Here is a 57,671-nt window from a genome sequence, read left to right on the forward strand (position 1 = left end):
TAGAAAAATTTGAAAACTGATTGCTGATACTCACGCCACCAATAAGGTATTTATGCTCAGGAAAACGCAAAGTGGTATGTACAATTCCACGCCATAATAAAAAGAGCGGCATCGGCTTTTGTTGGTACTCTTTGATCACAAATGCGCGACCCATTTCTATGCTTTCGCCCATCATTTTATGCAGCTCAGGTTCAAACCTAAATAAGCTTTGTAAGTAGAAACCATTGATACCATGTTCTGGCATAATATGCGCTCCAAGCCCCATTCTATAGGCTCCGGCGATTTTTTTGCTATCCTCATCCCAAAGAAATAAATGATGATAATGATGATCATAGCGATCCAGATCTGTAGGTTCGTTAGTGCCCTCTCCTACTTCTCTAAAGGTGATCTCCCGCAAGCGCCCAATCTCATTTAAAATATTAGGAATGATCTCTGCGGAAGCCAAAAACACCTCATAATTTTTGCTCTGCAACAGCCTTTTCTCGTTCTCACGAAGCTTGTTCACTTCCTGCTCAATGAGTTCGGCTTTAACTTCGTTGGCGATCTTCTTAGGCTCTTTAGGAGTTTTTAAAGATTGTGGAATAGTGCTCAAAAGCGATGATTTTTTCTCAAAAGTCTTCGCCAGAATATAGGTTTTACGTCTTAGGAATTCCGTGAAATCCTCTAAGCTTTCGTGCTCTTTTTGCGCCTTAACCGAAATAGGATTTCCAATACGCACGTGAATGGTACGTTTTTTCTGTGTAAGCAATTCCGAAGGAAGTTTAGCCGTACGCAAAGTGTCGCTAATGCGCGACAGCTGGTAAAACAACCTGCTGTTTTTTGCGTGAAAATAAATAGGAACCACAGGAACCTCTGCACGCTTGATGAGTTTCATCGCAGCCTCTTCCCAAGGTTTATCTATTATAAGTTTATCATCCTTATACGTAGAAACTTCTCCCGCTGGAAATATCCCTAACGGATGCCCGTCTCTCAAATGCCTGATCGCCTGTTTGAATCCGGCGATACTCGATTGCGCATCCTTATGATCTTCAAACGGATTTACCGGCATCACATAAGGCTTTAATGGCTTAATGCGATGCAGCAGAAAATTTGCGATAATTTTAAAGTCAGGGCGCTGCTCTATGAGTAGTTTCAGTAATAAAATCCCATCAATTCCACCTAACGGGTGGTTACTTATGGTAATGTAACTTCCGGCTTTTGGCAAGCGCTTTAAATCTTCTTCGGGGATTTCAAAATCGATCTCAAATTCGTTTAGAATCGCATTGAGAAACTCGAGATCACTTAAGTGTTTGTTGCGGTCATAGATCTCGTTTGCTTTAGAAATCTTGAGCACTTTCATCAAGGTCCATCCCATAAACGTACCCGCAAAACCAAATTTATCTACGTTGATTGCCTTTGCAACTTCTTTTGCGGTAACTAATCCCATGAACTTTGTGTATTCAAAAAAATCTTTGCACCCGGCAAAGATGATATATTATAATTTCTTTGATGCAAGGTCTTACGTTTTGCAAAACCCCACTTTATAAGTAGGAAACAAAGATAGCAAAAAACGCAGCAAGCGCGCTATAAAGACACCAGCTGAACGGTATTTTGCATCACTTGTTTTAATAGAATTTCTTTGTCTTTTTCTAATTTGGCTAGCGCTTCATCTGTGGCGTGACGCAGCGTGTACAAGGATACATTCTCGTGTACCGTTACTTTAAAATCGGCACGCAGCTTAGCCACCAACGCGTCTAGATTTTTATATTTATTATCTACACAAACCGAAAAACTAATCGCTGAATTCTGGATCAGATCAACTTTCATTTTAAACATTCCCAGCAGTTTAAAGATCTCTCCAATATTTTCTTCCGCCATAAAAGAAAAATCCAAAGAAGATAGCGCAATGAGTACCTGATCGGTTTTTCTAATATAACACGGAATCAACGGCTCGATTAAAGTTCCTACACTCACTTGAGTACCGGGCTGCTCCGGATTCAAAAAAGACTTTACAAAAAGCGGAATTTCTTTACGCTGCAATGGCTGAAGCGTTTTAGGATGAATCACCGAAGCCCCATAAAAAGCCAACTCTATCGCTTCTTGATAGGAAATAAAGTTGAGTAACGTCGCATGTTCAAAATAACGCGGATCTGCACTTAACACTCCGGGAACATCTTTCCAAATGGTAACGCGCTCAGCATTGAGGCAATAGGCAATAATCGCAGCCGTGTAATCACTTCCTTCTCTGCCCAAGGTGGTTGAGAATCCGTTAGGATCTGAAGCGATAAAACCTTGGGTAAGCTGTATTCCTTTTTTAGGAAGTTTTCTACTCAAATTACGCATCGTAAGCTCCCAATCTACTTTTCCCTCGCGGTAATTGGTATCGGTTTTTAGATAATCGCGCACATCGTGCCAAGTAGTTCGGTAGCCTTCTTTTTCCAGAAATGCATTTACGATGGTAGTACTTAACAATTCGCCATAGATCACTACCTGATCGTAAACAAAATTATAATCGGGTGACTTATTGCGCTGTAAAAAGCCTTTTAATTCTTCAAGTAAAGCTTGAATTTGTTTAAAGACCGGAGCCGAAGGATTTTCAAAAAGTTCTAAGGCAATATTGTGATGAAAAGCCTCAACGGTCTCGATGGTATCGGTTTTAGCATTGGCATCAAAGTAGGCAGCTACCACATCCTCAAGCGCGTTAGTCATTTTACCCATCGCCGAAACAACAATCACAAGATCTTCAACTTGCGTTTGTTCTAAAACCTTCACCAAGTTCTTTACTCCTTCTGCATTTTGAACCGAAGCTCCACCAAATTTATAAACCTGAAATCCCATAGGCTGTAGTTATGCCAATCCTTTTTTGCTTAGAAATGCTTTCATTGCTTCAGTATCCATTTGCACTGTGTTCCATTCTTTCATCACGTTTGCTCCTGAAGCTTCATAAAAATCAACCGCCGAAGTATTCCAATCAAGAACCACCCATTCTACGCGTTTTAGACCCAGCTCGTACGTGTATTTGATCACTTCGGTATACAACGCCATCCCTAAACCTTCGCCACGATACTGCTCGCGTACGATGAGATCTTCAAGATGTACGGTGCGTCCCTTCCAAGTAGAAAAACGATAATAAACCAGCGCAATACCAAGGATCTCCGTGTCTCGTTCTGCAACAAAGCAGGTAAAATCGGCATTGTTCCCTGTACCGTACGCGATAAGATCATCTACCGTTACCTCAACAGCATCAGGCTCTTTTTCATAAACTGCCAGTTCTTTAATAAGGCGTAGTACCTGTGCCATATCATCGGCTTCGGCTTTGCGAATGGTTGCTTGCATAGTAATAGGTTTTCTAGCTAAATATACGTTTTACCCTAGAATCACGATAAAATATTTGTGTGCTGCCCAGAGAAAGTACCTTTAAAAGGTTTCTGAAAGTTTATACTTCCTTACAATTCTAAAAAATCAAAATGCCCGCTCTAGAAGGACTAAAGCGGGCATTGCAAATTTTATATGCTAAACCTATTTCTTATCTAAAAGATATAGGTAATCGTCAAAGTCAATTCCACCTTGAAAAATCTGAATAGAATGCTCTATCAACTGTTTTGCACGTTCAGCGCTAAAGCCTAGGCCTATCGCATATTTTTCAATTAAAAAACGCTCGTGATCATCAATCGTATGATCTACAAAGATCATTCTGAACAAATCGTGCAAGCGCTCTAAACGCTTTTCTGAATTGTTAGGAGGATTGATAGGATATCTGCGTGCATTTTCTACAATATCAACATACTCAGTCTCGTCAATATCGAGTTTTACAGCAAAACGCTTTAAAAGTTTAATTTCTTCGGCATTCAACTCTCCGTCTACCGTAGCCATATTTGCAATTGCTGCAAAATGCCCAAGGTTACGTCTATGCTCGCCACTATCAAATAAATCTGTAAAAGACATGGTTTAATTTTTAAGTGGTCAAAGATAATTATTTAAGCCGCTTATTAAAATTTAAAATTCAGTTTATCTCTGTCCGAAACGGATAACCAAAAAACCGTCACAGCTCCCCAAAAGCCTAAGCTTTGCTAAATCCTGCTAATGTTTTCTTAATCGGTTTATGCCTTACAGGCTTACTTTATACCTTTAAAATTCAATCGTTTGAATCCTTTAAAAACCAACAAACCATTAAAGCGCCACTTCTTCAATTTAATGACAAAGGCATTTATTGCGCCGCCGCAGATGTGTATCTCGACCCCTGGAAACTGGTTGACAAAGCCATTATTTCACACGGTCACGCAGATCATAGTCGCTGGGGTCACAAGGCTTACATCACGCACCACATCAATGTGCCCATAATCAAACACAGGTTGGGCGAAATCAACGTAACCGGTAAGGAATGGGGCGAAACCTTTACGATTAAAAATGTTAAATTCAGTTTGCATCCTGCAGGTCATATTATTGGCAGTTCGCAAATTCGCGTAGAACATAAAGGCGAAGTCTGGGTATTTACAGGCGATTATAAAACCGAAGATGACGGCGTCGCCACTCCGTACGAACCTGTTAAATGCCACACCTTTATTACCGAATGTACCTTTGGACTTCCTGCTTTTAAATGGCGGCCGCAAAGCGAAGTGTTTAACGACATCAACACCTGGTGGTCAGCTAATAAAGCTGAAGGTAAAACCTCAGTGATTTTTGGCTATTCTCTGGGTAAAGCACAGCGGTTGTTGCGGTATCTGGATACAGATATCGGTAAAATTTACACGCATGGTGCTATTGAAAATATGACGGAAGTGATACGGCCGCTCAGCCCGATGCCAGAAACCACGCGCGTCACCCGCGAGACCAAAAAAGAAGAACTTTTGGGAAATATTGTGGTTGCTCCGCCCAGCGCACATGGCAGCACGTGGATTCGTAAAATGGTGCCCTATGTCACCGCTTCAGCTAGTGGTTGGATGACCTTTAGAGGAGCCAGAAGGCGTCGGGCGATCGATAAAGGTTTTGTCCTTAGCGATCATTGCGACTGGCAAGGTTTACTAGAAAGTATTGAAGCCACTGGTGCCGAAAAGATCATCAGCACGCACGGCTATACCGATATTTTCACACGGTATTTGCTGGAGCAAGGTTATGACGCACGCACCGAAGCGACACAATATGAAGGCGAATTAGGAGAGGAAACTGAAAAAGAACAGGAATGAGAGCATTTGCCCAACTTATTAAAAAGATAGACAGCACCAACAAAACCAACATCAAGGTTGATGCCCTCACCGAATATTTTAAAGTGGCTCCGCCGCAGGATAAAGTATGGACGATCGCGATACTTTCACACCGCAGGCCTCCCCGACCGGTAAATACAACCTTACTGCGCACTTGGGCTTCAGAGCTTGCAAACATTCCGTTGTGGTTGTTTGAAGAAAGCTATCACATTGTGGGCGATCTCGCTGAGACGATCGCTTTGGTCATTCCTGCTTCAGAAGAAAGCACCGATAAAAGCCTCACGCAGTTTTTAGAAGAAATTTTAGCCCTCAAGAAAAAACCAGAAGAAGAAAAACGAGCGTACCTGCGATCAAACTGGACCGACCTCAACTATTATGAGCGTTTTGTATTTAGCAAACTCATTACAGGTAGTTTTCGCATTGGTGTAAGTCAGAAATTGATGACACGCGCGCTTGCAAAGGCTACCGGTATTGATGTTGATATTTTGGCCTATAAACTTATGGGAAACTGGGATCCCAAAACCATAAGTTTTCAAGAGCTTATTTTAGAGGAAAACAAAGCAGATTACCTCAGCAAACCGTATCCGTTTTACCTAGCTTATGCGATTGAAGATGAACCTGAAGATCTGGGCGAAGTTTCTGATTGGCTTGCAGAACATAAATGGGACGGCATTCGCTCGCAAGTGATCATTCGAGACAACGAACTCTTTGTATGGAGTCGCGGTGAAGAATTGGTTACCGATAAATATCCCGAGTTTGAGGCTTTGGTCGAAGCCTTACCTAACGGAACCGTTTTGGATGGCGAAATTCTTCCGTTTAAAAATGGGGTAATCGGCACCTTTAATGATTTACAAACGCGTATTGGTCGTAAAAATGTTTCTAAAGCATTGCTCAAAAAAACGCCGGTAATCCTCAAAGCTTACGATATTTTAGAATGGAAAGACAAAGACATTCGCGATCTGGCTTTCGCCGAAAGGCGCAAAATCCTTGAAAAATTATATACTGAAGTAACAACTGAATCACTACCCCTGCATCTTTCTGAAACCATGGAATTTGATAGCTGGGACGCTGCTGCTCAAGAACGCGAACGCAGCCGCGAAGTCATGTCTGAAGGTTTAATGCTGAAGCGTAAAGATTCGCCCTACCTGGTAGGACGTAAAAAAGGAGACTGGTGGAAATGGAAGGTTGAACCGCTTACCATTGACGCTGTACTCACCTATGCGATGCGCGGGCACGGCCGCCGCAGCAATTTATTTACCGACTACACTTTTGGACTTTGGGACGAGGAAAAAGAAGAACTTGTTACGTTTGCCAAAGCTTATTCCGGCCTTACTGATAAAGAATTTCGCAGTCTCGATGCGTGGATCAAAAAGAATACTTTAGAGCGTTTTGGTCCTGTACGTAGCGTGACTCCGTATCACGTTTTTGAGATCGCTTTTGAAGGCATCGCCCCTTCTAAACGTCATAAAAGTGGAGTTGCAACCCGTTTTCCAAGAATGCTGCGCTGGCGGAAGGATAAAAAAATTGAGGATGCCAATACCCTTGAAGATTTAAAACAATTGATCCCAAAGCCTGAGAAAGCAGAATGACCCACAAACAACTTCATAAACTCGCTCATTCTTGGTTTAAGGATCAAGGCTGGAAACCTTTTGCCTTTCAGGAAGAAACTTGGAATGCATTTTTAGAAGGTAAAAATGGATTGCTGAATGCGCCTACGGGAAGTGGAAAAACATATGCCTTATGGGTAGCCTTCGTATTGGATTACATCAAAAACAATCCCGATTATAAAACCAAACACAAGCCCGGTCTAAAAGCGATTTGGATCACACCTCTTCGAGCGCTTTCTGTTGAAATTGCACAAGCAGCCCAACGTTTTGCTGATGGTTTGGAAACCCAACTAACGGTTGGCATTCGCACCGGCGACACGCCTCAAGCCGAACGTGCAAAGCAAAAAAAGAAAATGCCAGACTTGCTAGTTACCACTCCAGAAAGTCTTCAGCTATTGCTGACTTCAAAAGGATATGACAAGGTTTTTAAGAATACGACTGCTATCGTTATTGATGAGTGGCACGAACTTTTAGGAAGCAAACGCGGTGTGCAAGTAGAGCTCGGTTTGTCTCGCCTCAAAACGATCGCGCCGCAGTTGCGTATTTGGGGTGTTTCGGCGACCATAGGAAATCTCAAACAGGCACGCGAGGTGCTTTTGGGACCCGAATCTCAAGCATTTAAAAATTCCGCATTAATCAAAGCCAATCTTGGAAAAACCTACAAAGTAGAAAGCATCATCCCGGAAACTATGGAAAAATTTCCGTGGCGTGGGCATATGGGTTTGCATTTGCTTGAAGAGGTGGTTCCTATCATCAATAACAGCAAAACCACTTTGCTTTTTACCAACACGCGGGCGCAATGTGAGTTGTGGTTTCAAAGGTTGATGCATAAACATCCCGAATTTGCCGGTGAGATGGCGATGCATCACGGCAGCATCAATAAAGAAACACGATTATGGGTAGAAGAAGCCATTCGCAACGAAAGCCTTAAAGCCGTGATCTGTACTTCGAGCTTGGATCTGGGCGTTGATTTTGCTCCGGTGGAAAGCATTATCCAAATTGGCGGGCCAAAAGGGGTTGCGCGCTTTTTACAACGTGCAGGACGTAGCGGTCACCAACCCGGTAAAGAAAGTGTGATCTACTTTTTACCCACGCACGCCATCGAGTTGATCGAAGCTTCGGCACTAGGCAAGGCGGCGATCAATCAAGTGGTAGAAGATCGTATTCCGTATTTATTGAGCTTTGATGTGTTGATTCAATATTTGACAACTTTAGCGGTTTCAGACGGTTTTTATCCTGCGGAAATTTATCAGGAAGTCAAGCAAACCTTCTGCTTTCAGGCGATGTCAGACGAGCAATGGAGTTGGATCTTAAATTTCATCACAAAGGGCAGTCAGTCGTTGCAAGCCTATGATGAGTATAAAAAAATTGAGATCGAAGAAGACGGAAAGTTCAAAGTAAACAGCAGATCGGTAGCGATGCGCCACCGTCTACAAATTGGCACCATTGTTGGCGATGCGGCGCTTCAGGTTAAATATTTAAAAGGAGGTTATATTGGTACGGTTGAAGAGTGGTTTATTTCTAAACTGAAGCCCGGCGACGTCTTTACGTTTGCTGGAAGAAATCTCGAACTCTACCGCATTAAAGGAATGCAGGTTTTGGTCAAAAAAGCTAAAACCAAAAAACAAGCGCGCGTGGTGAGTTGGATGGGCGGCCGACTCACATTATCTGCACAAATGAGCGAATTACTGCGCGAAGAGCTGTACTCGGCAAATCTTCCCTTTGAACAACAAACGCGCGAACTGCAAGCCCTCAAAGATATTTTTGCGCGGCAACGCGTAGAATCTATCGTACCGACTGACGACCAATTTTTGATCGAAACCTTTAAAAGTCGGGAAGGCTATCACCATATTTTTTATCCGTTTGAAGGGCGTTTTGTGCACGAGGCTTTGGGCAGTTTGCTCGCCTATCGCATTAGTTTACTGTCGCCAATTACCTTCAGCATCGCTTTTAACGATTATGGTTTTGAAATTCTTTCTGATCAACAAATAGACATGCAGCAAGTGCTCGACAATGACTTGTTCACTTCAGCTTATTTATTTGAAGACTTGCAAAAAAGCTTAAACAGCACAGAAATGGCACGGCGTAAATTCAGAGATATTGCGGTGATTAGCGGTATGGTTTTTACTGGATTTCCGGGGAAAATCATTAAAAACAAACATTTGCAAAGCAACAGTCAGTTGTTGTTTGAAGTATTCAGAGATTATGAACCGGAGAATCTCTTGTTTCAACAAGCCTATCGCGAGACTTTTGAACATCAATTGGAAGAAGGCCGTTTACGCATCGCTCTTGAGCGAATTGAACAACTAGAGATTGTAGTCAGAAACTGTAAAAAAGCAACCCCATTTTCGTTCCCGATCATTACCGATCGCCTTCGTGAAAAACTAAGCAGCGAGAAACTTGAAGATCGCATTAAAAATATGCTGAAGTATCTTGATAAATACTAGCTTCACCTTTTCAATCTTAACAAACTTTAGTCTTTCCTTAAGCCTAAAATAACAGCTTACAGCCTGTAAACACTAGTCCTTTCCCGTATCTTTAAAATAAAGAAAACTAATCCTTTCCGCTTTGCGGAAAACCAAAAAAATAAAGTTATGAAAAGTGTACAACCGTATTTGACCTTTAGAGGAAATTGTCAGGAAGCCTTAAATTTTTATCAGAACTGCTTTGGCGGTCAGATCAAAAATAAAGACACCTATGAAGGCAAAGAAATTGATATTCCCGGAGATTATCGCAACAAATTGCAGCATGCCGAATTAGAAGGAAAAGGAATTCATATTATGGCGTATGACGCGGCACCAGACACGCCACTTACCGAAGGAAATCAGGTGCAATTAAGTGTGGATTTAGAGAGTAAGGAAGAAACCGATGAATTATTTCAAAAACTTTCTGCCGGCGGACAAGTTGTAACTCAATTGCAAGAAACCAGCTGGAATGCGTATTACGGAAGATTGCGCGATCAATTCGGCGTAACTTGGATGCTTAATTATCAAATGAATTAAAATATTTCATTTTAGAACGATTAGAAAAATCTGCTCATCAAGAGCAGATTTTTTGTTTTTATAAACAGCCATTTGATCAAGAAAACTTGAAATTTGTCAAGCAATGACGCAAGAGATCAGTATACAGAATAACACATTTACGATGCATCCTTCGGGAGGAATGCTTTGGCATGAGAAGCGCATGCTGTTGATCGCTGATGTACATCTTGGGAAGGTTTCGCATTTTAGAAAACACGGGAGCGCAGTGCCACTTAGAGCGGTTGCTGCCAATTTTGACCAGCTCACGCGCGTGGCCGATTATTATCAGGCGCAGTCTATTTGTTTTTTGGGTGATCTCTTTCACAGCAGCTTAAATACCGAATGGAAACTTTTTGAAAAATGGGTGCAGTCTCGTGAAGAAACCTTAATCCTCATCGCCGGGAATCACGATATCATTTCACCTGTCAAATATGAAAATCTGAATATTGATATTTACAGTGAATTTCAATCGAATGGTTTTTTGTTGACGCATCACCCGGAGGAGCGTAAAGGCTTTTTCAATTTTTGCGGACACATACATCCCGGAATTCGGTTGGGCGGAATTGGCCGACAAGCGCTTAAACTTTCGTGTTTCTTTAAGACTGAAAATCAATTGATTTTACCTGCGTTTGGTACCTTTACTGGAAACTATTATCTCGAACCTCAACCGGGAAATCAAGTTTTTGCAATAACTAAAAATGAGGTAATCCCCATTCAATGAAAAAAAAATTAGCCCTAATCAATTTGGTATCTGTGATTACCGCCGTTGTAGTCAATTATCTTTCTCAAACACAACGCTGGAACAATACGACCATTGGCGAGATGAGCGCTAAATACGATAACCTCTTCACGCCTGCCGGCTATGCTTTTGCGATTTGGGGTGTGATTTTTTTAGGACTGATAGCCTATGCCCTTTTCGGAATTAAACGCGCATTTTTCAGTAAAAAAGAAACACCGCATATTGAGCAAACCGGTTATTGGTTTGCGCTAACCAACTTTTTAAATACGGCATGGGTGGTTGCTTTTACCTATGACTACGTCTGGCTTTCGGTTTTAATCATCATCGGGATGTTGATCTCGCTTTTAAAAATCGTTTTTAGAACCAATATGGAGCGCTGGGATGCACCTATCGAGATCATCGCTTTTGTATGGTGGCCCGTTTGTATTTACAGCGGTTGGATCGCTGTGGCAACTATTGCAAATATTTCGGCGTTTTTGGTCAAGCTGGGATTTGCCGGAAGCCAGTTAACACAAATCATTTTTACGATGCTTTTAATTACGATCGCGGTTTACATCAATTTATTGATCACAAATCTGCGTAATATGCGTGAGTTTGCAATGGTGGGTGCCTGGGCGCTTTTTGCTATTTTTATACGGCATAAGGAAGGCTTAGAAAGTGTTGCTTTTTTCGCTTTGGCGGGCTGTCTTTTGCTTGTTGTTACTGCAGGATTACACGGCTATCGCAATCGAGCAACCAATCCGTTTATTAAACTCAAGCAGCGGTTAAATTCTTAAAGCATCGATTTTATATCGTTTGCCCAACTGGGATAACTAAAAACCATTCCTTTTAACGTGTTTACCTCAAGCTTACTGTGCATCGCCATCATAAATAAATTGATGGTTTCCGCAGCTTCGCTGCTTAGTAGATGTGCACCTAAAAGTTGACCGCTTTGCTTATCAATTAGCGTTTTATACGCATAATGTGTTTCATTCAAGCGCTTGGCATTATACCAATCTTCAGCAGAAGCGGTTTTGACTATAAAATCATAGCCTTGCTCTTGAGCCTCTTGCTCCGTGAGTCCCACACTCGCCAATTGCGGAATAGTAAAAACTGCGGAAGGTGTTGCAGGCACATTGACTTCTGCGCTGTTTCCATTTAAAATGTTTTTGGAGACATAGTAGGCTTCTTGATGCGCTACCGGAGTCAAGGGCAAATTACTTGTGTCTGAAACATCACCGCAAGCATAAACCGAAGGATTGGTCGTGCTTTGCATAAATGCATTTACGGCAACCCCTTTTTTTGAAAACACAACATTGCCTTTATCCAGATCGAGTTCATCTACGGCTGGGACGCGACCCGCAGTATTAAAGATCAATTCGGCTTTTAATTCTTCTGAATTTCCGTTGTGATCTACCGTTAATCTATAGTTTTTACGCAGTTTTTCGATCGCTTTTGCTTCGGCGTTAAAAAGGAATTTAATGCCAAGTTCTTCCGATTTTTTTTGAAGTTGAAGCGCTAAGTCTTCGTCAAAATTAGACAGTATACGCCCATTCACATCAACAATGGTAACATCTACCCCGCAGCGTGCAGCAATATGGGCAAATTCCATCCCGATATAACCTGCCCCTATAAAAATTATACTTTCGGGCAGTGCTTCAAGCTCAAGAAAGTCATCACTAATTTGTGCAAGTTCGTCTCCCGGAATATTCAAATTCAACGCAGTATTTCCGGTAGCGATCACAATTTTATCGGCGGTAACAGTCTTCCCCTCCACAGACAAAGTATTTTCATCTAAAAACTTTGGGGATTGATGGTACAACGTAATCCCTTGGTCTTTGAGCTTTTCTTCCGTAGTGAACGGTACGGCTCCGGTAAATGTTTTTTTGAATTCCATCAGATCAGACCAACTTACCTCAGGAAGCTCTTTTATTCCTTTTCCTTTTAAATTTTGGCTGCGCTCGATGATTTCGGTGAGGCCTACTAAGACCTTTTTGGGATCACAACCTCTGTTAGCACAAGTTCCGCCAAATTCCCGATTGTCTGCAATCGCAACATTTAAGCCCGCTTCAACTGCGTCATAAGCCACGTGTTTGCCAGCATTACCAGTACCAATTACAAAAAGATCGTAGTGCGCTATCGCCATAATATTGAATTTTTATAAAGATACAGGGGAGTGCGTGGGTTTTATGTTAGTGAAATTGTAAATCCCTGTTATGCGTTTGCCAAAAGCATTTTTGTTACCAAAATGCTAAATCTCAAAAGCTGTTTTGAAACCAAGTTTTCCGCAGTATCTTTGCCCACCTATGGGTAAAACCACGATCACCAAGCCTTTTTTAGAGTCTGCACAACTGCAAGAACTCGGGAACGCTATTGCCGTCTCTCAAAATAGAATCAATCTCGACGGACTCATAGGTTCGTCGCTTTCTATAACTATTGCCGAAAGTTTTAAAACTGCAGATAAGCCTTTTCTGGTTATTCTAAATGATAAGGAAGAAGCGGCGTATATTCTTAACGATCTGGAGCAATTGGTCAAAGAGGATCACGTGCTGTTTTATCCCGGAAGTTACCGCAGACCTTATCAAATTGAAGAGACCGATAATGCCAATGTTTTATTGCGTGCCGAAGTGCTTAACCGCATCAACAGCCGTAAAAAACCGGCGCTTATTGTCACCTATCCTGATGCGCTTTTTGAAAAAGTAGTCACCCGAAAGGAACTTGATAAAAGCACACTCAAGGTAAAAGTCAACGATAATCTCTCGCTGGATTTTGTTAATGAAATGCTCTTTGAGTATAAGTTTAAGCGTGTTGATTTTGTGACCGAACCCGGCGAATTTTCGGTACGTGGGGGAATTATTGATGTGTTTTCTTTTTCACACGATCAGCCTTATCGTATTGAGTTTTTTGGCGATGAGGTAGACAGCATCCGGACGTTTGATGTAGAATCACAGCTTTCTGTTGATAAGATCAACAAAATAAGCCTGATGCCTAATGTAGAAAACAAGGCGCTTCAGGAAACCCGGGAAAGCTTCTTAAAATATATTGCTGCAGATACGGTGATTTTTACTCAGGATATTGAGCAATTGGCTACACGTATCGATACCAATTTTAGCAAAGCAGAAGAAGCATTTCAGAAGCTAGACAGTGAGATAAAAAGACATAAACCTTCAGAGTTATTTTGTGACGCTACAAGCATCAAAAAACAACTTCTGGATTTTACGCTGGTGCGGGTGAGTGAAGGCTTATCCTTACCGAGCTATAAAGCTTCCGTAAGCATCAATTTCAACCAGCAGCCGCAACCGGCATTTAACAAGCAATTCAATTTGCTTATCGAAAATCTAAATGAAAATCACGAGGCCGGTTATACCAATTATATTTGTTGCGCCAGCGAGCAACAGGCCAAACGTTTTCAGGATATTTTTAATGATGCCGACCTCAACGTAAAGCAATACGAGACCATTATTATCTCGCTTTACCGCGGTTTTATTGATGACGATCTAAAAATGGTGTGTTACACAGACCATCAGATCTTTGAGCGTTATCATAAGTTTAAATTGAAAGACGGCTACGCCAAAAAACAAGCGATCACGCTTAAAGAATTGACCAGTCTTCAAGTAGGTGATTATATCACGCATATTGATCACGGGATCGGAAAATTTGGCGGACTCCAGAAAATTGAAGTAGAAGGAAAACGTCAAGAAGCTATAAAACTTATTTATGGCGAGCGCGATGTGCTTTATTTAAGTATTCACTCGCTGCATAAAGTGACCAAATACAACGGCAAAGACGGGAAGCCACCACAGATCTACAAACTGGGAAGCGCTGCCTGGAAAAAGCTGAAACAAAAGACCAAAACCAAGGTTAAGGAAATCGCCTTTAACCTCATTAAATTATACGCCAAACGCCGTCTTGAAAAAGGCTTTGCTTTTGGCCCTGATACCTATTTGCAAAACGAACTCGAAGCGAGTTTTATTTACGAAGACACGCCAGATCAAAGCAGCGCCACCGAAGCCGTAAAAGCCGATATGGAAAGTCCGCGCCCGATGGATCGTCTGGTTTGTGGAGATGTAGGTTTTGGTAAGACCGAAGTTGCCATCAGAGCTGCATTTAAAGCTGTGGATAACGGGAAGCAGGTTGCCGTGCTTGTGCCCACCACGATTTTGGCTTTTCAGCATCATAAAACCTTCAGTGAACGACTAAAAGATTTACCGGTCACGGTAGATTACCTGAACCGTTTCCGCACTGCGAAAGAAAAAAGAGAAACGCTTGAACGTCTTGAAAATGGTCGTCTAGATATTATCATAGGTACACACCAACTCACCAACAAAAATGTAAAGTTTAAAGATCTCGGGCTGCTGATCGTTGATGAAGAACAGAAATTTGGTGTTGCGGTAAAAGATAAACTGAAGACCATTAAGGAAAATGTTGATACGTTAACCTTAACGGCGACGCCTATCCCACGTACGCTGCAATTCAGTTTGATGGCGGCGCGTGATTTGAGTACGATCACCACACCACCGCCCAACCGCTACCCTATTGAAACACACATCATCAGACTTTCTGAAGAAACGATACGCGATGCGATCTCGTATGAAATTCAGCGTGGCGGTCAGGTATTCTTCATACACAACAGGCTACAAAATATTAAGGAAGTTGCGGGAATGATTCAGCGTCTGGTTCCTGATGCTAAGGTGGCTATCGGTCACGGGCAGATGGACGGGAAAAAGCTTGAAGAACTGATGCTGCAATTTATGGATGGCGCTTTTGATGTTTTGGTTTCTACAACCATTATAGAAAGTGGTCTCGATGTGCCTAATGCCAACACGATTTTTATCAATAACGCCAATAATTTTGGTCTGTCTGACTTGCACCAGATGCGCGGACGTGTAGGCCGAAGTAACAAAAAAGCATTTTGTTATTTCATCACGCCACCACTTTCGGCGATGACTGATGATGCGCGCAAACGAATCACGGCTTTAGAGCAGTTCTCAAGTTTGGGAAGTGGTTTCAATATTGCGATGAAAGATTTAGAAATACGCGGCGCCGGAGATTTATTAGGTGGTGAGCAAAGCGGATTTATCAATGAAATAGGTTTTGACACCTACCAGAAAATCCTCAATGAAGCGATTGAAGAGCTGAAGGAAAATGAATTTGCAGAACTCTATGCGCACGAAAATGTTGATGACGAAAACAAAGAATACGTTAAAGACACAGTAATAGATTCTGACTTTTCATTGTTGTTCCCAGATGATTACATCAACAATATCACAGAGCGTTTAAATCTCTATACCGAATTGAACAACCTCAAAACCGAAGAAGAACTCGCAGCTTTTGAAGCGCGTTTGATCGACCGTTTTGGAGAACTGCCTAAACAAGCCGAAGACTTGTTGAATTCGGTGCGTATTAAATGGATCGCTACACATTACGGACTGGAAAAAGTGGTGATGAAAAACAAAAAACTCATCGGGTTCTTTATTGCTGATCAGCAGTCTAAATTTTATCAAAGTCCGGCGTTTTCCAGAGTGCTTCAGTTTGTACAAACCCATTCAAACAAGGTCACGCTTAAAGAGAAAAAAACCAGCAAAGGTTTACGCTTGTTGTTGACCGCGGCCGGCGTTTCTTCAGTAGAAAAAGCTTTGGATATCCTAAGACCTTTAATGCCTAAAAAGGTAGAACAGGTTTCAGAATAGGTTAAAACCAAAACACTGCAGAAGTATAACTTTAAAAAAAGAGGAATCAATTCAAGTTTGATTCCTCTTTTTAAGTTTCAGAAATAATAAAACGCATCTTCAAAATGCTCCAGTTGTTCTTGGGTTTTATTTTTTAAAATGGCGATGACGTCAAAACGAACTTCAAGATCCAGATCGTTTGAAATGATGTACTCATTGGCAGCTTTTACCAGCAATTTGATCTTTGCCGGCGTCACAAAATCTTGTGGATCGCCAAAAAAATCAGAGTTGCGTGTTTTGACTTCAACAACGATCAATTGATTGTCTTTTAGCGCGATAATATCCAATTCAGCTTTGTTGAAAAACCAATTGCGTTCTAAAAGTTCATAACCCTTTTTCTCGAGATAGTTCGCAGCATATTCTTCACCCCATTTCCCGAGTTCGTTATGATTCATAAGCCTTATTCCAATTGATCAAAATAGAGTTTAGCACCACGCTCATTCACCTCAAGTGAAGCGCTTCGGCCCAAAATAAGCGCACGGTTATCTTTTAAATGCCCCGCCGGAAAATCAAAACATACCGGATAGTCGTATTCAGCAACAGCATCCATTACAATTTCTTTAGCGGTTTTCCCAAAAGGTGTTGAGTTGTCGTGCATACTGGTAAGCCCGCCTACTACCAAACCGCGTATATTCCGCAGCATGCCGTTGCGTTTTAAATTGACCATCATTCGGTCTACGTGGTATAAATATTCATCCAGGTCTTCAAGAAACAAAATCTTGTTGGTCGTATCTATGGCAGAGTGGCTTCCGCAAAGCGAATATAAAATAGAGATATTTCCGCCTACCAGTTCGCCTTTGGCCGTTCCCAACCGGTTTAAAGGAGCGCTTTCAATGTGATAATGTACCGGTTTGCCAGACCAGGCATTCTCTAAAGTTTGTTTGGCAACCGCAGTATTTCGCGCAATTCCCACAGGCATAACTCCGTGAATGGTTTCAAAACCCAATTTATGAATTTGGGAATGCAGCACCGTCACATCACTATACCCAATGATCCATTTAGGGTATTTAATGAATTTATAAAAATTGATCTCATCGATGATGCGCACCGTTCCATAACCACCTTTTGCACACCAGATCGCATTGATTTCTTCGTCATCAAGCATCGCTTGTAAATCTGCTGCGCGCAAAGCATCAGTACCACCATATTGATTGTCTGAAGCGCCAATGGTTTTTCCCAGCACAGGTTCTAGTCCGCAAGATTTCAATAGCGCAATTCCGTTTTCGAGATCCTCGCGATCTGCCTTGCGAGCAGTGCACACGATACCAACTTTATCTCCTTCTTTTAAATAGGGCGGGGTTAACATACCAATTCTTTTTAGCCTGAGGGCTTTAAATTCATTATTCCGTTTAGGGGTTTTCTAATTTTAGAAAAAGAAAACAACAGACCACTATAAGAAAACGGGGAAAGCAGTCTTAAATTTTCTCCTTGTAAAATACCAATATACGCACTTATTAAATGAAGTGCTAGTCTGGTTTTGTTTATATGCATAAATGGTATCTTTGCCGCTGAAATTTTATTCGCATTATGAGTCCGAAACGATATACAATTACCGCCGCATTACCTTATACCAATGGGCCAATTCACATTGGGCATTTAGCCGGAGTTTATGTTCCTGCAGATATTTATGCCCGCTACCTGAGAGGTATGGGTAAGGATGTTGCTTACATCTGCGGTAGTGATGAGCACGGCGTTGCCATTAGCATCAAAGCCAAAAAAGAAGGAATCACTCCACAAGAAGTGGTAGATAAATATCACAAGATCATCAAAGATTCTTTTGAAGATTTTGGGATTTCCTTTGACAATTACTCGCGTACTTCGGCACAAGTACATCACGATACGGCTTCAGAATTTTTCAAAACCCTTTATGCAAAAGGTGATTTTATTGAGGAAGTGACCGAGCAGCTTTTTGATGCCGAAGCCAATCAGTATTTAGCCGATCGTTTCGTAACCGGAACCTGCCCAAAATGTGGCCACGAAGAAGCTTACGGTGATCAGTGCGAAAATTGCGGATCTTCTTTAAATGCAACCGATTTAATTAATCCAAAATCAACCATTTCTGGTTCTAAACCCATTTTAAAAGAAACCAGACACTGGTTCCTACCGCTGGATCGCTATGAAGATTTTCTGAAAAAATGGATTCTTGACGGGCATAAAAGCGATTGGAAACCGAATGTTTACGGGCAATGTAAATCGTGGATCGATGAAGGTTTACGACCTCGCGCAGTAACCCGTGATCTCGATTGGGGAATTCCTGTGCCGGTAGACGGTGCCGAAGGCAAAGTGCTTTATGTATGGTTTGATGCCCCAATAGGCTATATTTCTTCAACTAAAGAATGGGCTGCGCGCGAAGGCAAAAACTGGGAAGATTACTGGAAAGCAGACGATACTAAACTGGTGCACTTTATCGGGAAAGACAATATTGTTTTTCACTGTATTATTTTCCCAAGTATGCTGGAAGCCGAAGGAAGCTATATTTTACCAGACAATGTGCCGGCGAATGAATTTTTGAACTTAGAAGGCAATAAGCTTTCTACTTCAAAAAACTGGGCAGTTTGGTTGCACGAATATCTTGAAGAGTTTCCCGGGCAGCAGGATGTATTGCGTTATACGCTTACGGCCAACGCTCCAGAAACTAAAGACAACGACTTTACCTGGGCAGATTTTCAAGCTAGAAATAACAATGAACTGGTTGCCATTTTTGGTAACTTCATCAACCGTGTGGTCGTATTGACCAATAAATATTACGAAGGAGCAATCCCGCAACCTTCTGAATTTAATGCTGAAGATGAACGCGTATTGGCCGAAATGAAAGCCTATCCGGCGGTGATCGCGAGTTCAATTGAACGCTACCGTTTCCGAGAAGCGCAAAACGAACTGATGAATGTTGCCCGTCTGGGAAATAAATACCTAGCCGATGCAGAACCATGGAAATCTATAAAAACTGATCCTGAACGCACAAAAACAGTGATGTACATCGCACTGCAAATCGCCGGAACACTAGCTGTTTTGAGCGAACCGTTTTTACCTCATACGGCAAAAACGCTTAAGCACATGCTCAATATAGAGAGCGAAGATCCGCTTATACAACTTCCTGAGCCATTGAGCTGGGAGCTTCTGGGAGAGAAAATAGATTTACTTCCTGTAGGGCACAGCATCAATAAAGCCGCGCTTTTATTCAGCAAAATAGAAGACGAGCAAATACAAAAACAACTTGACAAATTAGAAGCGACTAAAATGAGTAATCAAGCCGAAAACACTCCGGTAACCCCACAAAAAGACACAATCGAATTTGATGATTTCACCAAGTTAGATTTACGTGTAGGAACCATTCTGGAAGCTAAAAAAATGGCCAAAACCAAAAAGCTTTTAATCCTAAAAGTAGATACCGGCCTTGATGTGCGCACCATAGTTTCTGGTATTGCCGAAAGCTTTAAACCGGAAGATATAATAGGTAAACAAGTAACCGTTGTGGCCAATTTAGCTCCGCGTAAATTACGTGGCGTAGAAAGTCAAGGAATGATCCTAATGACCGAAGATAAACAAGGAAAACTCGTGTTTATGAATCCTGATACGGCCGGAGTAAAGAACGGTGAAGCGGTGAGTTAATGTCTCGACTGCGCTCGACAGGACAAGATTTGAAATTAATAAGTACTTTATTTTGTCACATCGAGCGCAGTCGAGATGCCATCTAATACATTATTATGAAAACTTATTTTGTTTACATACTTCAATGCGCTGATGGCTCATATTATAACGGAATGACTAATAATCTTGAATTGCGACTTGAACAACATAATTCTGGGACAAAACCTGCTAGTTATACCTATAAACGTAGGCCAGTATTTTTAGTCTTTAATCAAGATTTTAGTGATGTAAATCAAGCCATTCTGTTTGAGAAAAAGATTAAAAAATGGAGTGCTAAAAAGAAGAAAGCCCTTATTAATGGGGATTTCTATCTACTTCAAATTTTAGCGGAATGTCGAAATGAAACACACCATAAGTTTAAACCTGATTAATGTCTCGACTGCGCTCGACAGGACATAAAATGAAACATCAATAGACATTCTCGTGTCACATCGAGCGCAGTCGAGATGCTCAGTGAAAATATAATTTTAAAAGCATGCTTGCACTTCTCTCCTACCTAAAATCTTCAACCAATCTTCCGGAAACGGGCATCAAGAATGTGTTACAACTTCTTGATGAAGATGCGACCATCCCCTTTATTGCGCGTTATCGTAAAGAACGCACCGGGAATTTAGACGAAGTGCAACTGGGCGAAATTGTAAAGTTTAAAGAACAGTTTGAGGCTTTAGAAAAGCGGAAAGCTACCATTCTAAAAGCTTTAGAAGAGCAAGAAGTTTTGACTGCAGAACTTCAGAAGCAAATAGAAAACACTACAGACACTACTGTTTTAGAAGATCTATATCTTCCGTATAAAAAGACGCGAAAAACAAAAGCAGATACCGCTCGTGAACAAGGACTAGAACCGCTCGCCAAAATTATTATGGCGCAAAACACGCGCGATCTGGAACAAGCTGCCGGAAGGCTTTTAAACAAAGAAGTAGCTTCCGTAGAAGAAGCACTTGAGGGCGCTCGCCACATCATTGCAGAATGGGTGAATGAGCGCAGCGATGTGCGCAACTATTTAAGGAACCAAATAGAACGTTACGCACAGATTGCTTCTAAGGTAGTAAAGTCTAAAAAGGACGATGAAAAAGCACTCAAATACAAAGATTATCTTGATTGGGAAGAGGCCTTAAACCGCATTCCTTCACATCGTTTTCTGGCACTTTCTCGTGCGGCTGATGAAGGTTTTATTCGTTTAAAACTGGATATTGACACCGATCGCGCTTTAGCTCACATCGCCAATAAAATGGTGAAATCACGCGGAGACTGTGCTGAGCACATTGAGCTTGCCGTTGCTGATGCTTATAAACGTTTGCTGTTTCCGGCATTGAGCAACGAGGCTTTAAGCACTGCTAAAGAAAAAGCCGATGCAGAAGCGATCAGTGTTTTTGCAAAAAATTTACGCCAACTGCTTTTAGGTTCGCCACTTGGCGAAAAGCGTATTCTCGCGATCGATCCGGGTTTTAGAACAGGTTGTAAGGTGGTTTGCCTTGACGAAAATGGCGGTTTGCAGCATAATGAAACCATTTACCCACATCCTCCTAAAAACGATACTAAAGGTGCAATGCGTAAGATCAGTTTTCTGGTAGATGCGCATAAGATCGAAGCCATCGCCATAGGTAACGGGACCGCCAGCAGAGAGACCGAGCAGTTTATCAAGCGTATGCAATTCAATCGGGAGCTTGAAGTATTTGTGGTGAGCGAGGCCGGTGCAAGTATTTATTCGGCTTCAAAGATCGCGCGAGACGAGTTCCCCAATTATGATGTGACGGTGCGCGGTGCGGTTTCTATTGGTCGTCGACTTGCAGACCCGCTTGCGGAGTTGGTGAAGATCGATGCAAAATCCATTGGCGTGGGACAATATCAACATGATGTGGATCAAACCAAATTGAAAAACGAACTCGATCGCGTTGTTGAAAGCTGTGTAAACACGGTAGGTGTAAACATCAACACCGCTAGCATTCCGTTGCTGAGTTATGTTTCGGGAATTGGACCAAAACTGGCTGAAAACATTGTAACCTACAGAGACGAAAACGGTGCTTTCGCTTCGCGGAAAGAAATTTTAAACGTTCCGCGTTTGGGTGCTAAAGCTTACGAGCAAGCTGCCGGTTTTTTACGTATCAAGAATGCTGAAAATCCGTTAGACGATTCGGCTGTGCATCCTGAGCGTTATGCTTTGGTTGAACAAATGGCTAAAAATCTGAAGCTTTCCGTAGCAGAATTGGTAGGCAATAAAACCGTGATTAAAGAATTAAGTCTGGAGGATTATGTTTCTGATGAAGTGGGCGAACTTACGCTAAAAGATATTCTAGACGAACTCGAAAAACCCGGTTTGGATCCACGAGAACCGGCAAAGGCATTCACGTTCAATCAAAATATACATAAGATCGAAGATCTTGAACCCGGTCAATTACTTCCCGGGATCGTGAATAACATCACCAACTTTGGGGCCTTTGTAGATATCGGTATCAAAGAAAGTGGATTAATTCACATTTCCAACTTGGCTGACGGTTTTGTAAGTGATGTAAATGCATACGTAAGTTTACAAGAACAAGTTGTGGTTAAAGTGCTTGAGGTAGACATTAAACGCAAGCGCATTCAACTTAAATTGCATATACTGAATCAAATATCTTAATATTTTAAAAAATACGGTATAATTTTTGATATTTTTTTAAAACTCATCAAACTAACCGTTTTATGCTTAAAAAACTACTTACACTCTCTTTTTTACTACTATTTTCAACCTCATTTGCTCAAAATTTAATTCAAGAACTTCAAAAAAAAGCTGATGAAAACTATCAAATACCTCGAGAAACAGCCTATTTGCATCTTAACAAATCGGTTTATCTCAAAGGGGAGCAAATTGCCTTCACCGCTTATATTTTAGATCGGGAAAACCTTCAACCCTTTACATCCGCGACTAATCTTTACTTGCAGGTCAGAGATGCCTCAAAAAAAATTGTAAATGAACAAATGCTATTGATCAATCAAGGTGTTACTTCTAACACCATTAAGATCGACTCAACTTTTGTTCCGGGAGATTATACGATAACAGCATTTACCAACTGGATGCGGAACTTTGACGAGCAAAATTATTTTTTAGATCAAATTGAAATAATTGACCCCGCATCACCTAAAATCGCATCTTCAAACAATACTAATGAAGCGATTGATCTTCAGTTTCTTCCTGAAAGCGGACATCTTTTAAACGGAATTCTCAATTCGGTTGGTGTTATTGCAAAAACAAATCAAGGTCTCGGAATTGCCAACCTTCAAGTTCAAATTAAAGACGCAAACAATTCTATTTTATCAGATTTTAAGCTGAACCATTTAGGAATCGGGAAATTCGTTTTCATCCCTAAAACCGGTGCTTCGTATAGTGCAATGCTTAAATATCCTGATGGAAGTTCTAAAGTCATTCCTGTAGATCTGAATACCGAAGCAAAAGGCATCATCTTGACTGCAACAAATACCTTAGATCGGTTGCATATAGCCGTAAAGACAAATACTGAAAGCCTAAAAACTTTAGTCTCAGAAAACTATGTTTTAATGCTTCACAATCGTAAAGGCTCACAATTACAAGAATTGAATTTCACTGAAAAGACAACACAGGAATTTGTTTTTGAACTTGAGCAACTACCATATGGCGTACAAACCTTTACACTTATAAATTCTGAAAGACAAGCTATAGCAGAACGCATTGTTTTTAATCATCATAACCTACCCACAACGCAATTTGAAACGGTAAAAAGTCGTCTGACTGAAGATTCTATAGAAGTTACTTTAAAGCCTAAAAAGCAACTCAAAAATCCTGTAATAAGCGCTTCGATCTTGCCTAAAAAAGTAAGCACCAATGCTTCAATACGTGCAAACCATTTGCTAAAACCCTATGTGAAAGGCTATATTCAAGAGCCTGAATGGTATTTCACAAATATAGATGCACAGAAAATACAAGAACTTGATAAACTTTTAATAACACAGGGTTGGAGCAGTTTTGATTGGAGTACTGCCTTTAAAAATCCTGCAAAAATCGATCATCCTTTTGAAAATTTAATTGCATTTGAGGCTACGATAAATAAACCTAGAAAAGAACAACAATTTCTAATTCACGCTTCAGAAACTAACCCGCCTCAAACATTGACCATTCCATCTGAAGCCGATAAGTTTATTGTTGACAATTTAATACACTACGCCGATCAAGAATTGAATATCTCTAGAATGACCGGTCGCCGATTAGTATTACCGGATCTTAATTTAAGATTCTCGCCCAATACCTTTCCCAATCTTCAATCTACAATTGAAATACCTTTTAAAATAGATGACCAACCGGTTCAAACTACGTACGACCCGATGGTCTTTCTACCAGAACCCAATACAGAACTTCTTGATGAAGTTTTAATAACCTCTACAGTAAGTAAAGAGAAACTAAGAGAACGAAAACTTGGTTTAAGAAGTTTTGGTAGGGTAAAAGTACTTACAGATCGAGATAGAAAAAATTACGGTACTCTCGTAAGATACTTAAATAACCAAGTAGGACTTCGTGCCAGAGAGTCACAAGGTCAGTTTATTGTAACTAAAACTATGGGTACCTTGGCCAATCAATATAACCCAGATACAAATGGTAAACCAACGGCAGGAGTAACTCCAAACGGTACTGCTAGCAATGGTGACAATTCTGTTATTTTAGATACAGCTGGTTCTGATCTTATAGATCCCGGACCCTATCAGGGAATCGTTATTTTCCTTGATGATGCACCGATAGCAGATAATAACTTTTTCTATAATTATTCTTTAGAGCAAGTAGATTATATTGACATCAATCTCCGCGGTTTTGGCAACGGTTTAATTGGAAGTAATGGTAGCATAAAAATTTATACCGATAATAAAGTAGTGCTAAATTCGCCACGATATTCTAATCCTCAAAAATTCAAAGTACCGGTAGCTTTTAGTGTTGTCAAAAAATATTATGTTCCCAAGTTTAACGTAACCAATGATGCATTTTTTGAACTTTACGGCGTAATTGATTGGAAACCTCAGCTTAAACTTGACGAAAAAGGTACGATGCGTTTTAAGATTAAACGCCCTGATGTAGACTATAAAATGGTATTTCAAGGGATTTCTGAAGACGGGATTTTGCTTCACGATGTACAAGAAGTTTCATTAGAGCAAGAACCATTTTAATAGGTTTTAAATTATTATTTGCAATTTTAATGCAAGCCACGGGTATCAAACCTCTGGCATTGCTCGTAAAATGCAATAATGCTTAAAATCGCCTACCATCCTATTTACAAACATCCGCTTCCTAAGGGACATCGCTTCCCGATGGAAAAGTATGATCTACTCCCAAAGCAATTGCTTTACGAAGGCACCTGTACTGAAGCTAATTTTTTTGAACCCGGTTTTCCAGAGGAAAAATACCTGACGGCTGTTCATACGCAAGAATATGTCAGCAATCTAAAAGCGCTTAATCTGGACCGCAGGGCGATTCGAAAAACGGGATTTCCACTCTCTCAAGAGTTGGTCGACCGTGAGCAAATAATCGCTCAAGGTACAATGACGGGTTGTGAGTTCGCTTTACAATATGGAATCGCCTTCAATATTGCCGGTGGTACACATCACGCTTATTCCGATCACGGCGAAGCTTTTTGCCTACTTAACGACCAAGCAATTGCAGCGCGGTTTCTTCAATCAAAAGGCTTGGCAAAACAAATTCTTGTTGTTGATCTCGACGTACATCAAGGCAATGGCACTGCCGAGATTTTTGAGGACGATCCTTCCGTATTTACATTTTCGATGCACGGCGCGGGCAATTATCCCTTTAAAAAAGAAACTTCAGATCTTGATATCGCCGTTCCCGATAAAAGTGGCGATGCGGTTTACTTAGCAAAGCTGAAAGAAACGCTACCCGGCCTCATCAAACAGGTAAAGCCTGATTTTATCTTCTACCTCAGCGGCGTAGATATTTTAGAAACTGATAAACTTGGTAGACTTTCTTGTTCGGTTGAAGGTTGCAAAGAACGAGATCGTTTTGCACTGTCCTGCTTTCGCGAAAGCGGAATTCCAGTACAAGTGAGTATGGGTGGCGGCTATTCGCCCGATATTAAAGTCATCATCGAAGCACATGCAAATACTTACAGACTGGCTCAAGAGCTTTATTTCTAATCGCTCTAAAGCTAAATCTTCAAGCTCGCTTAGATTTGGTTGAATTTCAATACCCCATAAATCAAAGCTTAGAATGCTTAAGGGTTTTTTCACCCTATTTACATTAAAAACTTGGTTAATAGTGATTTATGCTTACTTTTGTTAAAACAATTAACACTTTTAAAGATGAAAAAATTCACCACCTTTTTTGCCCTAAGCCTTTTTGTATTTGCATTCAACTCGTGCGATGCGGTTGATGAATTAACGGAGATTAGAGTAAGTCCAGATTTAAAAGCGGAAGTTGATGTTTCTATCCCAGAGGGGTCTTCATCAGTTAATTCTGCTATTTCTCTTGATGCTACAAGTAATTCTGATGTAAGAGATAACTTAGACAAAATAGAATCAGTGGATATCTCAGGGTTTACATATGTTTTCAAAGATGTTGAGGCTGCAGCTGGAACTACACTCTCAGGTACGTTATCTTCTGGAGGACAATCAGTAACCTTAAGTAATATTGCTGTTGCCAATGGAACGACTGGAACAGTAAGTTCATCAGAAGCAGCTTTTTTAAACTCTTTAGGTTCAAGCTTAAAATCAAATGGTAAGGTTACCATCGATATTGACGGATCTTTGAGTAATGATGAAGGTGCAAGTTTTACCTTAGAAATTACTCCAACCTGGACATTCTTAATTGATGTTTTATAAACTAAGGATTATTTAAAATTAAAAAACCCGGTGCCTCAGCACCGGGTTTTTTAATGCAAATTTTCTCAGAAACAGGTAAGTACAGGGAACCGTATTAAATTTTATAAGCTATATTAGAAAGCGTTTTAAATCATTATCCTATGTCAAAACCAGATAAATCTAAAGCCTACTGGCGCGAAAACAAAAAATACCTAGCTATTTTACTCAGCATTTGGTTTGTGGTTTCCTTTGGTTCCGGCATTCTTTTTAAAGACTTACTCAATCGATATAGTTTAGGAGGTTTTAAATTAGGATTCTGGTTTGCTCAACAGGGAAGCATCTATGTTTTTGTAGTACTCATCTTTGTTTACGTCTGGCTCATGAACCGGCTTGATAAAAAATACGGCTATAATGAGTAAACTACCCCAGGGCAAGCCACGGAGTATTAAACCATTTGGGGGTGCCAATAAATGCCTTTACTATCTATTTAAGCAGATTCTTGCTGCAAATTAAACTTTCACATTATGAGCGTTCAACTTTGGACATGGATTTTAGTAGGCATCACCTTTGCCTTATACTTTGGAATTGCTATTTGGGCTCGGGCCGGCTCTACCAAAGAATTTTATGTCGCCGGAGGCGGGGTTTCTCCTCTAGCCAATGGAATGGCCACCGCAGCCGACTGGATGAGTGCTGCCTCGTTTATCTCTATGGCCGGGATCATTTCTTTTGCGGGTTATGACGGCTCCGTGTACTTAATGGGTTGGACCGGCGGCTACGTCCTACTCGCGCTTTTGCTGGCGCCGTACCTACGTAAATTCGGGAAGTTCACGGTTCCTGATTTTATTGGAGATCGCTATTACTCCAACACCGCGCGTACCGTAGCGGTGATTTGTGCGCTTATCGTATCGTTTACCTATGTTGCCGGGCAGATGCGCGGTGTAGGTATTGTATTTTCTCAATTTCTTCAAGTGGAGATTACTACCGGCGTGATCATCGGTATGGCAGTGGTTCTCGTTTTTGCTTTCTTAGGCGGAATGAAAGGAATCACCTATACACAAGTAGCGCAATATTGTGTGCTCATTTTTGCCTTTATGGTTCCTGCGATTTTTATTTCAATTCAAATGACGGGAAATATAATTCCTCAAATCGGAATGGGATCCCGTGTAGAAGACGGCACCTTTCTACTTGAAAAATTGGACAACCTGCATACTCAATTAGGCTTTAAAGAGTATACCGAAGGCACCAAATCTACTTGGGATGTCTTTGCAATCACCCTCGCATTGATGGCGGGTACTGCGGGTTTACCACACGTGATCGTAAGGTTTTTTACAGTACCAAATGTAAAAGACGCTCGTAAATCGGCCGGACTCGCACTTTTACTTATTGCAATTTTGTATACCACGGCACCTGCGGTTTCTGTCTTTGCACGTACCAATCTCATCGAGACGGTAAGCGATCAAGAATACACATCGCTTCCTGAATGGTTTAAAAACTGGGAAAATATGGGATTGATCGCCTGGTCTGATAAAAATGAAGATGGAAAAATTCAATATGTGAACGGCGATGCAACCACAGGAAAACCGGAATTCACCGCGGAGCGTGGCGCAAGTGGAGAACGTCTTATCGCTAACGCTTCGACTGAAACGAATGAACTTTATGTAGATCGGGATATTATGGTACTCGCCAATCCTGAAATAGCCCAACTGCCTTCTTGGGTGATCGCACTCGTAGCAGCCGGTGGACTGGCAGCAGCGCTTTCCACAGCAGCAGGTTTACTGCTTGTAATTTCGACTTCAGTTTCTCACGATTTGATCAAAAAACAACTTAAGCCTAATATTTCTGAAAAAGGTGAATTGCTCGCAGCGCGCTTAAGCATTTTAGTTGCTATCATCGTTGCCGGATTATTTGGTATTTATCCGCCGGGATTTGTGGCCGCTGTGGTGGCACTGGCTTTTGGGCTCGCTGCAGCCTCCTTTTTTCCGGCAATTGTGCTGGGGATATTTGATAAACGTATGAACAAACAAGGCGCCATAAGCGGAATGATCGTAGGAACGATATTAATGCTTTTTTATATGATTCGGTTTAAAACCGGATTGATAGGTGTTCTTGATCCGCTGCCTGCTTCAGAATGGTGGTTTGGCACTTCGCCAGAAGGTTTTGGCACTTTTGCCATGTTGATCAATGTCATCATTTCGATAACCATAAGCCGACTCACACCTGCTCCGCCAAAGGATGTACAGGAAATCGTAGAACGTATACGTATTCCTAGTGGCGCCGGTGAAGCTCAGCATCATTAAAATGATAGAAGTTTAACGCATTTTTATTAAAATTTTGCGGCAACTGCAGAATTGTTCAAACCTAAACCGATAACGATTTAGTAATTTAGTGAGGACTAAAAGCACAATTCAACCATGAGTAATTATCACATAAAACATTTAGAAGAATATTTTCAAGTATACCGTAAATCTGTAAGAAACCCCGAAAGCTACTGGGAAGAAATAGCCGAAGAGCATTTTATGTGGCATAAACGCTGGGATAATGTGCTGAGTTATGATTTTGACAAACCTGAATTTAAATGGTTTGAAGGTGCCCAATTGAATATTACCGAAAACTGCATTGACCGTCACCTACGCACCCGAGGAGATAAAACAGCGATTCTTTTTGAGCCCAACGATCCCAAAGAAAAAGCACAACATATTACGTATAACGAACTGCATAAGCGCGTTGCCAAAATGGCTAATGTGCTTAAAGCAAAGGGAATTAAAAAGGGAGATCGCGTGTGCATCTACTTGCCAATGATTCCTGAGCTTGCTATCTCATTATTAGCTTGTGCGCGTATTGGCGCCATACATTCTGTAGTGTTTGCGGGTTTTTCTTCAAAAGCCTTGGCAACAAGAATTAACGATGCAAGCTGTAAGATGGTGATCACTAGCGACGGCTCTTATCGCGGAAGCAAAACCATCGACCTAAAAGGTATTGTTGATGAAGGTTTAAAAAGCTGTGAAAGCGTTGAAAATGTACTCGTGGTTAAACGCATTAATGCTGAAATTCCTATGGAAGAAGGCCGCGATCACTGGCTACAGCCTTTACTGGATGCGGCAGAAGAAACCTGCGCTCCTGAGATTATGAATGCCGAAGATCCACTGTTTATTTTATACACTTCGGGTTCTACAGGAACGCCAAAAGGAATGGTACATACTACCGCAGGCTATATGGTGTATACCGCATTTACCTTTAAAAATGTATTTCAGTATCGAGAGGATGATATTTATTGGTGTACGGCAGACATCGGTTGGATAACCGGACACAGTTATATTGTTTATGGTCCGCTGGCGAATGGTGCCACGACCGTAATGTTTGAAGGTGTGCCTAGCTATCCTGATCACGCCCGTTTCTGGGAAATTGTTGAAAAACACAAAGTGACACAGTTTTACACGGCACCAACCGCCATTAGAGCTCTCGGAAAAGAGAATCTGGATTTTGTAGAAAAACACGATTTGTCTTCTTTAAAAGTACTCGGTACTGTAGGCGAACCTATTAATGAGGAAGCTTGGCACTGGTATGATGAAAATATTGGGAAACGTAAATGCCCTATCGTAGATACCTGGTGGCAAACCGAAACCGGAGGAATTATGATCTCGCCTATTCCTTACTCTACTCCGGCGATACCAACCTTTGCAACGCTTCCGTTACCGGGGATTCAACCAGCCTTAATGGATGAAGAAGGAAAAGAAATTAAAGGAAATCAAGTAGACGGCAGACTGTGTATAAAATTTCCTTGGCCGTCGATGGCACGTACTATCTGGGGCAATCACCAGCGTTATAAAGATACCTATTTTTCAGCCTTTAAAAATATGTATTTCACGGGTGACGGGGCTTTACGTGATAGCGTGGGGTATTACCGAATTACCGGTCGTGTAGATGATGTGGTTATCGTGAGCGGTCATAACTTAGGAACTGCGCCAATTGAAGATGCCATTAACGAGCATCCGGCAGTTGCAGAAAGTGCGATTGTGGGGTATCCGCACGAAGTAAAAGGAAATGCGCTTTACGGTTATGTGATCTTAAAAGAAACCGGGGAAACCCGTAATCAGGACAACCTAAGAAAAGAAATCAACCAGATGATTTCAGATCGTATTGGACCCATTGCCAAACTGAATAAAATTCAATTTACAAGTGGATTACCAAAAACCCGAAGCGGAAAAATCTTGCGTCGTATTTTACGTAAAATCGCTTCTAACGACACTTCAAATCTTGGAGATACCAGTACGCTATTAAATCCTGAAATCGTCCAGGAAATAATGGATAATGTGATTAAATAATAGCATTTATCATAAAATTCAAAAGCCGCATTATCTTAATAATGCGGCTTTTTTGATGCAATTCCCTATCCTGGTTACTTCCCGAGCAGCAGTAATTCATTACAGACAATTTCGGTTAAATAGCGCTTTTCGCCTTGTTTGGTCTCATAGCTGCGCGAGGTAAGTTTACCTTCAATGGCTACTTCTTTTCCTTTGGTTACATAGTTTTCTATAACCTCAGCCGTTTTTCCCCAGGCAACCACATTGTGCCATTGCGTATCGGTCACGCGCTCGCCTTTATTATTTTTATAGGTTTCGTTTGTGGCAATACTGAATTTTGCCAGTTTCTTACCCGAATCAAGATTTACGATTTCAGGGTCATTTCCCAAGTTTCCGATCAACTGTACTTTGTTTCTTAGCGTACTCATAATTTTAAATTTTTGGTTAAACAGTTAATGATTAATTACACTGCAAAGATGAAATGAGAGGCAAATTATATTCGGTTAAGAAATAGTTACTTTCGTTTATAAATGTTTGTAACCGTTTGTAAATGAATATGAGTCGAAGTAGAATAAATAATTTTGAGTCTTTAGCACATCTAATAAAGCTTAACTTCGTTATAAAACACCAATACCAAAGCAAAAACTTATCAGGCTTATGAAGATTTGCTTAGCACAAATAGCCCCTCATCGAGACAACGTTCAAAAAAACATGGAGATCCACAAAAAATGCATTGAACGCGCAATTCATGAACAAGCAGATCTGATCGCTTTTCCTGAGCTTTCTCTTACCGGTTATGAACCCCAAAAGTCAAAAGCCTTGGCCTTTTCTGAACATGATGAGCGACTAGATCTTTTTAAACAGCTTAGTGACACATACAAAATAACGATCGCTATTGGAGTTCCTACAACCTCTAAAACTGGGATTCATATTAGCATGTTTATTTTTCAGCCGCAGCAGGAGCGCAAATTGTACTCAAAACAGCACTTACACGTAGACGAACTCCCCTTTTTTACACCAGGCACTGAGCAACTTATTTTTAAGGTTAGCCACACAACAATTGCTCCCTCGATCTGCTTTGAATCTTTACAGAATGAACACGCAGAAAACGCGTTTGGTTTAGGCGCAGCAATTTATTTGGCAAGTGTAGCAAAATCAGAAACCGGAATGAAAAAAGCATATATGCATTATCCTAAAATCGCAAAAAAGCACGCCTTTCCGGTGGCTTGCGTAAATAACATTGGCTTTTGTGATAACTTTTACGGAGCTGGTCAAAGCGCTATTTGGAATGGAAAAGGTGACTTGATCGCGGCGCTCTCTAAAGATCAAGAGGGTCTTTTACTTTATGATTTTGAAAACCACAGCATCCGTATCATTGAAGCTTGAAATGCATTGACTTTTATTAAATCTAAACTATCTTAAGGCAAGTGCCGGAATTATTAAATATATCTTCTTATGAATTTAGAACAGCTGAAATATCCTATCGGCTACTTTCAAAAGCCGGAAGCCATCAGAGCAGAGCACCTTACATCGTGGATTGCGACTATTGCTGAATTTCCACAAAAAATTACGGCGTTAACTAAAAACCTTAAAGAAGACGCACTCTCAAAAACGTACAGGCCTAATGGTTGGACGATCAGACAACTTGTACATCATTGTGCCGACAGCCACATTAATGCGTTTATTCGGTTTAAGTTTGCACTCACTGAAGAAGCGCCCAAGATCAAACCTTATTTTGAAGATAAATGGGCCGAATTACCCGACACACGATCTGCTGCGATCACTTCCTCATTACAATTGATTGAAGGCTTACACGCGCGCTGGACAACGCTCCTTCAATCTTTACATTCTGAAGATTTGATTAGAGAATACATACATCCGGAACACGGTAAACGCTTCAGCCTTGCTGAAACTATTGGGATGTATGCTTGGCACTGTGAGCATCATTTAGCACATGTGCAAATAGCGCTTAAAAACTAGAAATTCAGTATCTTAGAAAAGTTTTGTTTTAGTAGTTAGAGCATATGCAAAAAAACTGTCCGGAGTGTGGAGATAAAATTATAGGCAGAGCAGATAAAAAATACTGCAGCGACGCCTGCCGCAATGCCGCTAACAATAAACTCAACAGCGACACTAAAAATCTAATACGCAATACTAACAACCACCTGCGAAAAAATTACCGTATTCTAGAGTCACTCAATCCCGAAGACAAAACCAAAACCACGCGTGACAAGCTCGCTTCTTTGGGTTTTGATTTTAATCTTTTTACGAGTATTTACACCACAAAAGCCGGCACGGTGTACTACTTTGTTTACGATCAAGGCTATTTACCTTTAGAAGGTGATTATTATGCTTTGGTAAAACGCAACTGATTACTTCCAGGTATTTCCTCTAAGTTTTAAAGCAGCTTTAATCACATCCATCTGACTGATTTGCCCTACTAATTTTCCGTTTTCAACAATGGGAAAACGTCTGTGTTTACGCTCGATAAAGAAACGGGCTGCATCAAAAACATTCATGTTCCCATCAATGGTTTCCACATCAATCGCCATATTTTGACCTACCGTAGCATTATCCATCGGCAGATTGTGATAGCGACTATCTGAAATATGCTTGATACAATCTCCCTCAGAGATCACACCGAGCAGTTCGTTGTTCTCATTCACCACCGGCGCACCAGAAATACGATGTTTGATCAGCTTCTGCATCACATCCATAACCGATTGATCTGGAGTAAATGTGATCAGCTTGGTCGTCATATAATCAGACACCTTGATATTTACCTCTTCGGCAACGACTTTAGATCGTTTACCCATAAAACTCTTGATTCCCATACGCTTATATTTTAGACTCTTTAAATTAGAAAAATTATTTGAATTAACGAAAACGTTTGCATTAACTAAAAAGCATATTAACATCAACCTTGTGCAAAACCTAGTTTCCCACTACCTTTAGCTTAACTATACGTGCTTATGAAAACAACCTACGCTGCCGTCCTCTCGCTTCTATTGCTTTTAGGGCTTACCTATTTCAGTTTTTATACTCATAAACCTCAACAAGTTTCAGGTCTAGACACTCCCGCAACCAAATTCTCAACTGCCCGAGCTTTTCAACTTTTAGATTCGATCGCTCAAAAACCCCACGCGGTAGGGATGCCCGCACATCAAGAAGTGCAGGATTTTATAGTTACGACTTTAGAAGAGTACGGTCTTGAAGTAGAGCTACAAAGTGATTTTGCTTACAAGCCGGGTTGGGGCGCATTAAGCAGAGCCGAAAATATAATTACTCGAATTCCCGGTACTGGTGAAGGTGATACCTTATTAGTGATGACGCATTACGACAGTGCACCGCATACGGCCTCAAAAGGCGCCAGCGATGCCGGAAGCGGCGTAGTCACTATTCTAGAAAGCATTCGTGCATTATTAGCCAAAGGCGAAAAACAAAAAAATGATATCATTCTCCTTTTTACCGATGCGGAAGAATTGGGGCTCAACGGCGCCTCTGTCTTTGTCAACAAGCACCCTTGGGCAAAAGAGGTTGATCTAGCATTGAATTTTGAAGCGCGCGGAAGCGGCGGGCCTTCAAATATGATCGTAGAAACCAATGGCGGAAACGGTGCATTGATCAAGGCTTTTGCTGAAGCAAATCCGTCGCATCCTTATGCCAATTCATTAATGTACAGCGTTTATAAACTGCTGCCTAATGATACTGATAGCACCGTGCTGCGCGAAAACGGCGATATTGACGGCTTCTTTTTTGCCTTTATTGGGGATCATTTTGACTATCATACGGCAAACGACATCCCATCTCGTTTAGACCCGGAATCTTTAGAACATCAAGGCAGCTATCTTACTGCTTTACTTGAACATTTCAGCAATGCTGATCTCAATTTAAAGGCAGACCAAGACTATATCTACTTGAATATGCCCCTAATCAAAATGCTGTATTATCCATTCAGTTGGATTTTCCCTATGCTAATTTTAGGTTGGATTTTATTTTTTGCGGTGCTTATTTATGGCCTGCGCAACAAGTCTTTCAAATTGATTGAGGTTTTACGCGGATTCCTACCGCTGCTTATTGCCCTTGTTCTCGCTTATGTCATCAGCTTAGGATGGAAGTTAATCCTGGCATTAGACCCTAAACAAGCCGATATTTTACAAGGTTTTCCTTACAACGGTTACGAACTGCTTGCCGGTTTTGTTGCGCTAACATTGGCTGTTGTCTTTTTTATTTACAAACTATTTTACCGCCCCAATAGTGCTGCTTCCCTTAGTTTTGTACCTTTATTTTTCTGGTTGTTGATCGCTACCGGAGTGGCCGTGTATCTTCCGGGAGCTTCGTTTTTTATCATCCCTGTGTATTTTGGATTGCTGGCTGTGTTTTTACTTATTAAGTTCTCAAAACCGCAGTTCTTTATTTTAACGCTGCTTTGTGCTCCTGCGCTTTTTATAATCACGCATTACATCAAAGAATTTCCGGTGGGTCTCGGTCTTAAAATGCTGGCCGCCGCAACGATCTTGACGGTATTACTTTTTGGTCTCCTACTTCCGGTAATTGGATTTTATAAGATGAACGCTAAGATTGCCGGGCTTTTTACTTTGGTAAGTATTGGGGCTTTTATTGCCGCTTATGGTAAGGCAGATTTTACCGAAGAACGTCCCTTTCCTACGAGTCTGAACTATGTCTATGACGTAGATCAAGAACAGACATTTTACGCTACATACAACACCCAACTCGACTCTTGGCTTCACGAGATCTTGGTTCAAAATGCCACTGACGATACACCACTAGAGATCAATCCGCCATCTGGTAAATACGGTAGCCAATACAATTATATCACCGCAGCGCCTAAAAATTTTGTCGCTCCGTCTCAAGTCTATACCGAAAAAGACACCGTGATCAGTGGCGAGCGCCGACTTGATTTTGTGATCTTTCCGCAGCGCAATGTGGGCGATATGATCTTGATGTGTCCGCAAGGGACGCTATTTAACCGACTCAGTTTTAACGGGCAGGAAGTGTTTCCGCGAAGCGGAGAAAATCATCCTCTGGAAAATCGCAACAGTGATTATTTACTGAGTTATCGTCTGGTAGATCGTGAACCTCTGGAAGTTCATTTAAGCATTGCTGAAGACGCTGAATTAAGCTTTACACTTTTTGATTATAGTTACGATCTTTTAGAAAACAGCAGCTTTGACCTACCTTCGCGACCCAAGAACAGTATGCCGATGCCTTTTGTAAATACAGATGCGCTAGTGACTAAGCAGCACATTCAGTTTTAAGGCTTCGGAAAAATTTGAGCTATGAGCAACATTGCAATCGCAGGATTAGGCTGGTTAGGGTTACCCCTCGCCGCACAATTACAAGAATTAGGACATCACGTTAAGGGTTCGGTCACTTCAAAAAATAAACAAGCCGAATTACGCAACCACGGCTTAGATGTCTATCAGGTTGAAATTGCTGAAGATGAAATACGCGGTGAAATACAAGCCTTTCTCGCTGATACTGAAATCCTGATCATCTTGATTCCGCCGGGACTACGCCGCAATACCGGCCATAACCACGCCTTGCGTATGGCTCAATTGCTGGATGCTACCGAAAAAGCTTCGGTTAAAAAGGTGATTTTAATAAGCAGCACGGGCGTTTATGATGACGCTCAAGGCGCTGTTACCGAAAAAGACCTTCCACAACCTCAAGACAACAAAGGCAAACAACTACTAGAGGTCGAGCAGATTTTCTTTAAATCTTCTGCAATAGAAACTACCGTGATCCGTTTTGGCGGACTCTTTGGCGGAAGCCGAAATCCTGTAAAATACCTTGCCGGGCGCACCGGTTTATCTAACGGAAACGCGCCCGTAAATTTGATTCACAGACAGGATTGTATGGGAATTATTCTAGGGGTGATCTATAAAAATGCTTTTGGGCATATCATTAATGCGGTGCATCCCGAGCATCCCAAAAAAGCTGAGTACTACACCAAACAAGCGATAGCCTTAGGTCTAGAGCCACCACAGTATGATACCGAAGAAGCAGAGGAAACCTACAAAAAAGTAGATTCGGTTACTTTAAAGCCTTTACTGGGCTACACGTTTCAGAAAAGTTTATAACTAAAAAAACCCGGCAAGCACACACCGGGTTTTCCATGTTTCCTTCTGGTTGGTCAGAAGAAGGCTAACACTAACTAACAAAAGTCTAAGCTATTGCTCCCTCTAGTTGGAACAATTGCGCGTTTAAATATTGTAATGTGTTGATTTTTTCGCGAGTTGGAACAAGAAGCGAAATGTTATTGTTACTACCTCCGTAAGCGATCATACGCACCGGGATAGAATTTAAAATGCCAAAAGCTTTGTACGACTCGTGATCTGCAATAAGGTTCTCTCCTACGATACAAATAATACTGTGATCTTCTTCAACAGTAACTTCAGCAATAACAGAAAGTTCTGTGATGATCGCTTTTAGATTACGCGTGTCATCTATAGTTAACGAGATAGCAACCTCAGAAGTGGTGATCATATCAATAGACGTCTCGTGACGATCAAAAACCTCAAATATCGTTCTCAAGAAACCGTGTGCACCAAGCATGCGGTTTGATTTGATTTTTATAGCGGTAATACCATCTTTTGCGGAGATCGCTTTTAGACCGCGGTTGTGGTACTCGTTAGAAATTTTAGTCCCCGGCGCCGATGGCTCAAACGTATTTTTTAACCATACCGGAATATCGCGATCAATAACCGGTGCTACCGTTTGTGGATGCAAAATCTTTGCTCCAAAATAAGCCAGCTCAGCCGCTTCATTATAGGTCAAATGCTCAATAGGTTGTGTTTCTTGTACATAACGTGGATCGTTATTGTGCAATCCGTCAATATCTGTCCAGATTTGAACGCCTGCGGCATCTACAGCAGCTGCAATAATGGTCGCACTAAAATCACTTCCTCCACGCTTTAAGGTTGCCAAAGCGCCGCGCTCGTCGCGACAAACAAAACCTTGAGTGATGTAAAGTTCAGATGGATTTTCTGCTAATTGAGGTGCCAAAGCTTCAGCAACAGCATCAATGTTTGGATTTTCAACAGAACCTACATTCATAAAGGTACTCGCATTGAGCAACACATTGCTTACGTTTTCCTGATCTAAGAATCTAGAAAACATCCAGGTAAGCATGGTCTCGCCATACGTAACAAGTTCTGCATAGGTAGTCAAGGTGCGACCACCGGTTGCAATTTCTTGTAAAGCAGCTACAAACGTCTCAATTTGAGCTTTTGTTTCTGGTTGATTCACTGCGGTAAACAGATCTTCGATTGCTTCAAAATGTTTAGCTTGAAGCTGCTCTAGCACATTGGTGATTTGTGCTAAATCTTTATCTATACTTGCTTGATTAAGGCTTACTAATAAATTGGTAACACCAGACATTGCAGAGAGAACCACAATTTTTGGCTTTTCAGTAACAGCTAAAATTTCTACTACCTTTCTAATGTTTTGAGCGCTTCCTACTGAAGTTCCTCCAAATTTTAAAACATTCATCATCGTCAAATTAATTCCGTTGGGGATAACATTTAAATAAATCGCTTATGCTTAACCGATTATTGCTGCATAGTTAAGCCGAAAAAAACTCCGCCGAAAAAAATTCAACAATTTTATATAAATTTGTACAAATTGTTAAATATATAACATTGAAAACGATAACTTCTGTTGTTGAACAACTTATAAAACATCAGCCCTATACCGAAGATGCTTTGATGCGCAAGATCATTAACTACAGTGCCCTTGCCGAAGATTTTCAGCCACGTATAGAAAAAGAACTGGGTAAACCGGTTAATGTGGGTTCCATTGTAATGGCATTGCGCCGTTATTATCCTCAAAAGCGCGTAGATGAGCGTATGATGCGCGATCTGGGAGATATTGTCGTGCGCAGCGGGATTACTGATTTTACCTTTCTCAACTCGAATACGATTTTAGAAAGTCAGTCTAAACTTTTAGAAGAAACCAAGACCATTCCTAAAGCCTATTTAACGTATTCCAGTACGTTTCACGAGAGTAATATTTTGGTTTCAAATGACTTGACAGACCTTGTAGAGCGCTGTTTTAAAGATGAAACCTGTGTGATGGTCAAGCACGATCTTTCGTCATTATCTATCGCGCTTCCCGCAAATAACTCCAAAACCGTTGGACTTTACTTTTATATATTCAAATTACTCGCATATGAAGGAATTCCCATTTTTGAAGCTATTTCCACTTCAAACTACTTTACCCTTTTTCTTGAAAAGGAATATGTAAATCAGGCATTTGCTTTGGTTAACGAAATTAAAGGCTAAAAAAATCCCGAAAGCAATGGCTTTCGGGATTCTGTATTTAGATAAACATCGTATTACCAAATGCGTACGCGGTCTTCTTCCGGTACAAACATAGGATCACCTTCTTTAATATTAAAGGCTTCGTAAAATGCATCAATATTCTGAAGCGGTACGTATGCGCGATACATTCCCGGAGAATGTGGATCTGTTTTAATACGTGTACGTAGCGCGTCATCACGCATTTTTGTACGCCAGATCGTCGCCCAGCTGATAAAGAAACGCTGTTCTGGAGTAAAGCCATCAATGTTCTCTGGTCTTCCGTTTTTCTCATAGAATTTTTGCAAACCAGTATAAGCAGCTAGCAAACCGCCTAGGTCACCAATGTTCTCTCCTAAAGTGAACTTCCCGTTGATGTACAAGCTGTCTGCAACTTCGATATTGCTGTATTGTTCTGCCAAGGCGCCGCTACGAGCAGTAAAGGCTTCAAGATCTGCATCAGACCACCAGTTCTTTAAGTTTCCGTCGCCGTCAAAACGAGCTCCACTATCATCAAAAGCATGTGATATTTCGTGCCCTATTACCGCACCAATTCCACCGTAATTTACAGCTTCATCTGCTTGATAATTGTAGAATGGAGGCTGTAAAATTGCCGCCGGAAAAACAATCTCATTAAATGAAGGATTGAAATACGCATTTACCGTTTGCGGCGACATCCCCCATCTGGTCTTATCTACCGGCTCTTTATAATCTGCATTATTTTTGTCGAGAGACCAGCTTCCGTAAGCCAGCATATTTTCAAAATAGCCTTGTTCTGCATCGATCTCAAGTTCAGAATAATCCTCCCATTTGTCAGGGTAACCTATTTTTACCGTGAACTTGTTAAGCTTTTCAATGGCTTGAACCTTCGTAGAGTCAGTCATCCATTCAAGTGCATTGATACGGTCTCTGAAGGCCTCCTTGATGTTTGCGATCATTGCCTCGGCTTTTTCTTTCGCCTCCGGCGGAAACACTTTATCTACATACAATTTACCCACAGCTTCTCCTAAAGTGCCATCTACAGTAGCCAACGCACGCTCGTCTGCAGGTTTTTGTTTTGGTGTTCCGTTAAGTGTTTTACTATAGAACTCCCAGTTAGCATATTCTAAGTCGGTTGTCAATTTATCTGACCACGAATTCAAAGTTGCCCAACGCATAAGTAGCTTTAAATCTTCTAAAGAAGTCTTTGTAAGCACATTTTGCAACGCGCTCATATATTTAGGCTGAAGCACGATCACTGTATCTACTTCTTTAGCTAGCCCTTGATTTTCAAAAAAGACTTCCCAGTTAACCGCCGGTGTGATTTTCTGTAACTCAGCAACGCTCTTTGGGTTGTTGAGGTTACGTGCGTCACGCTGTTCAACCTTGTCTAATTTAGGTTCGGCTAATTTTGTTTCTAACGCAAGAATGCGCTGTGCTTCTTCTTTTGCAGTGGCTGCATCATCACCCGCATATTCTAGTACCCAGCTGATGTATTCTTTGTACTGCTCTCGAATTTCTTTAGACTTCTCATCTTGCTCGATGTAGTAATCACGATCAGGCAATCCTAGTCTTCCCGGAGCGATATAACCGGCATTCATCTTACTATTTGAAAAATCTGAAAATACTCTGAAGTTAAAAAACGGAGTTCCGGTACCATTGCGTAATTGTCCTACACGCTGAATATCTGCCACCGAAGCTATAGATGCAATGCTGTCTAATGCAGGCTGAAGCGGTTGAAGTCCGGCTTCATTACGAGCAACTGTGTCTAACTCGCTTTCATATAGGGCAAGTGCTTTGGCTTGATCTGAGTCTGCGGCATAGGTGTTGCTTTTACGCGCATCATTAATGATGGTTAAAACATCCTCACGTGTTGTTTTACGCAATACACTAAAGCCTCCCCACACCGATTCTTCTTCAGGAATCTCTGTGGCTTTCATCCAATTTCCATTTACAAAATTGTAAAAGTCATCTTGCGGCTTCACTAAAGTATCCATATTAGCCATATCGAGCGCCGGTATTTTGGCTTCGGCTACAGCATCAGTTTTTGACTCTTGATTACAAGCGGTCAAACTTAAAATCCCGAGAGAAACCGGGACAATCATTTTAAACATTGAATTCATATAATAGTATAAAAATAAAGGGGTTATGTAAATTTAATTTGCTCGAAACACTTCAATTAAAGCATCATCGTGCGTTTTTTTAAGCTGGGTGAGTTCGTCAACATTTTCATTAGGAACAGCAATAGACAGCACATAATGTTGTACTTTCCATTCTTTACCGTCCAAAAGCATCACTCCTGAGCCGCGGCAAATTCCCATTTGCGTATCAAGCAACTCATCAAACCAAGCCATCTTAGCCTTTTTAGGATGATAAATGGTGCGCTCCAGCGTACTGAAACTCCAAGCCTTTCCACGGTCAAAGTAGGGTTTTGAAAATGCTTTAAACTGATCTAACTGCCAGTTTTCTTCGGCATCTGTACCAATAAAAACAGCATCTTCAGTCATCAAATCAAAATACGCATCAAAATCTGCTTCTGCCGCAGCTTTATGCCAAGCCTCAAGCTGAGTGTTGATGGCCATTTCTATTTTGTCTTGTTTTTGTGCGGTAAGACTTATCGTGCTTAAAAGCAAAAGTCCTAGAAAGAGATGTTTCATAAGTTATTTTTAATTAACAGGAACGCGGTTTGCGCGCAGCAAACTGTCTCGGCGCACTTGGGTGGAGTCGCGTACCGCAGAAAGTGAATCTGCCTCAACCTCATATTGCTCCAGAAGTTCTTCAATGGACTTTTGAAATTTAAGATTGATCTGCAGTTTAAGGTTTTGAAACGCGTTATACAGTTCAGTTGCTTCTTTATAATAAGATACGGTATCCACCTCGAGTTTTGAAGCTTCTTGAATGGTGGTATTCATCTTTGTAAAAAGCACCGTAAGTCTGGAGCGCATCGCATTATTTACGAGACTGTCATTTACCTTAGATTGAGCCAAACTTGCGGTACTGATCCAATCTTCGCCATTCACTCTTAAATACTGAATTCTAACCGTATCAAGAGCATCGATATGTGCCTGAAGTTCCGGAAAACTTTCCCAACCTTCAATTGCCTTTACCGCAGCAGGAGTAAGTGCAATATTGCCTTTTTTATTTTTATCAAAATTGACTTGTAGCGTATCTGTTGCATTGCGCGGATTTACAGTAGCTTTCTTTTCTTCTTTACAAGAAAAAAGCATCAATACAAGCAGTAGTGCGGTAGCGTAAAACTTCATAGTTTCAAATGTACACAAAGGTACGTACAAAAAAAGCTCCCTGTTTAGGGAGCTTACTTATTTATTCTTCTTTTTCACAATTATAAGGTGCTGTTGAGTTCTTTATTTAGCGTATCAAAAGCTTGAACGATCGTCTCGATATGATTCTGTACAATACGCTCCCGCATTTCATTACGGTTGACTTCTGTATAAAACTGATTAATTCTAGTATCTACTTTTTCAACTCGATTTTTGATCTCTGGAGTTTCAATAGCATCCGGGATTTGTAAGATCATTGCGTTGCAATTATTGGCCATCTTATCCATAAAATCTATTGCGTTGAGCGCATTAGTATTTTCGATCATAGCAATATTGCGTTTAAGCGCCCAGTAGCCGTCCCAGTCTTTAATAATTTCTTTGACATTAGGTTCTAATTCTTCTACATGAGCTTTGATCGCAAAATCTTGGGTTGTGGAAGAAGCGCCTTTTTTACAGGACGCGCACAGCACCACACAAAGTAGTATTTGAAGCAGGTAATATTTCATTGCATTGGGGATTAACATTGCAAATTTATGACAGTCAATCGCTTATATAAAGTTGCGCAGCTTAAAGTATTGCTAAAACTTTATTGAATTTGCGGCAATGCTACTAAAAAATTAACAAATACAAAAAAAGGCCTCCTATTTAGAGGCCTTCTTTATTAAATTTTCTATCGTATTACGATGCTTTTTTAGTCATCGTTTCTTTCAACTCTTCGTTAAGATCTTGATACGCTTCAACAAGTTCTTCTACTTGGTTATCAATTTTTGAGGTTTCAACACCCGGTTGCTCTACAACGCGTCTCAAATCTGCCACTTCTTCTCTAATATCCTTAATATCCTCCTGTACCTCTTCGGTTAATAGGCTAGCAGGTATGGTACTTTCAAGAGCTGTGGTTTCATTTTCTAATTGTGTGATATAGTCTGTAATTTCTTCTTCTGGCACTTCTTTAAGCTCGAGTTTGCCTAAGCTTCCAGAGAACGTCTGGTATTCTAACCAACCGTCAAAATCAAGCTTTTTGTCAGCGTCAGCTTCAACACCTTCCCAGTCTATCTCGTAGTTTTCAGGCATGGTAGGTTTTTTTGGCGTAACTACAGCATCTGCGTAACGCGCCTTTTCAGGAGCTGTGCTATCTACAGCCTGCACCTCTTGGTTTTCTTCAACTTGTGCTTCTTTATTCTTATCTGTTTTACAGCTTGCAAGTGATGCGATCAACAAAGCGCTCACTGCGATTTTTATTGTTTTCATAAGTAGTTATCATTTAATTGAAGAACAAATTTAGCAGCGAAAAGCATTCGTTTATAAAGCGATACGATAAATTATACTTAAACTTTTGGTTTGATTTTAACGTGCTACGGCTCTATTGTTAAACCGAAAAAGCAGAACGTTAATTTTATTAGAAACCGCTTGACATTAGAAAGTGATTCGTTTAAATTATCCTAAAAACTATTGTTATGAGTACCAAAAACTTATCAGATCGAGAATTAGATAGAATTATTGAAATGGCGTGGGAAGATCGCACAACCTTTGATGCTATTGAATTTCAGTTTGGTTTAAAAGAACAAGAGGTGATAGAACTTATGCGTCGTGAAATGAAACCTTCTAGTTTTAGAATGTGGCGCGCTCGAGTACAAGGTAGAGCTACCAAGCACGCGGCCAAAAGAACTTTTGAAAAAGGCACTTTTAAAAGCTCCCGACAAAAGCAGATCACCCACAATAAAATCAGCAAACGATAGACCTATTCTTGCCACTGCAGACATTTAATTTCTGGACAAATCTGTTAGAAGAATATTTTTTAAAAAATGCTTCTAAAAGCGCCAAAGGCTAATTTTCTGCAACAGTATTTTTAAAAGACTGTCATTTATTGACGGTTTTTTAGTTTTTTGGCTAATAATTCTCAGCAATTAGAATCTTATTACAACGATATCGTATTAATTAGTGTTAAAATCCTTAACTAATAAATACGATAGTATAACAATGGGTTAACATTTACATAACAGAGGCGATTTAGTACCGCTATTTTCGAAAACGTCGAATTGGTCGATTCGATTTGGCAAAAAAGTAAAACGTTTTGCCACCGAAAATTTCTATTAACTAAATCACTAACATGAAAATCAAAACAAAAGGATTTCTAATGCTCTTTTTTGCATTAGTTGTACAGATGGCCCTTGCGCAAACGCAAACAATCACAGGTACCGTAGTTGACGATACCGGATTGCCTTTACCGGGTGCTTCTGTGGTTATTAAAGGTACAAGCACAGGTACCTCAACCGACTTTGACGGAAATTTTAGCCTTAACGCAACTGCCGGAGATATACTTGTAGTAAGCTTTATGGGTTTTAATGATCAAGAAATACCCGTTACAGAAGAGACAACATATTCTATAAGCCTGAAATCAGGAGAAAGCCTTGATGAGGTCGTTGTTACAGCAAATGGGATTAAACGTGAGAAAAAGAGTCTTGGTTATTCACAACAATCTATAGATGGTTCTTCTGTAGTTCAAGCAAAAGATACTGATATCAACAGCGCTCTTGCAGGTAAGATCGCAGGGGTTCAGCTCATTGGTTCACCAAGTTCTACTTTTGACAATGCTTTAATACGTTTAAGAGGGGAAACTGGAGTACTTTATGTAGTGGATGGTGTAAAAATCTATTCTGTTTCTGATATCAATATGGAAGATGTAGCCGACATCTCTGTTCTAAAAGGTGTTGCCGGTACAGCTCTTTATGGTACAGAAGCGCGTAACGGTGCTGTTATCATCACCACAAAATCAGCTAAAAACGGAGAAACAAGAATCTCTATTGATGAAGCAGTATCGATGTCTTCTCTTTATCTGTTGCCGGAATATCAAAATCAGTACGGTGGTGGGTACTCTCAAGAGTTTTCAACTTTTGAAGGTCAGTTAACCCCTAACTATTCTGCAGATGAATCTTGGGGTCCTGAACTTGATGGAACTCTTGTAAGACACTGGGATAGTTGGATTCCTAATTCTGACACCTACGGCGAACTAAGACCTTGGTCTGCAAATCCTGATAACGTAAGAGACTTTTATGAAACAGCAACTACTAATAACCTTACCTTCTCTTTACTAAAAGGAGGAGACGATTATAATATTAAAACTACGATCAACAATCTTAAGACGTCGTTGATCACTCCAAACACAAACAGAGAGCAGACTACAGTTTCTTTTAAAGGATCTTATAATGTAGCTCCTAAATTAAAATTCAACGGAAACTTTAACTATCAGTACCGATTAACAGACAATTTCCCTGTACAAGGTTATGGTAGTATTGGTTCTAACTTCAACCAGTGGTGGCAACGTCAATTAGACATTAACCGTCTAAAAAATTACAGACAAAACGGACAGGTTTATTCTTGGAATATGAAGTCTGCTTCAGATCCAACACCACTATACTGGAACTCTCCTTATTTTGATGTTTATGAAAACACCAATTCGCAAATCAAAAATGCAGTGTATGGTAGTATTGGTTTAGAATATGAGTATGACGAGCACTTAAGCGGTCTTGTAGATCTTCGTCGCACATTCAACAGCTATGAGTATGAGAGCAAAACAGGTTGGTACGGTTTAAGTCAGCCAGGCTATTCTGAAAATACGACGACAAATGAGTTTAACGAATTGTACACACAAATCAACTATGAGAACAAATTTGGTGCTTTTGATGTAGTGGCAAACGTAGGTGCACAATGGAATCAAAGGAAATATTCTTACATAGGCGCCAACACCACAGGTGGACTGCAAATTCCAGATTATTACAGCATCAGAACTTCGGTTGGAAACATTAATTATTCGAGAGATCACTCTTCAGAAAAGAACTATTCAATGTTTGCTACTGCTTCAATTGGTTATGAGAACTATTTGTATTTAGACGGTTCTTACAGAAAAGAGTGGAGCTCTACCGCAGATGTAAATGACAACAGCGTAGACACCTACGGGGTTTCAGGAAGTTTCATTTTTACTAATGTTCTTGAGAACAATGACGTATTAAGCTTCGGTAAACTTCGTGCCGGTCTGGCGCAAGCTCCATCATTTCCGGGAGTATACGCCTTAAACAACACCTACTCTATTCAGAATTCTTACGAAGACAAGCTAAGCATCTCTACTCCTAATACATTGGCAAACCTTACGCTTAAAGGAGGAATTCGTGAAGAAAAAGAATTAGGTACAGAGCTTCGTTTCTTTGGAAACCGCATAGGCCTTGACTTTACGTATTTTGCCCGTAAAGACAGTGAGCTTCCTTCATCATTGACCATTAATGGTGCAACAGGATATACTGCTACTACCGGAAACGAGTCAATCACTAAAACTAACGGTTGGGAATTAGGAATTACCGCAACGCCGTTTGACGGACCTGATTTTAGATGGAATATGGCGTTTAACATCGCCAACTACAATAAGAAAGTGGTTAAGATCAATGATCTTACAGATCAGACCTTATTAGCTAGCGTTTGGAGAGGTTATTTATACGCAGATGAAGGTGACGATTGGGGTAATATTTATGGTTACAAATGGCAGCGTGATGAAGATGGCAACATTCTTTTAAACGAAGCAGGAACGCCACAATACACCAATGCTATCGAGAAGATCGCAAACATTCAGCCTGATTTCACGGGTGGTTTCAACAACCAGATGTCGTACAAGAACTTTGATTTAAACTTCTCTTTTGACTTTCAAAAAGGTGGAAAATTCTATTCGGTTACAAAAATGTTTAACGCGAGTTCAGGGGTAGGTATTCAGACCGTAGGTACTAACGACTTAGGTAACCCAATACGTGATGTCGTAATTGACGCAAGCGGAAACGAAGTGACTTCTGTAAACGTAAACAACGCACAAAGCTCTTCTGGAGGTATTCGTGTAGATGGTGCAGATGCTACTACAGGTGAACTCGTTTCATACTATGTAAATCCTAGAACATACTTCGGAAATCTTTATGGTGTTGTTGAGGAGTGGCTGTATGATGCTTCATATATCAAACTAAGACAAGCTTCTCTAGGCTATAATTTCCCAAAATCTATGATCGAAAATCTTCCTTTTGAAAATGTGAAAGTAAGTGTTTATGCAAACAACCTTTGGCTTATTTATTCTAGCGTAAAAGGAATTGACCCTTCTGAAATTGAAGATTATTATTCTAGTGGAAACGCCCGTTGGGTAGAAGCAGGACAAAATCCAAGTCAAAGAACCTTTGGTATGGATATTAAACTAACCTTCTAGAAACAAAATTATTATGAAGAACTATATATTAAAACTAACGTTGTTATCAATTCTGTTATTTGAAGTCTCTTCTTGTGACACTGTTGATTTTAACGACACCAATATTGATCCAGATGCTACTACAGCTGCAATTAGTAGTGGTCTCTTAACCTATGCTGAATCGCAAATAGGTTCTGCAGTTACCGCAGAAACAGGTAATTTATATGTACAATACATTTCAAACATTACCTATACCGAAGGTTCACGTTATGGTACAAGAAACTGGGATATTGACTATCTCTACTATGGTCCATTAGTAAACTTGCAAACCATTATTGATCTTAACAGCGATGAAGAAACCGCATTAACTCAAGTTGCCTACGGTTTTAACGATAATCAGATCGCTGTTGCTAAATTACTTAAAGCGTATTTCTACCAGTTTGCAACAGACCGTTGGGGAATGCTTCCATATTCTGAAGCGCTACAAGGTTTAGACAACACCACTCCGGTGTTTGATTCTCAAGAAGAGATTTACCTTTCTCTTTTTGATGAGATAGATGATGCCCTTGCCTTGATCAATACCTCAGAAGCAGGACCTACCGGTGACTTGATTTTTGACGGAGATATGACGCGATGGATTCAGTTTGCAAATACCTTAAAGCTGAGTATGGCTTTACGTCTTTCTAACGTATACCCTGGAGCAAGCGGTGTAGCAGCAACTAAATTTCAAGAAGCGATGAGCGGCGCTATCTCTTCTAATGCTGAAAATCTGCTTTATCCTTTTATTGCAGATCAGTCGTATGATAACCCTTGGGAAGATCGTTTTGAAACTCGTGAGGATTATGCAGTAAGTGACGTTTTTGTAAACCGTTTATTAGCTGATGACGATAGCAGAATTGATGTTTACGCAGAATATACAAGAAGTTCTGTAGTTGCAGGAGACCCGCAATATATTGGAATGCCTTATGGTTTGACCACATCAAGCTATGCAGCTAGCGATGTTTCTTTTATCACAAGCGATATTATTTATGATCAAACGGCTCCCGGAGTGATCTATAGCTATGCTCAAGTACTTTTCTCTTATGCCGAAGCTGTAAAATTAGGCTGGATTAGCGGCAGCGCAAGTGATTATTATGAGGCAGCAATTACAGCATCTTACGAGCAATGGGGCGCAGCAGATGCAGATGCCTATATCGCCACGGTACCTTTAAGCACTAACGATGCAACAGCGATGCAGCAAATTGCAGAAGAAAAATGGAAAGCGTTATTCTTACAAGGCTATGAAGCTTGGGCAGAATGGAGAAGATTAGGATATCCTGAGCTTACCCCGGCTGCAGAGCCCTTAAATGGAAGCGATATTCCTGTGCGCCACGGTTATGACTTAGATTGGTCACAATCAAACTCAGCTAATTATGAAGCCGCAGTGAGCACACAAGGAGAAGACAATTTAGGCACAAACCTTTGGTGGGATGCGCCACACCCTATAACTAACCAGTAATTATCTAGTTATTTTGTTTTGGTCAAGGGGATGCTCTTTATGGAGCATCCCCTTATTTTGTTTTAACCTTTTTACGGTCTTAGTTATGGCTTGTTGCGTGAATTAGAACGTAATTTTGCAAATAAAAACCAAATAGAAAATCCTCGCGAATTTTCGTAAGTTGGCTAGAATTAGCAATTTTTTATATACTGTATTGTACTGCATTTTTATTCAGTTCAAATATTTTTCGGTCTGTTTTTCAGTCAGAGGTTTTTTTGTAATCAAAATTTTAGAGTTGTTAATATCCGTTTTGTCATAAACAACTTTATAATATTTTCCGATTTCAGGTTTTCCCTCGCGAACAAATTCGGGATATGCTGCACTTTCAGGGTCAGTCCCGTCAATCCATTTTCCATCAATGATATATGCAAATGTTATACAACCGGAAGCTGGTTTTCCACACATTTTAATATCTACAACTTTTCCGATTGTTGTCAACTGATTTTCGGAAAGACTATTTTCCTTATTTTCTTGGAATAAAAATAGTAATAGGATTACTAGTCCAATAATTGATAAAACAGCTATTTTTTGATTGTTTTTGGTCATCTTGGTAAATGCAGTACAACTTCTATTAAATGGAATACCAATTTACAGAAAAGCCTTTAGATTTCTAATAGACGCTCTAAACCAGAGAATATTTAAGTGCAGCATCCTCAGACGGTTTAAAGCATAAAAAAAGTCCGCTGTAATCAGCGGACTTATAATTTTTAAGACCTTGTTTTTAATAAAAAGCTAGGTTTACTCATTGCTCACTACACGCTCACCCTCAATTTTCCAAGTGTTAACGCTGGTAATTTGAGACTGGCTATAGTCTACTTCTCTTAAGGTGTCGTCATTCCAGAAAAACCATTTTCCGGTTTTCGCGCCATTTTCATAGTTAGCTACTGCAGTTTTAATTCCGCTTTTATCGTAGCTGATCCATTCACCTTGAAGCTTTCCATCTGCTGTGTAGTAACCCTTTTGACTAACCTGCCCATTATCGTGAAACAAAGTTGCTTTAATTAAATTACCTTCTTTAACATAAATGTTCTTCTTTTCCTGTGCTGAAGCAAAACTTACAGCTCCTAAAAAGGCAACGGCAACTAGTAACTTTTTCATAATAAACAGTATTTGGGTTAAACTTTACTTTACAAATATATGAAATTAGTAAACATAAAGAAACATTTACGTAACATTGAGTTAACATTAAAAATACAAAACACTGATTAACAAGTATTTGATATTATTTTTTAACTTAAAATACACGCTTTCCCCCACTGTTTAAACGCTTTTCAAGCCTAGAATATGCATTTTGTTACCGTACTTATAACCTTCGCGTAACATTCAACTTTAAAATAAATATCAAATTTGCACATTTAAAAGACAGACCCTTTTTATGGATAATATATACTTGATTATGCTTATCGCTTTGGCCATTTTAGCCATTGCAGATTTAGTAGTGGGAGTGAGTAATGATGCGGTTAACTTCTTGAATTCAGCGATTGGTTCAAAAGCGGTGAGTTTTAAGACCATTATGATCGTTGCCAGTATTGGTATTGCTTTTGGAGCGCTCTCTTCTAGCGGGATGATGGAGGTTGCTCGTAAAGGTATCTTCGTCCCTGAGAAATTTTATTTTGATGAAATCATGGTCATTTTCATGGCTGTTATGATTACTGATATTTTATTGCTGGATTTCTTCAACACGCTGGGGTTGCCTACTTCAACTACGGTATCTATTGTATTTGAACTTTTAGGCGCGGCTTTCTGTATGACCTTCATAAAGCTTTCTGGAAACTCAGACACGTTATTACATCTTGGGGAATACATTAATTCAGACAAGGCTATAGAGATCATTGTGGGTATTCTGCTCTCGGTCGCCATTGCCTTTACGGTGGGTGCTTTAGTACAGTTTATTACCCGTTTGCTCTTAACCTTCAACTTCGCTAAGCGTCCTACTTGGAATGCTGCGGCATTTAGCGGAATTGCCACTGCGGCGATCAGCTACTTCATTATCATCAAAGGTCTAAAAAGTGCCGATTTTGTTCAGGGAGCTTTCTTAGATTGGGCTAATGCTAACGTATGGCCTTTCATTGGTTTAAGTTTTATCGTTTGGTTCCTTATTTCATATATCCTGATCAAAGCTTTTAAGCTCAATGTCTATGTGATGGTTATCATCTTTGGTACGTTTGCCCTCGCGATGGCTTTCGCCGGAAATGACCTCGTAAACTTCATCGGTGTACCTATGGCAGCCTACAACTCGTATGAGATTTGGCTGGCAAGTGGTGAACCTGCTACTAGTTTCACTATGGAATCTCTGGCAGAAAAAGTACCTACTCAACCCTTGTTACTTTTAGGAGCCGGTTTAGTAATGATCTTAACCTTATGGTTTTCTAAAAAAGCCCGTCGTGTTGTAAAAACGTCGGTAGATTTATCCCGTCAGGACGAAGGCCAAGAACGTTTTAAAGCCAATGCCGGTTCTCGTGCCTTGGTACGTGGCGCTATGAAACTCAATGCGGGAATTATGTCCATTTTGCCGGATTCTGCTAAGCAAATGATGGAAAAACGCTTTGCGAAACCTAAGGTTACTTCGCGCGTTGCTACTATTGATATGCCTGCTTTTGACTTGGTTCGTGCTTCGGTAAACTTAATGATCGCCAGTGTACTTATTTCGGTGGCGACTTCGCTTAAACTTCCGCTTTCTACAACTTATGTAACCTTTATGGTGGCTATGGGTAGTTCGCTTGCAGACCGTGCTTGGGGAAGTGAAAGCGCCGTATATCGTGTTGCCGGAGTACTTAATGTTATCGGTGGTTGGTTTATGACGGCACTTAGCGCATTTACAGCCGCTGCTATAATGGCTTTTCTTCTATACAAAGGCGGAAGCATTGCACTATTCTTATTGTTTGCTGCTGCGATCGCAATTTTGGTGCGCAACTATATGAACCACAAAAAACGTTCTGAAGCCGAGGCTGAAGAGGGCCGCTTAATGCGCGCTGTGAGTAATTCTATCCAAGGAATTATCAATGAAAGTACGACCAATGTGGCTTCAGCATTCAGACGCGGAAGCAAAGTTTATGTTGGTACGATTGAAGGTTTGGCTAAAGTAGATTTAGGTAAACTCAAAAAGAGTAAAAAAGGGATCGCAAAACTCAATAATGAGGTTGAAGAACTTCGTAACAGCTTGTATTATTTCATCAAAAATCTAGATGAAACCCACGTTCAAGCCAGTCGCTTCTACATTGATGTTTTAGGGTATTTACAAGATGTAACCCAGTCTATAGACTTTGTTACCACCTCAAGCTACAATCACCTCAACAACAACCACAAAGGACTTAAGTTTACACAGCTTAAGGATCTAAAAGAAATTGAGGACAAACTAGATAAATTGTTTTCAAAAATTGAAGACACCTTCAATGCTAAAAACTTTGACGATCTGGTGGCTATATTAGAGGAAAAACAAAATCTGCTGGATAGCGTTTCACAAAAGATCGAAAAACAAGTAGAGCGCACCCGTAGTGCTGATTCCAGTCCAAAAAATACCATGCTTTATTTTAGTATTCTTCAAGAAACTGAAGATCTGATCAAAGCAACTATGAATCTGCTCGAGCATTATTACATAGAGCACAAAAAGCATATGTAGAAACATTCATATACCAGCAAAGCCCGAAGTTTTAAAGCTTCGGGCTTTGTATTTACTGTAGGTCGAAAGGATCTAAGACAGTATCATCATTATCATAGGCATAAGCACGCCACGTGAATCCCGTTCCTTTATACTTCCAAGCGATTTCTTGGTTCTCGGTAACTTCCCAACAGCCATAATCTCCTTCAGTAATTAGCGTATTTCCGTTTGACAATCTATAAGCTCCGGAAACTCGGGGTGCAAACAGATCAGGGTCTGTAAAACTCCATACTTCTTCTAATTCATTATCAGTATCAGATTGCATTACAAACGCGTCAGGTAATGCTAATTCATAAACCACAGATTGCGTAACACCACCCAGGCCACCATTGGCATAGATCAGTATATGCTCTGTATTTGCTATTTTATTGATGCCGTGATTATAAAAGAACGTTCGTGTTCCTTGTGAATTATTATAAGCCTCAGGATTCCCAAACCTGTACACAAGGTCACCTCCCTTGTTTCTGTTACCGCCGGTATTGAGCGCAGCTTCTTCGGTGGTTGTGCTGTGATCAAGCACCCATACTTCGCTGTAAAAATTCACGCTTATATAGATCAGATCGTTCTGAGCATCATATTCAATTCCATTAGCGTGCATGATATCACCGTTATAACTGCCATCACGAAGCGCGTCCCGGAAATTGAGGTCAATACGCTGAGGGTTTTCAGAAATCAACCCATAGTTAGACTTGGTTACATCGTCTTCTTGTATGGTATGATCCCACGAACTCCACTGCCACACAATCTCGTTGGTTGCCGGATTGACTTCTATGAGCTTTTCAGCATAAATTACTTCATCATCATAAGCATATCCAAAGGTCTCACGCGCGTCAGCATTCAGCTTACCTTCCCAGACCAATATGAGAATATTTCCGTTAGGCAATTCCTCTACATCGTGATGCCCTAATTCAAATGTGGTATTGATCTCGTACTCCCACTTTACTGTATTATCTGGAGCCACCAACTGTACTAAACCTCCAAACCCACCAAAACTGAACGCTACATCTTCGGCAATAAGACTCACCAATAAGTCTGAATTTTCAAGGAGCTCTGCATCATTACCTATGCCTTGCTCAAGTTCCCATTCGTGGCGTATTTCGGCTTTGTCCTTATTGATCATATACACCCGATTAAATCCCACATCGTTGACTAAAACATAGCCTTCGCTTATAAGGTTCTCGTCATAGAATTCGATCTCACCGGCAACCTCATAAGTTTCTTCAGGTTCTTCTGGAGTTTCCGGATTTTCTTCAGGATTTTCTACCGGTGTCTCTTGATCAGTCTCTTCCTCCTCGATAAAACCCGGTTCGTTATCTGAACAACCAAAACAAATAAAAAGTAAGAATGCAAAAAGAATTGAGGGTTTCATAGGCTGTAAAATCTCTGAGAATAATTTTATTGCTTTAAACGCATAGCGTATCTAACAAGATCACTAATGTAAAAGCATAGTGTAAACCGCTAATCACAAGACTATACTTCCTGTGCTAAGCTAGTTACCTAAATTACCCAAAAAGATTTAAAAATCGCTCATTGAGCGTATTAGAAGTCTCAAAGCTGAGGTCGTATAACCTTCAAATCCTAAAATAAGTCTATTTTTTTCCTTCCCACTCCGCATAAAATTGCTCCAGAAAAGTTTCCATAAAAGTATGGCGTTCTAGGGCTATAGCCTGAGCCGTTTTAGTATGCATTTTATCCTTAAGCAACAAGAGCTTTTCATAAAAATGATTGATGGTAGGAGCTTCAGACTTTTTGTATTGCTCTGCGGTCATATCTTGTTTAGGCGCAATAGCAGGATCATAAAGTTTGCGGTTTTTAAATCCGCCGTAGTTAAACGTGCGTGCAATTCCAATTGCGCCTATGGCATCAAGACGATCTGCATCTTGCACGATTTGAAGTTCAATACTTGAATAGTCAGATTTAGGATTTCCGCCTCTGTAAGATACATTCTCAACAATCTTAACCACCGCCTCAACCCTTGAAAAGGTCACATTTTGAGATTGTAAAAACGCTGTAGCCAGTTTAGGACCAATACGCTCATCACCTTTGTTGAATTTAGAGTCGGCAATATCGTGCAAAAGCGCACCTAAAGCCACGATCACCACGTCTGCCTGATCTTCGCCCTTAGCGATATTCAGCGCATTTTTATACACTCTAAGCGTATGAAACCAATCATGCCCTCCTTCGGCTTCTAAAAGCGTTTTCTTGACATAATCGCTGGTCTTTTCGATCAGTGCGATATCAGACTTATGCAACTTCAGAGATTCAGTCATAGCTTAAATCAATTTTGATTTTCGGGTATGCTCTTTAATTCTAGGAAAATCAGCCAGCACAATATCTTGTACTTGTTTTACCAGTTCTTCAGGTGCGGTCCCAGCAACCGGAATAGGTTTATGAACGGTATGCTTTACGTGTACTCCTATATCCTGCGGAAATCCGCCCCAGCGCATTAATTTCCATGAATTGTTAATAGTCACCGGCACGACAATCGCATCAGGCATAAATTTAAAAAGCGTTACCAAACCACCTGTGGCAAACTGTTTTGGGATCCCATCTTTGCTGCGTGTTCCTTCAGGAAAAATAACCACAGATCTGTTGGTTCTATTTAAAGTTTTGGTGAGATCACGAATCGCCATAATAGATTGGCGCTTGTCTTTACGATCAATTAATGCCGAACCTCCCTTTCTCAAATTATACGAGATGCTGGGAATACCTTTTCCTAATTCAATTTTACTAATGAATTTGGGATGCAGGCGTCGCAGATACCAGATTATAGGTGAAATATCCCATTGCCCTTGATGGTTAGCAACGATAATTATAGGCTGATTGCGCGTTATAGTGTATGGGTTTTCAAAAGTGAAGCGCGTTCCCAGAAGATTCAAACACTTTAAAATGCAAAAATTAAGATAATCTACACTCTTTTTATGCGCCTGATAACCAAACCAGTTATAGCACACCCATTGCACGGGGTGAAAAATACAAATGGTCAAACCAAAAGCAAGATAAAAAATCACACTAAGCGGATATGCAAAAAACTTTCTCATGAGTTTAAAACTTAACAGCAAAGAAAACACATCAACTTGAAGTGACAAATTATAATGACATACATTCCCCTAAACAAAACTTTATAATGGGGGAAATTCCCCTACTCTGCCTAAAACCCGACCAGTACATTTGGGGGAAAATTAAAACGTGAATCAATCGCTCATACTACGGCTTACCATTGCATTAATTGGTTTTAATTGCATTGCCTTTGGCGTAAATTATTTTGGAATTTCGCCGAAAATACAAGCGGTTTCTGAGCGAGAAACTTTTGAAATATTCTTATTCACAGATAGGGAACCCGGTACAAAATCTTCACTGTCACAAGTTGGGGGATTTTTGCAGGATCAAGATGGTTTTTGGCCCTTTGAGTCGTTTTATACTAAAACTTCAAAAGGAATCGATCAATATACCGGAAGATTTAGAGGATTTTTTACCGGTTTTCTACTTTCTGAATTTGTGTTTTATAATCTGATCATTCTTGCCCTTTTGGTCTTTTTAAAACTTTGGTAGAACACCTATAAGTCAAGCCTTTTGCTTCTTTTTCTTGCGCTTTTTACTCCAAACAACATAACCTAGAAAAATAACCAAACTTACTATAGAACCCCACAACAGTCCGTTTTTGAGTCCGTCTGTGCTTTCACCCATAATCGCGATGAATAGTGTCAGCGGAGCAATTCCTGCTAGGGTAGCGCCTAAAAATTTGAAATAATTCATCTTTAAAATTCCGGCTACAAAACTGATCGCGTCATTAGATAAAAACGGATTCAACCTAGTGATGGCAATCGCCCAAAACCCATAATCGTTAAGGAAATCCTCAAGTTTATCTTCGGTTGAAGCACCTACTAGATTTTTTACTACTCCATCGCCTAGTTTTCGGCCTAAAAAATAACCCACTGTAGAAGCACAGCTAATGGCAACACCAACCAGTAAACTGCCCCAGATGGGACCGTAAGCTAAAATGCAAACAACCATCAGCGCGATTGAAGGTATCACTATTAAAAACATCTGGATCACCATCGCTAAGATCAGCACAACGGGACCCGCCCAACCAAAAGAATCTACCCAATTTTTAATTTCCTGCTCGTCACCGTCGGTAAGCACCCGCCAAGCTTCATCTAAAAAATGCTGCACTTCGGGCAGTGTGAAATAAGCAGCTAGACCACAAAGCACGACAAATGCTGTTAGTATTTTGGGTAAATTCTTTACTAAGAAGTTGCTTTTATTCTTCAGATTCATAAATAAAAAGTTCTTCAATACTGCAATTAAAAACTGCAGCAAGCCTAAAAGCTGTGGGCAAACTAGGGTCAAATTTACCCTTTTCGATCGCGTTAACCGTCTGACGGGAAACCTCTATTTTTTCAGCCAAATCACTTTGCGTAAGCTGAAATGCTGCGCGTAACGTTTTAATATTATTTTTCATGAGTAACGACGCGAATTGAAAAACACACAAAAAATATAAGTAATCCCCATAAAAAGAATGAGTACACTAATTTCGGCGTCAGCCTTGATGAGATTAGTGGTATCTAATTGAGAATACGCAATGCCCACAACCACCGCGAGCCCCAAAGTAAGCGCCATAGACTCTAATTGAATTTTGCGCTGCAACTCATCTCCATCATTCACAAATTTGCGAT

The 57,671-nt window shown here is 40.5% G+C and carries 50 protein-coding genes (2 of these 50 running past the window's edge); 27 read left to right on the forward strand and 23 right to left on the reverse strand.

The window, feature by feature from the left end; genetic code table 11:
• The 4 genes from HCN54_RS13965 to HCN54_RS13980 all read right to left on the reverse strand — a co-directional run.
• Positions 1–1,426 carry the 5' portion of a lysophospholipid acyltransferase family protein gene (locus HCN54_RS13965; protein ID WP_072980585.1) on the reverse strand. Its footprint begins 407 nt before the window's first position, so only the first 1,426 of its 1,833 coding nucleotides appear in the window; it begins with the start codon at positions 1,424–1,426; the stop codon falls past the left edge of the window.
• A 137-nt stretch (positions 1,427–1,563) separates the two neighbouring features.
• Positions 1,564–2,817, reverse strand: a complete 1,254-nt coding sequence (locus HCN54_RS13970) for an aspartate kinase (protein WP_167598265.1) — start codon at positions 2,815–2,817, stop codon at positions 1,564–1,566.
• Positions 2,818–2,826: 9 nt separating this feature from the next.
• Positions 2,827–3,315, reverse strand: a complete 489-nt coding sequence (locus HCN54_RS13975; protein WP_167598266.1) for a GNAT family N-acetyltransferase — start codon at positions 3,313–3,315, stop codon at positions 2,827–2,829.
• 183 nt (positions 3,316–3,498) lie between these two features.
• Entirely contained in the window at positions 3,499–3,924 is a 426-nt protein-coding gene (locus HCN54_RS13980) for a TerB family tellurite resistance protein (RefSeq protein WP_167598267.1), read from the reverse strand.
• A gap of 224 nt (positions 3,925–4,148) precedes the next feature.
• Between HCN54_RS13980 and HCN54_RS13985 the strand changes: the two genes are divergently transcribed.
• The 6 genes from HCN54_RS13985 to HCN54_RS14010 all read left to right on the forward strand — a co-directional run bounded on the left by HCN54_RS13985 (position 4,149) and on the right by HCN54_RS14010 (position 11,322).
• A complete protein-coding gene (locus HCN54_RS13985) occupies positions 4,149–5,162 on the forward strand; it encodes a ligase-associated DNA damage response exonuclease (RefSeq protein ID WP_167598923.1) in 1,014 nt (337 codons plus the stop codon).
• Positions 5,159–6,769: an ATP-dependent DNA ligase gene (locus HCN54_RS13990; RefSeq protein WP_167598268.1), complete on the forward strand. Its 1,611-nt coding sequence runs from the start codon at positions 5,159–5,161 to the stop codon at positions 6,767–6,769. Before HCN54_RS13985 ends, HCN54_RS13990 begins: the two co-directional genes overlap by 4 nt.
• Positions 6,766–9,234, forward strand: a complete 2,469-nt coding sequence (locus HCN54_RS13995) for a ligase-associated DNA damage response DEXH box helicase (protein ID WP_167598269.1) — start codon at positions 6,766–6,768, stop codon at positions 9,232–9,234. The genes HCN54_RS13990 and HCN54_RS13995 overlap by 4 nt, the downstream gene beginning before the upstream one ends.
• Positions 9,235–9,381: 147 nt before the next feature.
• Positions 9,382–9,789: a VOC family protein gene (locus tag HCN54_RS14000; RefSeq protein ID WP_167598270.1), complete on the forward strand. Its 408-nt coding sequence runs from the start codon at positions 9,382–9,384 to the stop codon at positions 9,787–9,789.
• 103 nt (positions 9,790–9,892) lie between these two features.
• Positions 9,893–10,528, forward strand: a complete 636-nt coding sequence (gene pdeM, locus HCN54_RS14005; RefSeq protein WP_167598271.1) for a ligase-associated DNA damage response endonuclease PdeM — start codon at positions 9,893–9,895, stop codon at positions 10,526–10,528.
• The gene (locus tag HCN54_RS14010; protein WP_167598272.1) at positions 10,525–11,322 is read left to right on the forward strand and encodes a tryptophan-rich sensory protein; all 798 of its coding nucleotides are present in this window, start codon (positions 10,525–10,527) and stop codon (positions 11,320–11,322) included. The genes pdeM and HCN54_RS14010 overlap by 4 nt, the downstream gene beginning before the upstream one ends.
• Here the strand turns inward: HCN54_RS14010 and HCN54_RS14015 are convergent.
• Complete coding sequence (locus HCN54_RS14015) at positions 11,319–12,671, reverse strand: dihydrolipoyl dehydrogenase family protein (protein WP_167598273.1); 1,353 nt, start codon at positions 12,669–12,671, stop codon at positions 11,319–11,321. The genes HCN54_RS14010 and HCN54_RS14015 overlap by 4 nt on opposite strands.
• 160 nt (positions 12,672–12,831) lie before the next feature.
• On the opposite strand from HCN54_RS14015, the gene mfd reads away from it, so the two are divergent.
• A complete protein-coding gene (mfd, locus tag HCN54_RS14020) occupies positions 12,832–16,215 on the forward strand; it encodes a transcription-repair coupling factor (RefSeq protein WP_167598924.1) in 3,384 nt (1,127 codons plus the stop codon).
• Positions 16,216–16,292: 77 nt separating this feature from the next.
• Here mfd and HCN54_RS14025 read toward each other — a convergent pair whose 3' ends face one another.
• Positions 16,293–16,649 (reverse strand): YraN family protein, encoded by a 357-nt coding sequence (locus tag HCN54_RS14025; RefSeq protein ID WP_167598274.1) that lies wholly within the window; start codon positions 16,647–16,649, stop codon positions 16,293–16,295.
• Between the two features lie 5 nt (positions 16,650–16,654).
• Positions 16,655–17,560 carry an LD-carboxypeptidase gene (locus HCN54_RS14030; RefSeq protein WP_167598275.1) on the reverse strand — a complete coding sequence of 302 codons (906 nt, stop codon included), beginning with the start codon at positions 17,558–17,560 and terminating at the stop codon, positions 16,655–16,657.
• 221 nt (positions 17,561–17,781) lie between these two features.
• Between HCN54_RS14030 and metG the strand changes: the two genes are divergently transcribed.
• The 9 genes from metG (at position 17,782) to acs (ending at position 31,031) form a co-directional block, all read left to right on the forward strand.
• On the forward strand, positions 17,782–19,863 hold the full coding sequence (gene metG / locus HCN54_RS14035; RefSeq protein ID WP_205881690.1) for a methionine--tRNA ligase: 2,082 nt from the start codon (positions 17,782–17,784) through the stop codon (positions 19,861–19,863).
• A gap of 95 nt (positions 19,864–19,958) precedes the next feature.
• Positions 19,959–20,273 carry a GIY-YIG nuclease family protein gene (locus HCN54_RS14040; RefSeq protein WP_167598276.1) on the forward strand — a complete coding sequence of 105 codons (315 nt, stop codon included), beginning with the start codon at positions 19,959–19,961 and terminating at the stop codon, positions 20,271–20,273.
• Positions 20,274–20,377: 104 nt separating this feature from the next.
• Positions 20,378–22,519, forward strand: coding sequence for a Tex family protein (locus HCN54_RS14045; RefSeq protein WP_167598277.1), 2,142 nt, complete (start codon positions 20,378–20,380; stop codon positions 22,517–22,519).
• Positions 22,520–22,581: 62 nt separating this feature from the next.
• A complete protein-coding gene (locus HCN54_RS14050; protein ID WP_167598278.1) occupies positions 22,582–25,065 on the forward strand; it encodes a hypothetical protein in 2,484 nt (827 codons plus the stop codon).
• A gap of 78 nt (positions 25,066–25,143) precedes the next feature.
• The gene (locus tag HCN54_RS14055; RefSeq protein WP_167598279.1) at positions 25,144–26,046 is read left to right on the forward strand and encodes a histone deacetylase; all 903 of its coding nucleotides are present in this window, start codon (positions 25,144–25,146) and stop codon (positions 26,044–26,046) included.
• Between the two features lie 165 nt (positions 26,047–26,211).
• A complete protein-coding gene (locus HCN54_RS14060) occupies positions 26,212–26,730 on the forward strand; it encodes a hypothetical protein (RefSeq protein WP_167598280.1) in 519 nt (172 codons plus the stop codon).
• A 140-nt stretch (positions 26,731–26,870) separates the two neighbouring features.
• Complete coding sequence (locus HCN54_RS14065; protein ID WP_167598281.1) at positions 26,871–27,128, forward strand: DUF4212 domain-containing protein; 258 nt, start codon at positions 26,871–26,873, stop codon at positions 27,126–27,128.
• A gap of 105 nt (positions 27,129–27,233) precedes the next feature.
• On the forward strand, positions 27,234–29,006 hold the full coding sequence (locus tag HCN54_RS14070; RefSeq protein WP_167598282.1) for a sodium:solute symporter family protein: 1,773 nt from the start codon (positions 27,234–27,236) through the stop codon (positions 29,004–29,006).
• 114 nt (positions 29,007–29,120) lie between these two features.
• Entirely contained in the window at positions 29,121–31,031 is a 1,911-nt protein-coding gene (gene acs / locus HCN54_RS14075; RefSeq protein WP_167598283.1) for an acetate--CoA ligase, read from the forward strand.
• 74 nt (positions 31,032–31,105) lie between these two features.
• Here acs and HCN54_RS14080 read toward each other — a convergent pair whose 3' ends face one another.
• On the reverse strand, positions 31,106–31,438 hold the full coding sequence (locus HCN54_RS14080; protein WP_167598284.1) for a single-stranded DNA-binding protein: 333 nt from the start codon (positions 31,436–31,438) through the stop codon (positions 31,106–31,108).
• Between the two features lie 229 nt (positions 31,439–31,667).
• On the opposite strand from HCN54_RS14080, the gene HCN54_RS14085 reads away from it, so the two are divergent.
• The 3 genes from HCN54_RS14085 (at position 31,668) to HCN54_RS14095 (ending at position 33,382) form a co-directional block, all read left to right on the forward strand.
• On the forward strand, positions 31,668–32,396 hold the full coding sequence (locus HCN54_RS14085; protein WP_167598285.1) for a carbon-nitrogen hydrolase family protein: 729 nt from the start codon (positions 31,668–31,670) through the stop codon (positions 32,394–32,396).
• A gap of 69 nt (positions 32,397–32,465) precedes the next feature.
• Positions 32,466–32,990 carry a YfiT family bacillithiol transferase gene (locus HCN54_RS14090; protein WP_167598286.1) on the forward strand — a complete coding sequence of 175 codons (525 nt, stop codon included), beginning with the start codon at positions 32,466–32,468 and terminating at the stop codon, positions 32,988–32,990.
• Positions 32,991–33,034: 44 nt separating this feature from the next.
• Complete coding sequence (locus HCN54_RS14095) at positions 33,035–33,382, forward strand: hypothetical protein (protein ID WP_167598287.1); 348 nt, start codon at positions 33,035–33,037, stop codon at positions 33,380–33,382.
• Here the strand turns inward: HCN54_RS14095 and HCN54_RS14100 are convergent, their stop codons facing one another.
• Positions 33,383–33,844: a CBS domain-containing protein gene (locus HCN54_RS14100; protein WP_072980639.1), complete on the reverse strand. Its 462-nt coding sequence runs from the start codon at positions 33,842–33,844 to the stop codon at positions 33,383–33,385. It abuts the gene before it with no gap.
• Between the two features lie 138 nt (positions 33,845–33,982).
• On the opposite strand from HCN54_RS14100, the gene HCN54_RS14105 reads away from it, so the two are divergent.
• Both HCN54_RS14105 and HCN54_RS14110 read left to right on the forward strand, forming a co-directional pair.
• Positions 33,983–36,289, forward strand: coding sequence for a M20/M25/M40 family metallo-hydrolase (locus HCN54_RS14105; protein WP_167598288.1), 2,307 nt, complete (start codon positions 33,983–33,985; stop codon positions 36,287–36,289).
• 21 nt (positions 36,290–36,310) lie between these two features.
• Positions 36,311–37,114, forward strand: a complete 804-nt coding sequence (locus HCN54_RS14110; protein WP_167598289.1) for an SDR family oxidoreductase — start codon at positions 36,311–36,313, stop codon at positions 37,112–37,114.
• Between the two features lie 85 nt (positions 37,115–37,199).
• Here the strand turns inward: HCN54_RS14110 and HCN54_RS14115 are convergent, their stop codons facing one another.
• On the reverse strand, positions 37,200–38,528 hold the full coding sequence (locus tag HCN54_RS14115; RefSeq protein WP_317171979.1) for an aspartate kinase: 1,329 nt from the start codon (positions 38,526–38,528) through the stop codon (positions 37,200–37,202).
• Between the two features lie 146 nt (positions 38,529–38,674).
• Between HCN54_RS14115 and HCN54_RS14120 the strand changes: the two genes are divergently transcribed.
• Positions 38,675–39,316, forward strand: coding sequence for a hypothetical protein (locus HCN54_RS14120; RefSeq protein WP_167598290.1), 642 nt, complete (start codon positions 38,675–38,677; stop codon positions 39,314–39,316).
• Positions 39,317–39,369: 53 nt separating this feature from the next.
• On the opposite strand, the gene HCN54_RS14125 is transcribed toward HCN54_RS14120, so the two are convergent.
• The 5 genes from HCN54_RS14125 to HCN54_RS14145 all read right to left on the reverse strand — a co-directional run bounded on the left by HCN54_RS14125 (position 39,370) and on the right by HCN54_RS14145 (position 43,839).
• Entirely contained in the window at positions 39,370–41,433 is a 2,064-nt protein-coding gene (locus HCN54_RS14125; protein WP_167598291.1) for a M13 family metallopeptidase, read from the reverse strand.
• 33 nt (positions 41,434–41,466) lie between these two features.
• A complete protein-coding gene (locus HCN54_RS14130) occupies positions 41,467–41,967 on the reverse strand; it encodes a nuclear transport factor 2 family protein (protein WP_167598292.1) in 501 nt (166 codons plus the stop codon).
• A gap of 9 nt (positions 41,968–41,976) precedes the next feature.
• Positions 41,977–42,573 (reverse strand): hypothetical protein, encoded by a 597-nt coding sequence (locus HCN54_RS14135; protein ID WP_167598293.1) that lies wholly within the window; start codon positions 42,571–42,573, stop codon positions 41,977–41,979.
• 80 nt (positions 42,574–42,653) lie between these two features.
• The gene (locus HCN54_RS14140) at positions 42,654–43,097 is read right to left on the reverse strand and encodes a hypothetical protein (RefSeq protein ID WP_167598294.1); all 444 of its coding nucleotides are present in this window, start codon (positions 43,095–43,097) and stop codon (positions 42,654–42,656) included.
• A 172-nt stretch (positions 43,098–43,269) separates the two neighbouring features.
• Positions 43,270–43,839, reverse strand: coding sequence for a hypothetical protein (locus HCN54_RS14145; RefSeq protein WP_167598295.1), 570 nt, complete (start codon positions 43,837–43,839; stop codon positions 43,270–43,272).
• Positions 43,840–44,045: 206 nt separating this feature from the next.
• On the opposite strand from HCN54_RS14145, the gene HCN54_RS14150 reads away from it, so the two are divergent.
• From HCN54_RS14150 to HCN54_RS14160, 3 genes are all read left to right on the forward strand, one after another.
• Positions 44,046–44,327, forward strand: coding sequence for a TIGR03643 family protein (locus tag HCN54_RS14150; protein WP_167598296.1), 282 nt, complete (start codon positions 44,046–44,048; stop codon positions 44,325–44,327).
• Positions 44,328–44,698: 371 nt separating this feature from the next.
• Positions 44,699–47,821 carry a SusC/RagA family TonB-linked outer membrane protein gene (locus HCN54_RS14155; RefSeq protein ID WP_167598297.1) on the forward strand — a complete coding sequence of 1,041 codons (3,123 nt, stop codon included), beginning with the start codon at positions 44,699–44,701 and terminating at the stop codon, positions 47,819–47,821.
• A 13-nt stretch (positions 47,822–47,834) separates the two neighbouring features.
• Positions 47,835–49,298, forward strand: a complete 1,464-nt coding sequence (locus HCN54_RS14160; RefSeq protein WP_167598298.1) for a SusD/RagB family nutrient-binding outer membrane lipoprotein — start codon at positions 47,835–47,837, stop codon at positions 49,296–49,298.
• 210 nt (positions 49,299–49,508) lie between these two features.
• Here the strand turns inward: HCN54_RS14160 and HCN54_RS14165 are convergent, their stop codons facing one another.
• Positions 49,509–49,883 carry a hypothetical protein gene (locus HCN54_RS14165; protein WP_167598299.1) on the reverse strand — a complete coding sequence of 125 codons (375 nt, stop codon included), beginning with the start codon at positions 49,881–49,883 and terminating at the stop codon, positions 49,509–49,511.
• 192 nt (positions 49,884–50,075) lie between these two features.
• Positions 50,076–50,435, reverse strand: a complete 360-nt coding sequence (locus tag HCN54_RS14170; protein ID WP_072980667.1) for a toxin-antitoxin system YwqK family antitoxin — start codon at positions 50,433–50,435, stop codon at positions 50,076–50,078.
• Positions 50,436–50,712: 277 nt separating this feature from the next.
• Between HCN54_RS14170 and HCN54_RS14175 the strand changes: the two genes are divergently transcribed.
• Positions 50,713–52,956 carry an inorganic phosphate transporter gene (locus HCN54_RS14175; protein WP_072980669.1) on the forward strand — a complete coding sequence of 748 codons (2,244 nt, stop codon included), beginning with the start codon at positions 50,713–50,715 and terminating at the stop codon, positions 52,954–52,956.
• A gap of 52 nt (positions 52,957–53,008) precedes the next feature.
• Here HCN54_RS14175 and HCN54_RS14180 read toward each other — a convergent pair whose 3' ends face one another.
• From HCN54_RS14180 to HCN54_RS14190, 3 genes are all read right to left on the reverse strand, one after another.
• Positions 53,009–54,364, reverse strand: coding sequence for an aryl-sulfate sulfotransferase (locus HCN54_RS14180; protein WP_167598300.1), 1,356 nt, complete (start codon positions 54,362–54,364; stop codon positions 53,009–53,011).
• Positions 54,365–54,584: 220 nt separating this feature from the next.
• On the reverse strand, positions 54,585–55,265 hold the full coding sequence (locus HCN54_RS14185) for an HD domain-containing protein (protein WP_167598301.1): 681 nt from the start codon (positions 55,263–55,265) through the stop codon (positions 54,585–54,587).
• A gap of 3 nt (positions 55,266–55,268) precedes the next feature.
• The gene (locus HCN54_RS14190; protein ID WP_167598302.1) at positions 55,269–56,036 is read right to left on the reverse strand and encodes a lysophospholipid acyltransferase family protein; all 768 of its coding nucleotides are present in this window, start codon (positions 56,034–56,036) and stop codon (positions 55,269–55,271) included.
• 148 nt (positions 56,037–56,184) lie between these two features.
• Here HCN54_RS14190 and HCN54_RS14195 point away from each other — a divergent pair, with 148 nt between their 5' ends.
• Positions 56,185–56,547 (forward strand): hypothetical protein, encoded by a 363-nt coding sequence (locus HCN54_RS14195; RefSeq protein ID WP_167598303.1) that lies wholly within the window; start codon positions 56,185–56,187, stop codon positions 56,545–56,547.
• Between the two features lie 12 nt (positions 56,548–56,559).
• Here HCN54_RS14195 and HCN54_RS14200 read toward each other — a convergent pair whose 3' ends face one another.
• The 3 genes in view from HCN54_RS14200 to HCN54_RS14210 are tightly spaced (each overlapping or abutting the next) and all read right to left on the reverse strand, a layout consistent with a single transcriptional unit that may run on beyond the window.
• Positions 56,560–57,273, reverse strand: coding sequence for a TVP38/TMEM64 family protein (locus HCN54_RS14200; protein ID WP_167598304.1), 714 nt, complete (start codon positions 57,271–57,273; stop codon positions 56,560–56,562).
• Positions 57,257–57,457, reverse strand: coding sequence for a helix-turn-helix transcriptional regulator (locus HCN54_RS14205; RefSeq protein WP_072980677.1), 201 nt, complete (start codon positions 57,455–57,457; stop codon positions 57,257–57,259). The genes HCN54_RS14200 and HCN54_RS14205 overlap by 17 nt, the downstream gene beginning before the upstream one ends.
• Positions 57,454–57,671: the 3' portion of a hypothetical protein gene (locus tag HCN54_RS14210; RefSeq protein WP_167598305.1), read on the reverse strand. Its footprint extends 172 nt past the window's final position; 218 of the gene's 390 nt are visible here — the last part of the coding sequence; its start codon lies off the right edge, out of view; the stop codon is at positions 57,454–57,456. Before HCN54_RS14210 ends, HCN54_RS14205 begins: the two co-directional genes overlap by 4 nt.

Source organism: Leeuwenhoekiella sp. ZYFB001, assembly GCF_011784865.1.
Classification (GTDB): Bacteria; Bacteroidota; Bacteroidia; order Flavobacteriales; family Flavobacteriaceae; genus Leeuwenhoekiella; species Leeuwenhoekiella palythoae.

Excerpts from the sequence above, each read along its gene's own strand:
- HCN54_RS13970 (WP_167598265.1), bottom strand. The coding sequence starts at position 2,817 with ATGGGATTTCAGGTTTATAAATTTGGTGGAGCTTCGGTTCAAAATGCA.
- HCN54_RS13975 (WP_167598266.1), bottom strand. The coding sequence starts at position 3,315 with ATGCAAGCAACCATTCGCAAAGCCGAAGCCGATGATATGGCACAGGTA.
- HCN54_RS13980 (WP_167598267.1), bottom strand. The coding sequence starts at position 3,924 with ATGTCTTTTACAGATTTATTTGATAGTGGCGAGCATAGACGTAACCTT.
- HCN54_RS13990 (WP_167598268.1), top strand. The coding sequence starts at position 5,159 with ATGAGAGCATTTGCCCAACTTATTAAAAAGATAGACAGCACCAACAAA.
- HCN54_RS13995 (WP_167598269.1), top strand. The coding sequence starts at position 6,766 with ATGACCCACAAACAACTTCATAAACTCGCTCATTCTTGGTTTAAGGAT.
- HCN54_RS14000 (WP_167598270.1), top strand. The coding sequence starts at position 9,382 with ATGAAAAGTGTACAACCGTATTTGACCTTTAGAGGAAATTGTCAGGAA.
- pdeM (WP_167598271.1), top strand. The coding sequence starts at position 9,893 with ATGACGCAAGAGATCAGTATACAGAATAACACATTTACGATGCATCCT.
- HCN54_RS14010 (WP_167598272.1), top strand. The coding sequence starts at position 10,525 with ATGAAAAAAAAATTAGCCCTAATCAATTTGGTATCTGTGATTACCGCC.
- HCN54_RS14015 (WP_167598273.1), bottom strand. The coding sequence starts at position 12,671 with ATGGCGATAGCGCACTACGATCTTTTTGTAATTGGTACTGGTAATGCT.
- mfd (WP_167598924.1), top strand. The coding sequence starts at position 12,832 with ATGGGTAAAACCACGATCACCAAGCCTTTTTTAGAGTCTGCACAACTG.
- HCN54_RS14025 (WP_167598274.1), bottom strand. The coding sequence starts at position 16,649 with ATGAATCATAACGAACTCGGGAAATGGGGTGAAGAATATGCTGCGAAC.
- HCN54_RS14030 (WP_167598275.1), bottom strand. The coding sequence starts at position 17,560 with ATGTTAACCCCGCCCTATTTAAAAGAAGGAGATAAAGTTGGTATCGTG.
- metG (WP_205881690.1), top strand. The coding sequence starts at position 17,782 with ATGAGTCCGAAACGATATACAATTACCGCCGCATTACCTTATACCAAT.
- HCN54_RS14040 (WP_167598276.1), top strand. The coding sequence starts at position 19,959 with ATGAAAACTTATTTTGTTTACATACTTCAATGCGCTGATGGCTCATAT.
- HCN54_RS14045 (WP_167598277.1), top strand. The coding sequence starts at position 20,378 with ATGCTTGCACTTCTCTCCTACCTAAAATCTTCAACCAATCTTCCGGAA.
- HCN54_RS14050 (WP_167598278.1), top strand. The coding sequence starts at position 22,582 with ATGCTTAAAAAACTACTTACACTCTCTTTTTTACTACTATTTTCAACC.
- HCN54_RS14055 (WP_167598279.1), top strand. The coding sequence starts at position 25,144 with ATGCTTAAAATCGCCTACCATCCTATTTACAAACATCCGCTTCCTAAG.
- HCN54_RS14060 (WP_167598280.1), top strand. The coding sequence starts at position 26,212 with ATGAAAAAATTCACCACCTTTTTTGCCCTAAGCCTTTTTGTATTTGCA.
- HCN54_RS14065 (WP_167598281.1), top strand. The coding sequence starts at position 26,871 with ATGTCAAAACCAGATAAATCTAAAGCCTACTGGCGCGAAAACAAAAAA.
- HCN54_RS14070 (WP_167598282.1), top strand. The coding sequence starts at position 27,234 with ATGAGCGTTCAACTTTGGACATGGATTTTAGTAGGCATCACCTTTGCC.
- acs (WP_167598283.1), top strand. The coding sequence starts at position 29,121 with ATGAGTAATTATCACATAAAACATTTAGAAGAATATTTTCAAGTATAC.
- HCN54_RS14080 (WP_167598284.1), bottom strand. The coding sequence starts at position 31,438 with ATGAGTACGCTAAGAAACAAAGTACAGTTGATCGGAAACTTGGGAAAT.
- HCN54_RS14085 (WP_167598285.1), top strand. The coding sequence starts at position 31,668 with ATGAAGATTTGCTTAGCACAAATAGCCCCTCATCGAGACAACGTTCAA.
- HCN54_RS14090 (WP_167598286.1), top strand. The coding sequence starts at position 32,466 with ATGAATTTAGAACAGCTGAAATATCCTATCGGCTACTTTCAAAAGCCG.
- HCN54_RS14095 (WP_167598287.1), top strand. The coding sequence starts at position 33,035 with ATGCAAAAAAACTGTCCGGAGTGTGGAGATAAAATTATAGGCAGAGCA.
- HCN54_RS14100 (WP_072980639.1), bottom strand. The coding sequence starts at position 33,844 with ATGGGAATCAAGAGTTTTATGGGTAAACGATCTAAAGTCGTTGCCGAA.
- HCN54_RS14105 (WP_167598288.1), top strand. The coding sequence starts at position 33,983 with ATGAAAACAACCTACGCTGCCGTCCTCTCGCTTCTATTGCTTTTAGGG.
- HCN54_RS14110 (WP_167598289.1), top strand. The coding sequence starts at position 36,311 with ATGAGCAACATTGCAATCGCAGGATTAGGCTGGTTAGGGTTACCCCTC.
- HCN54_RS14115 (WP_317171979.1), bottom strand. The coding sequence starts at position 38,528 with ATGATGAATGTTTTAAAATTTGGAGGAACTTCAGTAGGAAGCGCTCAA.
- HCN54_RS14125 (WP_167598291.1), bottom strand. The coding sequence starts at position 41,433 with ATGAATTCAATGTTTAAAATGATTGTCCCGGTTTCTCTCGGGATTTTA.
- HCN54_RS14130 (WP_167598292.1), bottom strand. The coding sequence starts at position 41,967 with ATGAAACATCTCTTTCTAGGACTTTTGCTTTTAAGCACGATAAGTCTT.
- HCN54_RS14135 (WP_167598293.1), bottom strand. The coding sequence starts at position 42,573 with ATGAAGTTTTACGCTACCGCACTACTGCTTGTATTGATGCTTTTTTCT.
- HCN54_RS14140 (WP_167598294.1), bottom strand. The coding sequence starts at position 43,097 with ATGAAATATTACCTGCTTCAAATACTACTTTGTGTGGTGCTGTGCGCG.
- HCN54_RS14145 (WP_167598295.1), bottom strand. The coding sequence starts at position 43,839 with ATGAAAACAATAAAAATCGCAGTGAGCGCTTTGTTGATCGCATCACTT.
- HCN54_RS14150 (WP_167598296.1), top strand. The coding sequence starts at position 44,046 with ATGAGTACCAAAAACTTATCAGATCGAGAATTAGATAGAATTATTGAA.
- HCN54_RS14155 (WP_167598297.1), top strand. The coding sequence starts at position 44,699 with ATGAAAATCAAAACAAAAGGATTTCTAATGCTCTTTTTTGCATTAGTT.
- HCN54_RS14160 (WP_167598298.1), top strand. The coding sequence starts at position 47,835 with ATGAAGAACTATATATTAAAACTAACGTTGTTATCAATTCTGTTATTT.
- HCN54_RS14165 (WP_167598299.1), bottom strand. The coding sequence starts at position 49,883 with ATGACCAAAAACAATCAAAAAATAGCTGTTTTATCAATTATTGGACTA.
- HCN54_RS14170 (WP_072980667.1), bottom strand. The coding sequence starts at position 50,435 with ATGAAAAAGTTACTAGTTGCCGTTGCCTTTTTAGGAGCTGTAAGTTTT.
- HCN54_RS14175 (WP_072980669.1), top strand. The coding sequence starts at position 50,713 with ATGGATAATATATACTTGATTATGCTTATCGCTTTGGCCATTTTAGCC.
- HCN54_RS14180 (WP_167598300.1), bottom strand. The coding sequence starts at position 54,364 with ATGAAACCCTCAATTCTTTTTGCATTCTTACTTTTTATTTGTTTTGGT.
- HCN54_RS14185 (WP_167598301.1), bottom strand. The coding sequence starts at position 55,265 with ATGACTGAATCTCTGAAGTTGCATAAGTCTGATATCGCACTGATCGAA.
- HCN54_RS14190 (WP_167598302.1), bottom strand. The coding sequence starts at position 56,036 with ATGAGAAAGTTTTTTGCATATCCGCTTAGTGTGATTTTTTATCTTGCT.
- HCN54_RS14200 (WP_167598304.1), bottom strand. The coding sequence starts at position 57,273 with ATGAATCTGAAGAATAAAAGCAACTTCTTAGTAAAGAATTTACCCAAA.
- HCN54_RS14205 (WP_072980677.1), bottom strand. The coding sequence starts at position 57,457 with ATGAAAAATAATATTAAAACGTTACGCGCAGCATTTCAGCTTACGCAA.